The 57671-nt window shown below is 38.2% G+C and carries 52 protein-coding genes, 5 tRNA genes and 3 pseudogenes (2 of these 60 only partly in view); 12 read left to right on the plus strand and 48 right to left on the minus strand.

Going from position 1 to position 57671, the window contains the following annotated elements; genetic code table 11:
- From hprK to BkAM31D_RS23065, 4 genes are all read right to left on the minus strand, one after another.
- Nucleotides 1-180 carry the 5' portion of an HPr(Ser) kinase/phosphatase gene (gene hprK, locus BkAM31D_RS23050; protein ID WP_066155366.1) on the minus strand. The gene continues 744 nt to the left of window position 1, outside the view, so the window shows 180 of its 924 coding nt (coding positions 1-180); the start codon lies at nt 178-180; its stop codon lies beyond the left edge, outside the window.
- Between the two features lie 416 nt (nt 181-596).
- Nucleotides 597-2129: a malate:quinone oxidoreductase gene (locus BkAM31D_RS23055; protein WP_066155203.1), complete on the minus strand. Its 1533-nt coding sequence runs from the start codon at nt 2127-2129 to the stop codon at nt 597-599.
- Between the two features lie 255 nt (nt 2130-2384).
- A complete protein-coding gene (locus tag BkAM31D_RS23060; protein WP_066155206.1) occupies nt 2385-3314 on the minus strand; it encodes a ketopantoate reductase family protein in 930 nt (309 codons plus the stop codon).
- A 118-nt stretch (nt 3315-3432) separates the two neighbouring features.
- Nucleotides 3433-4320: a LysR family transcriptional regulator gene (locus BkAM31D_RS23065; protein WP_066155208.1), complete on the minus strand. Its 888-nt coding sequence runs from the start codon at nt 4318-4320 to the stop codon at nt 3433-3435.
- A gap of 128 nt (nt 4321-4448) precedes the next feature.
- Between BkAM31D_RS23065 and BkAM31D_RS23070 the strand changes: the two genes are divergently transcribed.
- Nucleotides 4449-5639 carry a coenzyme F420-0:L-glutamate ligase gene (locus BkAM31D_RS23070; RefSeq protein ID WP_066155211.1) on the plus strand — a complete coding sequence of 397 codons (1191 nt, stop codon included), beginning with the start codon at nt 4449-4451 and terminating at the stop codon, nt 5637-5639.
- A gap of 144 nt (nt 5640-5783) precedes the next feature.
- Here BkAM31D_RS23070 and BkAM31D_RS23075 read toward each other — a convergent pair.
- The 3 genes and pseudogenes from BkAM31D_RS23075 to BkAM31D_RS23085 form a co-directional block, all read right to left on the minus strand.
- Nucleotides 5784-6970 (minus strand): annotated as a pseudogene (locus tag BkAM31D_RS23075) (aminotransferase-like domain-containing protein).
- 219 nt (nt 6971-7189) lie between these two features.
- Nucleotides 7190-8578: a YjiH family protein gene (locus tag BkAM31D_RS23080; RefSeq protein WP_066155215.1), complete on the minus strand. Its 1389-nt coding sequence runs from the start codon at nt 8576-8578 to the stop codon at nt 7190-7192.
- A gap of 184 nt (nt 8579-8762) precedes the next feature.
- The gene (locus tag BkAM31D_RS23085; protein ID WP_066155218.1) at nt 8763-9242 is read right to left on the minus strand and encodes a methyltransferase domain-containing protein; all 480 of its coding nucleotides are present in this window, start codon (nt 9240-9242) and stop codon (nt 8763-8765) included.
- Between the two features lie 146 nt (nt 9243-9388).
- Here BkAM31D_RS23085 and BkAM31D_RS23090 point away from each other — a divergent pair, with 146 nt between their 5' ends.
- The 6 genes and pseudogenes from BkAM31D_RS23090 (at nt 9389) to BkAM31D_RS23115 (ending at nt 14097) form a co-directional block, all read left to right on the plus strand.
- Nucleotides 9389-9607, plus strand: a complete 219-nt coding sequence (locus tag BkAM31D_RS23090; protein ID WP_066155222.1) for a gamma-glutamyl-gamma-aminobutyrate hydrolase family protein — start codon at nt 9389-9391, stop codon at nt 9605-9607.
- Between the two features lie 64 nt (nt 9608-9671).
- Nucleotides 9672-10061: a hypothetical protein gene (locus BkAM31D_RS23095; RefSeq protein WP_066155226.1), complete on the plus strand. Its 390-nt coding sequence runs from the start codon at nt 9672-9674 to the stop codon at nt 10059-10061.
- 112 nt (nt 10062-10173) lie between these two features.
- A complete protein-coding gene (locus tag BkAM31D_RS23100) occupies nt 10174-11220 on the plus strand; it encodes an iron-siderophore ABC transporter substrate-binding protein (protein WP_066155229.1) in 1047 nt (348 codons plus the stop codon).
- Nucleotides 11221-12254 (plus strand): annotated as a pseudogene (locus tag BkAM31D_RS23105) (FecCD family ABC transporter permease). It abuts the gene before it with no gap.
- Nucleotides 12251-13282 (plus strand): FecCD family ABC transporter permease, encoded by a 1032-nt coding sequence (locus BkAM31D_RS23110; protein WP_066155231.1) that lies wholly within the window; start codon nt 12251-12253, stop codon nt 13280-13282. The pseudogene BkAM31D_RS23105 and the gene BkAM31D_RS23110 overlap by 4 nt, the downstream one beginning before the upstream one ends.
- On the plus strand, nt 13282-14097 hold the full coding sequence (locus BkAM31D_RS23115; protein WP_066155235.1) for an ABC transporter ATP-binding protein: 816 nt from the start codon (nt 13282-13284) through the stop codon (nt 14095-14097). The genes BkAM31D_RS23110 and BkAM31D_RS23115 overlap by 1 nt, the downstream gene beginning before the upstream one ends.
- A gap of 97 nt (nt 14098-14194) precedes the next feature.
- Here the strand turns inward: BkAM31D_RS23115 and BkAM31D_RS23120 are convergent, their stop codons facing one another.
- The gene (locus BkAM31D_RS23120) at nt 14195-15424 is read right to left on the minus strand and encodes a DUF5068 domain-containing protein (protein WP_066155238.1); all 1230 of its coding nucleotides are present in this window, start codon (nt 15422-15424) and stop codon (nt 14195-14197) included.
- A 353-nt stretch (nt 15425-15777) separates the two neighbouring features.
- Between BkAM31D_RS23120 and rluF the strand changes: the two genes are divergently transcribed.
- Entirely contained in the window at nt 15778-16485 is a 708-nt protein-coding gene (gene rluF, locus BkAM31D_RS23125; protein ID WP_066155371.1) for a 23S rRNA pseudouridine(2604) synthase RluF, read from the plus strand.
- Nucleotides 16486-16758: 273 nt separating this feature from the next.
- Entirely contained in the window at nt 16759-17229 is a 471-nt protein-coding gene (locus BkAM31D_RS23130; RefSeq protein ID WP_066155241.1) for a hypothetical protein, read from the plus strand.
- Between the two features lie 360 nt (nt 17230-17589).
- Here BkAM31D_RS23130 and BkAM31D_RS23135 read toward each other — a convergent pair whose 3' ends face one another.
- The 4 genes and pseudogenes from BkAM31D_RS23135 to BkAM31D_RS23150 all read right to left on the minus strand — a co-directional run bounded on the left by BkAM31D_RS23135 (nt 17590) and on the right by BkAM31D_RS23150 (nt 20863).
- Complete coding sequence (locus BkAM31D_RS23135; protein WP_066155243.1) at nt 17590-17898, minus strand: antibiotic biosynthesis monooxygenase family protein; 309 nt, start codon at nt 17896-17898, stop codon at nt 17590-17592.
- Nucleotides 17899-17984: 86 nt separating this feature from the next.
- The gene (locus tag BkAM31D_RS23140) at nt 17985-18788 is read right to left on the minus strand and encodes an ABC transporter ATP-binding protein (RefSeq protein ID WP_066155246.1); all 804 of its coding nucleotides are present in this window, start codon (nt 18786-18788) and stop codon (nt 17985-17987) included.
- A 19-nt stretch (nt 18789-18807) separates the two neighbouring features.
- Entirely contained in the window at nt 18808-19863 is a 1056-nt protein-coding gene (locus BkAM31D_RS23145) for a FecCD family ABC transporter permease (protein WP_066155249.1), read from the minus strand.
- A pseudogene (locus tag BkAM31D_RS23150) lies at nt 19860-20863 on the minus strand (FecCD family ABC transporter permease). The gene BkAM31D_RS23145 and the pseudogene BkAM31D_RS23150 overlap by 4 nt, the downstream one beginning before the upstream one ends.
- 181 nt (nt 20864-21044) lie before the next feature.
- Here BkAM31D_RS23150 and BkAM31D_RS23155 point away from each other — a divergent pair.
- Nucleotides 21045-22028: an ABC transporter substrate-binding protein gene (locus tag BkAM31D_RS23155; protein ID WP_066155252.1), complete on the plus strand. Its 984-nt coding sequence runs from the start codon at nt 21045-21047 to the stop codon at nt 22026-22028.
- Nucleotides 22029-22254: 226 nt separating this feature from the next.
- On the opposite strand, the gene rlmH is transcribed toward BkAM31D_RS23155, so the two are convergent.
- The 21 genes from rlmH to gnd all read right to left on the minus strand — a co-directional run bounded on the left by rlmH (nt 22255) and on the right by gnd (nt 41588).
- A complete protein-coding gene (gene rlmH / locus BkAM31D_RS23160; RefSeq protein ID WP_066155254.1) occupies nt 22255-22734 on the minus strand; it encodes a 23S rRNA (pseudouridine(1915)-N(3))-methyltransferase RlmH in 480 nt (159 codons plus the stop codon).
- Between the two features lie 66 nt (nt 22735-22800).
- A complete protein-coding gene (locus BkAM31D_RS23165; RefSeq protein WP_235820449.1) occupies nt 22801-22983 on the minus strand; it encodes a CxxH/CxxC protein in 183 nt (60 codons plus the stop codon).
- 119 nt (nt 22984-23102) lie between these two features.
- On the minus strand, nt 23103-24323 hold the full coding sequence (locus tag BkAM31D_RS23170) for a S1C family serine protease (RefSeq protein ID WP_066155256.1): 1221 nt from the start codon (nt 24321-24323) through the stop codon (nt 23103-23105).
- Between the two features lie 212 nt (nt 24324-24535).
- Nucleotides 24536-25333, minus strand: coding sequence for an MBL fold metallo-hydrolase (locus BkAM31D_RS23175; protein ID WP_066155258.1), 798 nt, complete (start codon nt 25331-25333; stop codon nt 24536-24538).
- Nucleotides 25334-25366: 33 nt separating this feature from the next.
- On the minus strand, nt 25367-26140 hold the full coding sequence (locus BkAM31D_RS23180) for a two-component system regulatory protein YycI (RefSeq protein ID WP_066155262.1): 774 nt from the start codon (nt 26138-26140) through the stop codon (nt 25367-25369).
- Nucleotides 26127-27470 (minus strand): YycH family regulatory protein, encoded by a 1344-nt coding sequence (locus BkAM31D_RS23185; protein ID WP_066155264.1) that lies wholly within the window; start codon nt 27468-27470, stop codon nt 26127-26129. The genes BkAM31D_RS23180 and BkAM31D_RS23185 overlap by 14 nt, the downstream gene beginning before the upstream one ends.
- On the minus strand, nt 27460-29286 hold the full coding sequence (walK, locus tag BkAM31D_RS23190; protein WP_066155266.1) for a cell wall metabolism sensor histidine kinase WalK: 1827 nt from the start codon (nt 29284-29286) through the stop codon (nt 27460-27462). The genes BkAM31D_RS23185 and walK overlap by 11 nt, the downstream gene beginning before the upstream one ends.
- Nucleotides 29286-29999, minus strand: a complete 714-nt coding sequence (gene yycF, locus BkAM31D_RS23195) for a response regulator YycF (protein ID WP_066155268.1) — start codon at nt 29997-29999, stop codon at nt 29286-29288. Before yycF ends, walK begins: the two co-directional genes overlap by 1 nt.
- A gap of 159 nt (nt 30000-30158) precedes the next feature.
- Nucleotides 30159-31592 carry a M23 family metallopeptidase gene (locus BkAM31D_RS23200; RefSeq protein ID WP_066155272.1) on the minus strand — a complete coding sequence of 478 codons (1434 nt, stop codon included), beginning with the start codon at nt 31590-31592 and terminating at the stop codon, nt 30159-30161.
- Nucleotides 31593-31834: 242 nt separating this feature from the next.
- A tRNA-Thr gene (locus tag BkAM31D_RS23205) sits at nt 31835-31907 on the minus strand.
- A gap of 3 nt (nt 31908-31910) precedes the next feature.
- A tRNA-Phe gene (locus tag BkAM31D_RS23210) sits at nt 31911-31986 on the minus strand.
- 11 nt (nt 31987-31997) lie between these two features.
- Nucleotides 31998-32074: transfer RNA gene (locus BkAM31D_RS23215), tRNA-Asp, on the minus strand.
- Nucleotides 32075-32087: 13 nt separating this feature from the next.
- Nucleotides 32088-32162: transfer RNA gene (locus BkAM31D_RS23220), tRNA-Glu, on the minus strand.
- A 12-nt stretch (nt 32163-32174) separates the two neighbouring features.
- Nucleotides 32175-32250 (minus strand) — tRNA-Lys (locus BkAM31D_RS23225).
- Nucleotides 32251-32580: 330 nt separating this feature from the next.
- Nucleotides 32581-33867 carry an adenylosuccinate synthase gene (locus tag BkAM31D_RS23230; RefSeq protein WP_066155275.1) on the minus strand — a complete coding sequence of 429 codons (1287 nt, stop codon included), beginning with the start codon at nt 33865-33867 and terminating at the stop codon, nt 32581-32583.
- Between the two features lie 196 nt (nt 33868-34063).
- Nucleotides 34064-35428 carry a replicative DNA helicase gene (dnaB, locus tag BkAM31D_RS23235; protein WP_066155278.1) on the minus strand — a complete coding sequence of 455 codons (1365 nt, stop codon included), beginning with the start codon at nt 35426-35428 and terminating at the stop codon, nt 34064-34066.
- A gap of 212 nt (nt 35429-35640) precedes the next feature.
- A complete protein-coding gene (gene rplI / locus BkAM31D_RS23240; protein ID WP_066155283.1) occupies nt 35641-36087 on the minus strand; it encodes a 50S ribosomal protein L9 in 447 nt (148 codons plus the stop codon).
- Complete coding sequence (locus BkAM31D_RS23245) at nt 36084-38054, minus strand: DHH family phosphoesterase (protein WP_066155287.1); 1971 nt, start codon at nt 38052-38054, stop codon at nt 36084-36086. Before BkAM31D_RS23245 ends, rplI begins: the two co-directional genes overlap by 4 nt.
- Before the next feature lie 11 nt (nt 38055-38065).
- Entirely contained in the window at nt 38066-39001 is a 936-nt protein-coding gene (locus tag BkAM31D_RS23250; protein ID WP_066155290.1) for a YybS family protein, read from the minus strand.
- Between the two features lie 307 nt (nt 39002-39308).
- Nucleotides 39309-40652, minus strand: coding sequence for a GntP family permease (locus BkAM31D_RS23255; protein ID WP_066155293.1), 1344 nt, complete (start codon nt 40650-40652; stop codon nt 39309-39311).
- A gap of 30 nt (nt 40653-40682) precedes the next feature.
- Nucleotides 40683-41588 carry a phosphogluconate dehydrogenase (NAD(+)-dependent, decarboxylating) gene (gene gnd / locus BkAM31D_RS23260; protein WP_066155295.1) on the minus strand — a complete coding sequence of 302 codons (906 nt, stop codon included), beginning with the start codon at nt 41586-41588 and terminating at the stop codon, nt 40683-40685.
- Nucleotides 41589-41738: 150 nt separating this feature from the next.
- Between gnd and BkAM31D_RS23265 the strand changes: the two genes are divergently transcribed.
- A complete protein-coding gene (locus tag BkAM31D_RS23265) occupies nt 41739-42593 on the plus strand; it encodes a MurR/RpiR family transcriptional regulator (RefSeq protein ID WP_066155298.1) in 855 nt (284 codons plus the stop codon).
- A 35-nt stretch (nt 42594-42628) separates the two neighbouring features.
- Here the strand turns inward: BkAM31D_RS23265 and rpsR are convergent, their stop codons facing one another.
- From rpsR to BkAM31D_RS23295, 6 genes are all read right to left on the minus strand, one after another.
- Entirely contained in the window at nt 42629-42862 is a 234-nt protein-coding gene (rpsR, locus tag BkAM31D_RS23270; protein WP_035663316.1) for a 30S ribosomal protein S18, read from the minus strand.
- 67 nt (nt 42863-42929) lie between these two features.
- Nucleotides 42930-43430: a single-stranded DNA-binding protein gene (ssb, locus tag BkAM31D_RS23275; protein WP_066155302.1), complete on the minus strand. Its 501-nt coding sequence runs from the start codon at nt 43428-43430 to the stop codon at nt 42930-42932.
- Between the two features lie 24 nt (nt 43431-43454).
- Nucleotides 43455-43742 (minus strand): 30S ribosomal protein S6, encoded by a 288-nt coding sequence (gene rpsF, locus BkAM31D_RS23280; RefSeq protein WP_066155304.1) that lies wholly within the window; start codon nt 43740-43742, stop codon nt 43455-43457.
- Nucleotides 43743-44093: 351 nt separating this feature from the next.
- On the minus strand, nt 44094-45194 hold the full coding sequence (gene ychF, locus BkAM31D_RS23285; protein ID WP_066155307.1) for a redox-regulated ATPase YchF: 1101 nt from the start codon (nt 45192-45194) through the stop codon (nt 44094-44096).
- 127 nt (nt 45195-45321) lie between these two features.
- The gene (locus BkAM31D_RS23290) at nt 45322-45519 is read right to left on the minus strand and encodes a DUF951 domain-containing protein (protein ID WP_066155310.1); all 198 of its coding nucleotides are present in this window, start codon (nt 45517-45519) and stop codon (nt 45322-45324) included.
- A 159-nt stretch (nt 45520-45678) separates the two neighbouring features.
- Nucleotides 45679-46695 carry a YkvI family membrane protein gene (locus tag BkAM31D_RS23295; RefSeq protein WP_066155313.1) on the minus strand — a complete coding sequence of 339 codons (1017 nt, stop codon included), beginning with the start codon at nt 46693-46695 and terminating at the stop codon, nt 45679-45681.
- Nucleotides 46696-47582: 887 nt separating this feature from the next.
- On the opposite strand from BkAM31D_RS23295, the gene yyaC reads away from it, so the two are divergent.
- The gene (gene yyaC / locus BkAM31D_RS23300) at nt 47583-48236 is read left to right on the plus strand and encodes a spore protease YyaC (RefSeq protein ID WP_066160881.1); all 654 of its coding nucleotides are present in this window, start codon (nt 47583-47585) and stop codon (nt 48234-48236) included.
- Between the two features lie 79 nt (nt 48237-48315).
- Here yyaC and BkAM31D_RS23305 read toward each other — a convergent pair whose 3' ends face one another.
- The 9 genes from BkAM31D_RS23305 to jag form a co-directional block, all read right to left on the minus strand.
- The gene (locus BkAM31D_RS23305) at nt 48316-49017 is read right to left on the minus strand and encodes a DUF554 domain-containing protein (RefSeq protein ID WP_066160884.1); all 702 of its coding nucleotides are present in this window, start codon (nt 49015-49017) and stop codon (nt 48316-48318) included.
- Between the two features lie 6 nt (nt 49018-49023).
- Complete coding sequence (locus BkAM31D_RS23310) at nt 49024-50187, minus strand: aminotransferase class V-fold PLP-dependent enzyme (protein WP_066160887.1); 1164 nt, start codon at nt 50185-50187, stop codon at nt 49024-49026.
- Nucleotides 50188-50296: 109 nt separating this feature from the next.
- Complete coding sequence (locus BkAM31D_RS23315) at nt 50297-51142, minus strand: ParB/RepB/Spo0J family partition protein (RefSeq protein WP_066160890.1); 846 nt, start codon at nt 51140-51142, stop codon at nt 50297-50299.
- Nucleotides 51123-51896 (minus strand): ParA family protein, encoded by a 774-nt coding sequence (locus BkAM31D_RS23320; RefSeq protein WP_066160893.1) that lies wholly within the window; start codon nt 51894-51896, stop codon nt 51123-51125. Before BkAM31D_RS23320 ends, BkAM31D_RS23315 begins: the two co-directional genes overlap by 20 nt.
- 173 nt (nt 51897-52069) lie before the next feature.
- Nucleotides 52070-52939, minus strand: a complete 870-nt coding sequence (gene noc / locus BkAM31D_RS23325) for a nucleoid occlusion protein (RefSeq protein ID WP_066160895.1) — start codon at nt 52937-52939, stop codon at nt 52070-52072.
- Between the two features lie 257 nt (nt 52940-53196).
- Entirely contained in the window at nt 53197-53910 is a 714-nt protein-coding gene (gene rsmG / locus BkAM31D_RS23330; protein WP_066160897.1) for a 16S rRNA (guanine(527)-N(7))-methyltransferase RsmG, read from the minus strand.
- Nucleotides 53911-54006: 96 nt separating this feature from the next.
- A complete protein-coding gene (mnmG, locus tag BkAM31D_RS23335) occupies nt 54007-55893 on the minus strand; it encodes a tRNA uridine-5-carboxymethylaminomethyl(34) synthesis enzyme MnmG (RefSeq protein ID WP_066160900.1) in 1887 nt (628 codons plus the stop codon).
- A gap of 28 nt (nt 55894-55921) precedes the next feature.
- The gene (mnmE, locus tag BkAM31D_RS23340; RefSeq protein ID WP_066160903.1) at nt 55922-57298 is read right to left on the minus strand and encodes a tRNA uridine-5-carboxymethylaminomethyl(34) synthesis GTPase MnmE; all 1377 of its coding nucleotides are present in this window, start codon (nt 57296-57298) and stop codon (nt 55922-55924) included.
- 331 nt (nt 57299-57629) lie between these two features.
- On the minus strand, nt 57630-57671 hold the 3' end of the coding sequence (jag, locus tag BkAM31D_RS23345) for an RNA-binding cell elongation regulator Jag/EloR (protein ID WP_157076934.1). It continues 576 nt past the right edge of the window; only the last 42 of its 618 coding nucleotides appear in the window; the start codon falls outside the window, past its right edge — the gene reads right to left on this strand; it ends in the stop codon at nt 57630-57632.

A 57671-nucleotide genomic window follows, 5' to 3' on the forward strand; every position in this document is an offset into this window, starting at 1 on the left:
AATTTCTTTTCTTCCTAATATTTGAACTCTTTCTGTTGGAAAGAAGTCAAAATGACCAACAAACTCTAAACCAGGACGATGCACCCTTGGTTGTGTAATCATTTGTCCCAACTGATCTTGACCAGCTAACACCTTTAATGAGAACTTTTCTACTAAAGTTCCAACTGTTACTTTCTTCATCTCTAGATTCACCGTCCCAATGCCTTCTCATCTGCCATTATACTTAAAATTGGTAAAATGTCTATCTCTTTCACATCGATTATTATGCACGACTCTTATCACCGCTACCCCTTCTTCTTCCTTTGCCACGCTCGTACATGTAGCTTGCTAGGTTGGACAAGCTACATAAAGAGAAGAATTTAAAAAAGAGAGGCGGGGTTTAAATGAAAAAGAACCAAACAGATCACATTGTCTCGAACGAGGCCGTACGCGGGAAGCCATTTCTTGATATCGATCGTGTTCTTACTGAAAACCGTAACGAAAAGAAGCAATTGAAAAAGTAGGCCTATTTGAATTTACTTCAATAAATAAGCTTGTCGTTTTACTACATACAATTGCTAATCCCCAAAAAAAAGCATAAATTGCCTAATCGCAATTTATGCTTGGACTAACATTTTTTTTTCCTCTGTTAAACTGACTTGTTGATTAGTCTCTAACTCTAACGACTCTGCCGTTGAAGCCAATACTTCTTGCAATAATGCTGGATTTTCCATTAAAGATAAGCCATAAGAAGGAATTATCTCTTTAATTTTCGGCTCCCATTCTTTGATTTGTTCAGGGAAACATCTCGTTAATACATCAAGCATTACATGGACCGCCGTAGAGGCACCTGGTGAAGCTCCTAGTAAGGCAGCAATTGAGCCATCAGAAGCACTAATCACTTCCGTACCAAACTGAAGCGTTCCTTTTCCACCAGCTTCTGTATCTTTAATTACTTGGACACGTTGTCCAGCTATAATCAAATCCCAATCTTCGCTCTTAGCGTTTGGGATAAATTCACGTAATTCTTCCATGCGCTTTTCTTTTGATAACATCACTTGCTCAATTAAATATTTTGTTAGCGACATGTTTTTAGCTCCAGCTGCCAACATCGTTAATAAGTTATTTGGTTTGACCGAGGTTAACAAGTCAAACGCCGAACCGTATTTTAAGAACTTTGGCGAAAAGCCAGCAAACGGTCCAAATAGTAACGATTTTTGCTTATCAATAAAACGTGTGTCAAGATGTGGGACCGACATTGGTGGAGCTCCCACCTTCGCCTTTCCGTATACTTTAGCATGATGCTGTTCTACGATTTCAGGATTATTACAAACCATGAAGATCCCACTTACCGGGAATCCACCAATTTGTTTTCCTTCTGGAATACCTGATTTTTGTAGAAGATGTAGGCTTCCACCTCCACCTCCGATAAAGACGAATTTGGCCGCATGGCGTTCAACTTCACCACTGCGTGCGTTACGTACTTTTAATTCCCACATACCATCACTAGCACGCTTAATATCTTCCACAGTATGCTGGTAGTTAACTTTTACATTTTGTTGCTCTAAATGTTCAAATAACATGCGCGTTAAAGCCCCAAAGTTGACATCCGTTCCACCGTCAATTTTGGTTGCTGCTATAGGTTCATCTGTTCCCCGCTCTTGCATAATGAGCGGAATCCATTCCTTTAACGTTTCAGGGTCATCAGAAAACTCCATACTCTCGAAGAGTGGGTTATTTGATAACGCTTCAAAACGTCTTTTTAAGAAAGAAACATTCTGTTCGCCCAATACTAAACTCATATGAGGCAATGCCTTAATAAAGTCCTGTGGGTTGTTTATTAATTTCTTTTTAACAAGGTAAGACCAGAACTGCATCGATACTTGGAACTGTTCATTTATTTGGATTGCTTTTGTAATGTCTACAGATCCATCTGCTCTTTCATTTGTGTAATTAAGTTCACAAAGTGCCGCATGCCCTGTTCCTGCATTATTCCATTCATTAGAGCTTTCCTCTCCAGCATCTGTTAGTTTCTCAAATGCTGAAATCTTCCAATCTGGTACTAACTCTTTCAGAAGTACCCCCAAAGTCGCACTCATGATTCCGGCACCAATTAAGATAACGTCTGTTTGATTATGTCTGTTACTCATTTTTACCGTCCTTATATCCTAAGATTTTACAGAAAGGATGTAAGCGCTCCCTATAAGGTATTAAAAGCAAGGCAAGGGTGCGACCTAGTCACACATCTTTTCTGGATCAACATATAACATACTTATAGTGTATCATTATTTTTTTAAAATTAAAATATTTATCTACTTTTATATATGAAGAAAGTTACGAATACTTTTACTTATATGTACATAATATACATATTTTACCTAATTTATAAGGGTGCTTTGCCCATTTTACCAATTAGGATTTCCATGTTCATATGGCTTTAAGACCCCATATAATGTTTCTGTAACAGGTATTGAAGAGTCGTGTTTATCAGCTATACGTAACGCTGCTCCATGTAAATGTTCAACTTCTATAAATAATCCCTTTCTCATATCTTGATGCATAGAAGATGTCGCTTCTTCCTGAAACCCTTTCAAACGATTAGCCATTACGTCTACTTCTTGATCTGATAATGTTATCCCCTCTAGTCTTGCTAGTTTACTCATTTCATAGATTACATTTTTTGCGGCCTTAAATGATGCTTGTGACTTGTTTATAAACCCTGCAGGTAGTTGCATTGCTGAAGTAATTCCTGAGAAAGCTGTGATAAATATATACTTTTTCCACATATGTTTTAAAATAATTTCTTCCCTAATTAAGTTCATTTTCGCATGGCTATGTATCTCTTCTAACTGTTTACATATCTCTTTTTGTTCTTCATGAAGAATTCCAAACTTAATCGTGCCGCTAGCACTCGTATGCTCTACATAACCATCTTCCGTTAATGTTGCAATAATAGAGGCAAAACCTCCAATTACCTTTACTTTCCCAACAGCTTGCTGTAGTGTCTCTACATGCTCAATACCATTTAACAATGGGAGCACAAAAGCTCCTGTTTGTCGAACAATTGTTTGAATTTGTGATATAGCTTGCTCAAGATGATATCCCTTAACAGCTAAAATAATTAAATCTATAGACTCTACCTCTTCAGGTTTTGTATAAATCGTTAAATCTTTTTCCTCAAATCTTCCTTCAGGGCTGTTTATTTTAAGACCCCTCTCTTTTAATTGACCCGCCCGCTTTTCTCTCACAAAAAATGAAACGTTTTGACCTGATTCTAACAATCTTCCACCAAAGTACGCACCGAGCGCTCCTGCTCCGTGTACCAAAATATTCATATGATCACCCTCCCATATTATTGTATTAAAGTAAAAATAATCTGTTATTTTATTAACCCTACTATAAAGTATTGATGATTAACACAAAAATGCAATAGCAACTTTCACTACTGTACGGCTACTTTACCTGTTTCACTCGTTCAACAAATTTCTCTGCAGCACGTGATAACGGAACACTCTTTAAGTAGCATATACCAATGCTCCTTTTAGGAATTTTCTCTGCTAATGGTATCTCGTATAAATCTCCTCTTTCTAAGTAATCCTTCGAGAACTCTTTTGTGACACATGAAATCCCTAAATTTATTTTTGTAAATTCTACTACAAGGTCATAAGAACCCAGCTCAAAAACAGGTGAGACTTGAAATCCCTTCTCCTTAAAGAAGTTTTCAACAAACATTCGTGAATTCGATTTTTTTTCTAAAAAAATGAGCGGCATTCTCATTAAATACTCTAAACTAATTGGTTTTGTAGTTAGCTTCTTATATTTTTCTCCACAAACAAAAATATCTTGGACTTCCTTACACGGTATAACTTCAAGGTGTTCCTCTTGAATGGGCAAATTACATATCCCAATGTCTGCTTTTCCCGTTTTAATGAAATCACAAATTTCTGTCGTAGTGCCATTTAAAATAGTTAGTTTAATTCCTGGGTAAGCTAAATGAAATTCCTCCAAATAAGGTAATAGAAAATAGCGAGAGATCGTATCTCCTACACCAATGCGTAATTGTCCAGTTAATAAACTTTTGAATTCTAATAACTTATCTTCTGCTGCATGAATCATGCCGAGTGCTGAACTAACATGTTCGTTTAAAATATTGCCTTCAGTTGTTAATATGACTCCCTTTGAAGTGCGGTAAAAAAGTTTTATTTCTAATTCTTTCTCTAGCTTTGAGATGGCCTGACTAACAGCAGATTGGGTCATATATAGTTCTTGCGCAGCTTTTGAAAAACTTTTATTGCGACTAACTACGTTAAAAATACGATAAACATCTAATTTCCCAACCATATAAGTACTCCTTATATCTGATATTATTATTGTTAATTTTAATTATATCCATTTAAAGGTTATAGTAACATAAGGTTCATCATTAGTACTTAAACAAAAAACAAACTCTTATTAGAGGAGAGATCAAATTGGAAAGAGTCGTTGGAACAGTCGTTCGCGGACTTCGCGGACCAATCATTAATAATGGCGATAACATCGAACAAATTGTAGTTGATACTGTATTACATACAGCAGAAGTTGAAGGTTTTTCAATTGAAGACCGTGATATTGTCACGATTACAGAGTCTGTCGTTGCTCGTGCACAAGGGAACTATGTAACAATTGAAGATATCGCGACTGACATTTCAGCAAAATTTGGTGAAGAAACAATTGGTGTTATTTTCCCAATCCTTAGCCGTAACCGTTTTTCTAACTGCTTACGTGGGATTGCAAAAGGGGCAAAGAAGATTGTCTTAATGTTAAGCTACCCATCTGATGAAGTGGGGAACCACCTTGTAGACATTGACGAATTAGATGTAAAAGGGGTTAATCCTTGGACAGATGTCTTATCAGAGAAAGAGTTCCGTACTCATTTCGGATACAAAAAGCACCCATTCACAGGTGTTGACTATATCGATTATTACAAAAGCTTAGTTGAAACAGAAGGCGCAACGTGTGAAGTGATCTTCTCAAACGACCCTAAAACGATTTTAGACTACACAAAAAATGTATTAGCTTGTGATATCCACTCACGTTTCAGAACAAAACGCATTCTAACTAACAATGGTGCTGATAAAGTATATGGCCTTGATGATATCCTTAAACAACCAATCAATGACAGTGGCTTTAATGAACAATATGGTCTGCTTGGATCTAATAAAGCAACCGAAGACAGCGTGAAGCTTTTCCCGAATAACTGTCAACCGATTGTTGATGGCATTCAAGCAAAAATCAAAGAAATCACAGGCAAAACAATTGAAGTGATGGTTTATGGAGATGGTGCATTCAAAGATCCAGTAGGTCAGATTTGGGAACTTGCTGATCCAGTTGTATCACCAGGATACACAGCAGGACTTGATGGCACACCTAATGAAGTTAAATTAAAATATTTAGCGGATAACAACTTCTCGCACCTTCGTGGCGAAGAGTTGAAACAAGCTATTTCTGGTTACATTGAGAATAAAAATGCAGACTTAGTAGGTGCAATGGAAGCTCAAGGAACTACACCTCGTAGATTAACAGACCTAATTGGATCATTATCTGACTTAACTTCAGGTAGTGGGGACAAAGGAACACCAATGATCTATATCCAAGGATATTTTGATAATTATACAAAGTAACATTCGTACAGAAAGGATGCCTTCAATTAAAAAGGCATCCTTTCTGTATATAGGAGGAAAAGGAATCAAATAATTTGCAAGTAAGACACAACCAAAAGCTGTTGACCCTAAGACGGCCAACAGCTTTTAATAGTAAAATTGTAATTATTTTGCCTCTTTTAGAACTTTCGCAAGGATTTTTATTCCTTCGACAATCTTCTTTTCATCTGCATAACTAAATGAAAGGCGGAGAAATTGCGTTCCTTCTTTTTGATGTAAGAAAAAGTATTTACCAGGGACATAGGATACCCCTTCTTTCAGGGCCTGAGCTAATAGTTCGGACGTATCAACCGAAACTTTTAGCCACACAAAGTATCCACCCTCTGGAACATACCACGTGGCGGATTGTGGCATATATTGTTCCAATGCAGAAAGCAAAACAGAGCATTTAGCTTGATAGGTGGCTCTAATTGTTTCTAATCGCTTTTTCATATTAGTGCTCTCTAAATAAGCTGCCATCGTTGCTTGAGCAAATGGATGGTCCAAATCTTTTTTAAACCAAGCCATAGCTGTAATAAATTCAGGCACTGCCGCTACCCACCCAATTCGCATTCCAGGGGCTACTACTTTCGATAAAGATCCCACATGTAAAACACGGCCGTAGTTATCCATAGCCTTTAATGGAGTTTGTTGCTCACCAAAGCTTAATTCCCCGTATGCATCGTCCTCTAAAATGAGGAAGTTGTATTTGGCTGCTAATTCTAATACATGCTTCCGACGTTCTTCTGTCATCGTCGTACCTGTTGGGTTTTGAAACGTTGGAATCGAATATAAAAAACGCGGAAGGCTGAATCCTTTTTGTTTTCTCTCTGCAAGGATCTCTTCTAAGAAATCGGTTCGTAATCCATGCTCATCGACTGGAATACTAATAAATTGATTCGTGTAATTACAAAAAATCTCTAGCGCCTCCATATACGTCGGCGCTTCAATCGCAACAAGTGTTTGATCATCAATAAGAATACGAGCAATGAGATCAATCGCCTGACAGGCACCAGATGTAAGTAACAGTTCGTTTTCGGCAACATCAATACCACGTATAGCTAATCTTTCTTGTATCTGGCCTTTTAATTGCTCCATTTTAGGACTACCTAAATAATGCAATGGTAGATCCTTCTCTTCCTCAAGTAAATGAGTAACTGCTCCCTTTATCTCTTCAGCAGGTACAAGATAAGGAGCTGGGTAGCCAGAACTTAAACGAATACACTCATCTGGTAACGAAGGCATCCACTCACCCGGGGATCATTTTGTAGTGCTTCTTTGCTATATTTTGAAAAAAAAGATTCAACGTTCACGTTATCATTCACCTTTCCAACCATTCTAATAAACATACAGAAAGAGGCTGGAACATAAGTAAAGGGTTTTATTTAGAAGGCGAACCATGCAAAACCTATGCATCAACAATCATTTTGTTCGCATTTCTCATTAATAATAACTCTTTTGTCCTAGCCTCTTTTTCCATATGAAGTGAAATAAAATTGATTTAACTTTAGTATTATTACCTTACCTTATTTTTAGAAGAATAAAAAGTGTGCCATTGCAGCAGCGACTGGAAGGGTAATAATCGTTCTTTGTAAAAAGATAATTAATAACTGAAAAAATGATAGAGGAATTTTTGATTTTAATAACAGAATTCCAATTTCAGACATGTAAATTAATTGTGTTAACGACATTACACCAATTACAAAACGTGTAAGCTCTGACTCAATCCCACTCCCGATAACGGCAGGTAAAAACATGTCAGCAAACCCGACAATCATAGCTGGAGCGGCAGCCTGTGCTTCAGGAATTTGTAATAACTGTAATAATGGGACAAAAGGATAAGATAAGTAAGTAAAAATTGGTGTAAATTCAGCAATGACAAGAGCAACCGTTCCCAATGCCATTACCAAAGGAATTAAGGCAAACCAAATATCAACGACATTTTGAACTCCACTTTTTACAACGCTACGGTAACTCTTGACCTGGTTCGCTTTTTCTACTGCTTTTTCAACTCCCCAACGGAAGCTTGATACTCCTTCTGGAACAACTTCATCAATTTGTTTTCCAACCGGTTCATAGTACCCATCCTTTTTTAATGAAAGCGGAGGGATTCTCGGGCAAATAATCGCAGCAATAATTCCCGTTACAATTACTGTAAAATAAAATTGAATAAACATATGGTCAATGTCTAAAAACTTTGCAATGACTAGACTAAAAGCAATCGATGCGATCGAAAAGTTTGTAGCGACAACAGATGCTTCTCGCTTTGTATAGTAACCAGACTCATATTGTTGCGTCGTTAATAAAACACCTACTGTTCCACTTCCCATCCAAGATGCTAAAGCATCGACAGAAGAACGACCCGGAAGCTTAAATAATGGATACATCACTTTACGTACCAATGTCCCGATAAAATCCATTAAACCAAACTGCAGCAAAAGCGGCATAAATAAGCAAGCAAATAAGAACCAAACCATTAATACCGGAATTAAATCGTAAAGAACTACGCCACCAGTATATGGTGACCAGATGAATTCAGGTCCTATTTGACCCAATGTAACAATAGCAAATACTGCACCAATTATTCTAAGTACTAACCAAAATGGAGTAATATTAAATAAACTATTTAGAAATGGTTTGTCCTTGATCAATTGAGGGTTCGTAATTGTAACAACTAAACTACCAATAGCTGATATGCAAAGAACAATCGTCATAATTAATGGAATATGACTAGCAATGGCAGCCTGTAGTGCATCCGCTAACACCCCTAACCCTATCGTAACCTTATCGTTTATTGAAATAGGGACTAAAAAAAGCAACACCCCAATTAATGATGGTAACCAAAACTTCATATATTCCTTTGTGGTATACTCTTTTTCTTTTTTCAAATCTTCTGTTGTTTGTAGTTTCTCAGCTTCCATGTTGTCCCTCTCCTACTTCTTCTATTTCACATTCCATTTATAATCTCGGTCGAATATTTAATAATATATCATTATACTGTATAATTATTCAATAGTATTTTTAATATTTCACTCATGAGCAAACAAAAAAACTGACCTTAAAATTGCTAGATTCAAAGAGTCAGTTTTCTATACGTTAGAGCAATCATCCTCTAACCTTTTCACAAACATATATCATGTCATAACTATCATTTGTGACCGGTGCTCCGTTCCAATCTCGATAAACATCAATGATTTTAAAACCATGCAAAAGCAATAGTCTTTCCATTTCTTTCGGAAAAACATATCTTAACTTTATCGTTGTTCTCTTTTCATTAACCAATTCACCACGGCTACTTTTATATTTTCTAATTGTTGTATAATGTTGCACTTGATTTAATGTGTCAAAATGACTAATTGTATAAATATTAACTATGTTCCCATTATGTATGTCTACTCCTATGAGACTATACCCATTTTCCGCCATAGGGATCGTGAGTCTCCCAGTACCACAAGCTAGGTCGATAATCGTTCCTTTCACTCTTGCTGCCCATTTCAATAGAAATGGTAATTCAGGTATATATTGTTGATTTTCTTTATCATATAATTGAGGATCATGATACTCCTCGAAATTATCTTTCATCATCTCTTTTCACCCCAACACCCCAAACTAGTTCCAGTATTTTTACATATTTTTAAAGTTAATACCAATTTTATACTATAATTAATTACTAATAGATCACAACATATTAGAAATAAAAATGAAAATGCTACTTTAGGAGTGAATATGATATGGAGAAGGTAAATAGTTATCATCATCAAGGGATTAAGACTCTATCAGAGCAGCTAGTACCCGCAGCAACTGCTGAAGATGGATTAATAGAAGCAGTTGTCATGCCCAACAATACATTCATCTTAGCCGTTCAGTGGCATCCTGAGTTCAACTATGAGGTAAATGAAAATAACTTTACTTTGTTTATAGAGTTTGTAAGAGCATGTAAGCAACATTGATACTCTTAAAGGCATACAGTGCTTCTTTCAGTCGTATAATTAGTTTGGCAAAGGAGGAAGATTCATGACCTTAATTAATTCTTTTATAATAGACGTTTGGAAGCAGAATATACAGGACTTTAAAGAGTTTGGCGAACTTGCAAAACAAGCAAACTGTACAACAGGAAAGATGTATTTCAGAGGATTACAGTATCAATGTTTACTGTTCATACCGGTCTATTATATCCCCATACTCTATATTCTTTCCGTACTACCGCTAGCTGTTATCTTTTCCGCCATAAACAATACAATAACGGACACAATCATCTTAACAGCAGCAGTAGCAATGATTACTTTATTTATGATCATATTTGTTGTTTTCGCAAGACTGATAAAAACAAAAGGTCATCCACAAATGAAAAAGAATTTAATAGAAAAATTTATAGATGAAAAGCCAGTGAAAAAGGTGAAATAAAGCCACCTATTTCACTGGCTTAATTTTTTTATTGACAGACAGTAAATGAAACTATATATTATCGATAATGATAATTATTATCAAACGAACTTATGATAAGGAATGATAGTAAATGAATGGAAAAGGAAACGATTCATTATTGACAACATTATTTATTGCTATACTAACGATTGCATTAGCTGGCTGCAGTCAGCAATCAGGTTTAACCGCCGAACCTAAGGAATCTGATAGCAAAGATATAGAATCTGAAAATGAAATAGTAATCAACCATGCTTTTGGGGAAACGATTATTGATGAGAAACCTGAACGCGTTGTTACCATTTCGTGGGCAAACCATGACGTTGCCCTTGCTCTTGGTGTTGTCCCTGTAGGATTCTCTGCAGCTAACTACGGTGTTCAAGATGAGAGCGGAATGTTACCTTGGACTGCAGAGAAATTAAAAGAACTTGGTGAAGAAAACCCAACTATCTTCCAAGATACTGACGGTTTAGATTTTGAAGCCATCTCAGACGCTGAACCAGATGTCATATTAGCAGCCTACTCAGGTATTACTCAAGAGGAATATGACACTTTAAGTGAAATAGCTCCAGTTGTAGCTTATGAAACTGGTCCTTGGGTAACGACATGGCGTGATCAAATTAAATTCAATTCCATAGGCATGGGACTGGAAGAAGAAGGAAAACAACTGATTGCTGATACAGAGAAATTAATTCAAGATAAAGCAAATGAACACGCTGAAATAAAAGGGAAGAAAGCTGCATTTGCTATGATTAATGCTACAGATTTGTCAAAATTCTACGTCTACACACCAGCTGATCCAAGAGGAGAGTTCCTTGCTGAGCTAGGAATGGAATACCCGGAGAGTATCATGAGTCAAATTGCCGATTCAAATAGTTTTTATATTGAATTAAGTGCTGAGAACGCAGACGCACTGAATGATGTAGAAGTTTTAATATCTTATGGAGATGAAAATACATTAAAAGCACTGCAAGCTGACCCAATCCTTGGGAAAGTTCCAGCTATTGAAAGAGGATCTGTTGTCATTATTGGAGATAATACTCCACTCGCAGCATCTGGGAATCCAAACCCACTTTCGATTCAATATTCAATTGATGAATACTTACAATTACTTTCAGAAGCTGTTAGCAAATTAGATTAAATGATTCAGACATCGATTTCAGAAAATAAGCAATTACTTATACCGAAGAATTTCATAAAAGTTCTAATACTCTTTATTTTTCTACTCGGTATATGTGTATGGGCCTCTCTTGCTTTTGGCTCTCGTACAATTGGAGCAACTGAACTAATAGACGGTTTATTCCGTCCTGATATACAATCCCATGAAGCAAGTGTTGTTCGCCAAAGGATTACTAGAACTGTATTTAGTTTAATGTGTGGTGCTGCGTTAGGCGTTTCTGGGGCTTTAATGCAGTCGGTCACTCGCAACCCTATCGCAGATCCTAGCATATTAGGAGTAAACACAGGGGCGTCTCTCTTTGTCGTTTGTGGTATTTCCTTTTTAAATATTAGTACAGCTGGTCAATACATTTGGCTTGCACTGGCGGGAGCCATTATAACAGCCATCTTTGTATTCGGAATCGGTTCTATGGGGAGTGGCGGTGCCACCCCCTTAAACTGGTTTTAGCGGGCGCTGCTACAAGTGCAGCACTATCATCTCTAGTAATCGCCATTATGATTCCCCGCACAAACGTTATGGATCAATTCAGGTTTTGGCAAGTAGGTAGTGTTGGTTCCGGAAGTTGGAACTCTATCTCTACTTTTATTCCTTTTCTTGTTGTAGGAATACTTATAGCATTTTTCACAGCGCCAGCGCTCAATGCATTGGCATTAGGCGATGAAGTCGCTACAAGTTTAGGAGTGCGTACTGGTACACTTAGACTTATTGCTGCTTTTGGAGGTGTCCTATTGTGTGCCACTACAACAGCATTAGCAGGTCCCATTGGCTTTATTGGCCTATTAGCGACCCATGTAATAAGACTTGTTATCGGACCTGATTTACGCCTTGTTATCCCAATGTCTGCTCTTTCAGGTGCCATTATTTTAACGATATCAGATATATGCGGTAGGCTTATCGGTAGTCCTGGGGAATTAGAAGTTGGTATCGTTACAGCATTTATTGGAGCGCCTATTTTAATCTTACTAACTATGAAAGCGAAAATGCGTACGCTATGATGAATGAAACTATTAATCTTATAATGTTAGGTAGAAAAAAGAGACGTCGTCGTTTTATTCTCGTTACTTCTCTCCTCACCCTCATAGCTCTGCTCCTTTCTTGCGCTATGCTAATGCTAGGGAACACGATTTACCCAGCTCAGGATGTCATACGTGTTTTACTAGGAGAGGAAGTACAAGGGGCAACCTTTGCAGTAGGTACGATTCGTTTCCCAAGAATGGTTGCAGGAGTCTTTGCTGGCTTCGCTTTCGGAGTTGGTGGATATATATTTCAAACCATGTTGCGGAACCCTTTAGCAAATCCCAATGTTATCGGAATAACAGCTGGCTCAAGTGCTGCTGCTGTATTTTGTATTATTGTCCTTCATGCAAGTAATGCGGTTGTTTCTATTGCCTCTGTTGTTGGGGGACTTACTACCGTGTTGGTTATTTTCCTTTTATCAAAAGGAACTTCTTTTTCTATTGGTAGGTTAATATTAATCGGAATTGGTATTCAAGCAATGCTCAATGCTATCATCTCCTATTTATTATTAATTGGACAGCAACACGATCTTCCTACTGCAATGAGATGGTTAAGTGGTAGTCTAAATGGAGTTAAAATGGAGAATCTTTATCCTCTTATTATGGTTGTTCTTATTTTTGCACCTGTTCTAATCGTACTCGGGAAACGATTAGATTTGTTAGAACTTGGAGAGCAAGCAGCAACTTCACTTGGGATAAATACTGACAAGACAAGATTTCTACTTATTATTAGTTCCGTACTTATCATTGCATTAGCTACCGCTACTACAGGACCGATCGCATTCGTTGCATTTCTTTCTGGACCAATCGCAAAAAGACTAGTTGGTGTTGGATTTTCAAATATAATTCCAGCAGGTCTTGTTGGAATTATATTGGTTTTGGCATCAGATCTTATTGGACAATTCGCATTCACTTCTAGATATCCTGTTGGTGTCATTACAGGTATTCTTGGTGCACCTTACTTGATCTACTTGCTCATTCGGATGAATCGAAAAGGAGATTTATAATGAAACCAACACATACTTTTCAATCTGAGGGAATCACTGCTGGATACGATCATAAAACGATTTTACATGACGTTAGTTTATCGATCCCAAGCAATAAAATAAGCATTATTATTGGAGCCAATGGCTGTGGTAAATCTACATTACTTAAAACAATGGCCAGGCTTATCAAACCAACTTCTGGGCAAGTTACCTTGGACGGAAAACCAATTAATAGAATTCCACCAAAACAATTGGCTCGTGTATTAGGCCTTTTGCCTCAATCACCTATTGTTCCTGAGGGTATAACGGTTGCTGATTTAGTTGGACGTGGGAGATTTCCACACCAAACATTTCTAAAAGGTTGGACAAAAAAGGACTATGAAGCTGTTGCTGAAGCAATGGAAATAATGAAAATCACCGAATTTTCAGATCGACATATTGATGAACTTTCAGGTGGTCAAAGACAGCGTGTATGGATTGCGATGGCTCTTGCACAACAAACTGACATTTTATTTCTCGATGAACCAACAACCTATTTAGACATTACCTATCAGATAGAAATTCTTGACCTTCTGACAGACCTTAACCGCAAACATGGAACAACGATTGTCATGGTTCTTCATGATATTAACTTGTCCGCTCGTTATGCAGACCATATTTTCGCTCTTCAAAAAGGAAAGCTTGTCGCAGAAGGGAAACCATCAAAAGTAATTACAAATGCGTTGATTGAAGATATATTTGGTCTTCATTGTACGGTCATAAAAGACCCCGTCTCTGGATCTCCCTCCGTGGTCCCAATAGGGCGATATCATAATAAATTGAGAATGTACTCTTAAATCTCTTCATTATGATCGCTCAACAAATTTATAAAATAAAGCCTTTACGAAAAATCCGGTTCAAAATGAACAAGCCATTCCGAACCGGATTTCCTTATTATTTCTCCACTGGCAAATCAAATGTAACAGTCTTCTCTTTAAATAACAGGTTCGCTTCGCTATCTTTAAGCGGACCAAGATGGAATTCAAACTCGTTAAAAATAGCAAATTCATCCTTTCTAAATAAGAAAACAGTTAGAAACTCATCTTTGTCACCTGGGTTTACCGTGCCACTGAAACTCGGCTCAAGCATACCCTGATTAAACATCGTTCCGCGATTCCCATCAATAATTAGTTTTCGATCAATGAAAAATTTATCAAATGGAGTATCACTTCCATTTTCAATTGTTACCTTCGCTGTCAACGCAACAACTCCGTTCTCACCAAAATCAGAAAAACTATCTTTATAAGCCTCAGTTGGCGTCAAGTCGGCATACTGGACACCGTTTAAAGTGATCTTCACCCCATCAATTTCTTTCGTTTCATTCATGTCGGTCTCTTCAAAAAACACTTCTTTATCGGCGATATTATCGGTCGTCATTTTATCTTGATAGAGCTGTGATGATACTGCAGCTTTTTCAACACCTTCATCATTAAAAGGAATTTGGAATATAGCATCCTCACCTATTCTTTTTGAGACATCATCTTCTAAGAAGAATGCATCAATTTTTAGCGTTGGTGAACTTAGCTTATCAAACTGCGCTTTTGTCATCGAATGAGCGTTCATTCCCGTGTATGTTGCCCCTTTGGAGTATTGAGAGAAATTATCATTACTATCATCCTTAAGCCACTGCTCACGGTCGACAAGGTGCTGTCTCGGAATAATATATTCTGTTCCATCATCTGACAATAAAGAAACTCCTCCAGCATAATACACATCTTCATCTGAATCATTAACCAATGTCATCTTGTATGTAAGAACATATCCTTCATCTTCCTCATCAAAATTCGACTTACTGGACTCATTCATATTGGATACATGCACGATTTGGTATTCATCAATGTTAATAACAACATCTTCACTAAACTCATGTTTCAATCCAGGATTTGTATTTGTATAAATAACTTTCACATCAGCGTTTAAATCTTCTGCGAGATATGGATTCAGAAACGTTCCAACGTTATTGTCTTTTTGTTCCGTATCAGATTTAACCGGCTCTTCTTGAATTTGGTTTTCTTCCGCTACAGCAGGCTCTACTTCTTCATTAACGTCTGTTTCACTTGCGCATGCCCCTAAAAGTGGCGCCATAAAAATCGCTCCAAATAACGCTAAGCTTTTCTTATTCATGTTTTTTCCCCTTTTACTATGTAATAATAATAGTAATATCATAGCACTTATCATTCTGATTTAGGTTCATTTGGTAAAAAATGGATCCATAGGCCTAACTCAGTTGGTTATTGATTTTAGTTCATTTGGCTTATTTTATTTAATCATGCTGCATAGTTTAGGGAGAACTTATAAGAAACTCTAATAACCTGCTCGCACCTTATATGGGGGCAGATTATTAGAGCTCGTTGTAAACGCGGATTTATGGTCGTGCGCCGTGATTTATTTAGAATGAGGCTTTTTGATTCGCTCTTTAAAATAAGGTATATTTGATACGCGGATAAACAATTATCAAACGTAAGGTCGTGATTAACATTCGTATTAATAAATTTATTAGTGAAGCTGGAAAAGCATCAAGACGTGGTGCCGACAAATTAATTACTGAAGGAAGGGTTACAATAAATGGAAAACGCGCAAAAATAGGTGACCAAGTCGAGCCTGGGGATGATGTTCTAGTAAATGGAGCACCGATTCGAGTAGCTAGAAATAATGTCTATATTGCCTTAAATAAACCTGTAGGCATTACTAGTACAACAGAAAAGAAGGTAAAGGGAAATATTGTTGATTTAGTGAATCACCCGTTAAGAATATTTAATATAGGGCGACTAGACAAAGACTCGGAAGGCTTAATACTCTTAACAAACGATGGCGATATCGTTAATGAGATTTTACGTGCTGAGAATGAGCACGAAAAAGAATATATCGTTTCAGTAGACAAGCCTATCACTCCTGAATTTGTAAAAAACATGTCTGAAGGCGTAAAAATATTAGGCACAAGAACACTTCCTTGTGAAGTAAGACCGTTATCAAAATTTGATTTTCAAATTATTTTAAAACAGGGGTTAAATCGTCAAATTCGTCGGATGTGCGAAGAGTTAGGCTACGAAGTCTACAGACTGCAAAGAATTCGGATTATGAATATCCATTTAGGAAATCTCCCTCCTGGACAATGGAGAGATCTATCAAAAAAAGAACGCACACAATTATTTAGAGAGCTCAACTATGAGCCAAAGGAATGGTAAAAAGCGGGTTTGCTTTTGATTGATGTTATCAAGAAGGATTAATATTTTTATAAATAAACATAGCCCTTCATTTCCTTTCTCTATTGATCCTTTTAATAAATTCTATTTGACTATAAAGGTTATCAGTTTTAAAAGAAAACACCAAACTTAATAGCCAGTAATGTTAGTCTACTTACCCAATTCAATGTTTCAGTTACTTTTAGGGATAAATCGAATAAATATATGAACCGAGAGTAACACTACACATAAAAATAATGTGAGGGTATTAATGACATGAAACAGATTTTTCTCTGGTTACTCTTAATATTGCCTTGGGCGTCCTTGTTTCTTTTGAAAATGAATACTATACGCAGGTACATGCCGGTCGCTCTATTTATGACCGTTATTCATACCTTGGCGTATCAAGCAGCGTACCATTATGGATGGTGGAAAGAGACAGGTTCCAGTCTATTCGGGTGGGATAAGGTCATCCCAGTTCCTTGGGTATATGGAGCATATTTAGTTATTGTTATCTGGGTATTCCATTTTACCTATGGTAAATTTTGGGTTTATCTGACTGTCAATATACTTTTGGATGGATTATTTATGTACATCGTTTACCCCGTATGGCAACGAATGGGAATGGTTTCGAGTGAATCGACTTTACCTACAATTGCTATTGTTGCTATGATGGTCGGTTTTGCGTTGATCATCTATCTTTATCAACTGTGGCAGGACGACGTGTTCAAACAGCCCAAAGCGTAACTTATAATGTTGCTTTCATTGGAGAAGGAGAGCGAAACAAGGAGACTTCAGAGTAAAGGATTTGTCTACGTTGACTTCACAATAGCGATATCTTCCCCTACAGACTGCATGAATTTAATAATTCCACACACTCTTCTTGGTTCGGCCTGCACCTTCTTGCTGGGCCTTTTTTTGCGAAGATGGCCGTAACTGTGATAATCAATACCTTGTACCACAAGATTCCTCCTTGAATTTGATGGTACACCTTGCTTATGCCTCTACTATGATACGGCTCACCGTGATGTATTTAAATGTAGATTTCCGCTTTCAAACTCCTTTAATCTACGCATTTTCTCATTATAAATTTGACTGCCTTCAATATTATTTTTGTCCAATTACATGATAAACTTCTTGTTTGCTTTCAATAATAAATGAGGGGGATGGTTGCCCGCGATTTGCACGATGTCCTGCAAGATGAACATCACTTGTTTCCCATGTCTTCCAAGCACTTTCAGACTCCCAACGTATCATAATGATTACTTCTTCATTCCCTTTTCTTTGCTTTTTCTTTAATATGCTTAAATCTATAAAACCTGGTTGTTGTTCAATTATTCCTTCAGAAGAAAACCGTTCAACCATCTTTTCGGCGTGTCCTTCTGCTACAATAATTGTTTTGTTTTGAATAAACATATGCTAGTACTCCTCCGACTATTTTTTTGTTAAATTAAATTATTTTAGAAATTAAACCAAATCGTAAAAATAAGATCAAAATAGCCTTAAATAGTAACGACAGATCGCCCTTTCCCGTATGGAATACAAAGTGGTGTACCTACGATAGGATCAACCGTGACAACACACCGCATATCAAAAATTTGTTGGACAAGTTCAGTATTAACAATATCCTCGGGCTTTCCTTGTGCGACAATCTGTTGATTTCGTATCGCTACCAAGTTATGAGCATAACGACAAGCAAGGTTTAAATCGTGAAGAACCATTACAATCGTTCTCTTTTCCTTCTCGTTTAAATCATACAATAAATCAAGAATCTCAATTTGATGTGTCATATCTAAATAAGTCGTTGGTTCATCAAGCAAAATGATATCTGTGTTTTGTGCAAGTGTCATGGCTATCCATGCTCGTTGTCTTTGCCCTCCTGATAATTCATCAATTGCCCTGTCCTTTAATTCTAATAAAGAGGTAGAATTCAAGGCATTGATTACTTGTTTTTCATCCTCTTTTGTCCACTGCTTGAACCAGTTCTGATAAGGATACCTCCCTTGTTTAACTAGTTGTAAAACAGATAACCCTTCTGGGGAATCTGGTGCCTGAGGAAGAATGGCCATTTTCCTTGCAACTTCTTTTGTAGGTAGGTTTGCAATACTTTCTCCAGCAAGTAATACACTTCCTCCTTCAGGCTTTAAAAGTCTAGCTATAGAGCGAAGGAGAGTAGACTTTCCACAGCCATTCCCGCCAATAAATACCGTGATTTCACCTTTAGGAATCAACAAGTCTAGCTCTTTAATAATAATTGTTTCACCATAAGCAAGAGTGAGTTTTTCAGTTTGTAAAATGCTTTGCATGAACTACAGTCTCCTTCTACTAACCATTTTTTGTTTTCATTAAAAGATAAATGAAATAGGGAGCACCTAAAGTGGCAGTAAATACACCAGCTGGAACAATGGATGGCAAGAATAACGTACGCCCAATTAAATCCGCCACCATAACAAGAATCGCTCCTATTAAAGCAGAAACAGGCAACAATGAACCGAACGAGGAGCCAACAAGCTTACGGGCTATATGTGGTGCCATCAATCCTACAAATCCAATACCACCTGCAAAGGCAACAGCTGTCCCTACTAAACCTGTACTAATCATTAAAAGAATAAGGCGATGGCGCTGAACGGGGCTACCAACCCCTGTTGCAACATCTTCTCCTAGAGCTTGGACATTCACATTACGTGACGAGATAAAAGCCAGAATTAACAATACAAGGGTTACTGGAAAGAGGACATTTATATCTTCCCATGTCACGCTATTTACGCTTCCTGTAATCCAAATATTCGCTTGACTTGCCATATAGATTGGACCTAATACCATAAACATAGTTGTCCCTGCCTGCATCAAGGCCGAAATCCCTATTCCTATCAGAATAAGTCGAATAGGTGTTACACCGTCCTTCCAAGATAAAAAATATACAGCAGCTGCAACAAGCGAAGCTCCAACAAATGCCACAACAGGTAGCCAATTTACACTAACAATTAACGAATAATTTTCATCACTAAAAAGCCATAAAAAGGCCACAACTGCCATACCCGCCCCTGCTGTTACTCCTATTGTATCTGGGGACGCTAGGTGATTTCGGATCATGCCTTGGAGAATTCCCCCTGCTACAGCTAACGCCATTCCGACTAACATGGCAGCAAATATTCTTGGCAATCGAAACTGATTAACGACGAGCTGTTCTAGCTCCGTCCCCCCTCCAAACAATAGACTGACTACTTTGAATGGGTCGATTTTAACTTGGCCTAAACCAATACTTACAATAAAAATGACTAAAGTCATAATAATAAGGACTACTAATTTTATAAGGGCATTTTTATCTAAAAGCAGGGATACCTCATCCTTACCTATGCGAATGCTACGATATCCTCTCATCCTTTATTAAACCCCTTCCTTGCAATATAAATAAAATATGGTGTTCCTATTAAGGCCGTCATTACTCCTACTGGTACTTCTTGAGGCATCACAATATATCTTGCTCCTATATCTGCAGCCAATAAAAGTACGCCCCCTAGAATACCAGCAAAAGGAACTAACCATCGATGATCGGTCCCTATTAAACTTCGTGCAATGTGAGGAATGACAATACCAATAAAACCAATCGGCCCTGCAACTGCAACAGATCCCCCGCAAGTAAAATGACAATAACACCTACCGTTAGCTTTAATAATCCAACCTTTAACCCTAATCCTTTTGCTACATCATCCCCCATGGCCATTACATTCATCATCGGAGTCATAATGAGAGCTAGCAACCATCCAAGGAATAAGTAAGGGAAAACGAAAACTAAAATCTCCAGCTTTCTCCCTTGAATTGATCCCGATAACCAAAACAAGACTTCATCAAGAGCTGCTTCATTGGACACCAAAATCCCCTGTGTAAAAGAGGAAAATAATGCTGTTATCGCTGCTCCAGCAAGTGTTATTTTCATTGGTGTTAACCCTTGCCTACCTACACCTCCAATAAAGTAAACGGCTAGCGCAGCAATCGCAGCACCTAAAAATGATACCCATGTAAAGATGCTAAGACTTGAAACGCTAAAGACAGAAAGTACAAAAACTACCGCAAAGCTTGCTCCAGCATTGATCCCTAAAATGCCAGGTGATGCTAGCGGGTTTTTAGTCAAGGTTTGCATGTACACACCTGCTATTGCAAGAGAAGCACCTACGCTTGCTGCAATCAAAGCTCTTGGTAAACGTACCGTTTGAATGATTAAATGCTCATTGCTTCCATCAAAGGAGGTAAAAGCTTCATAAGATAACCTAATCGATGTATTGGTGTACCCCAAAATAATACTCATTCCCATTAATAAGATGAGAACAATTGTAACGATTACAAATTTTAATATTCTTTTTCCACTCAACATTTTATCCATTTCAATGATCCATCCTAATCAATATATATTAATAGTTTAGGAGATATTGGTAATACAGTCAATGATAATGAAAATTATTATCATTTAATCATTGACATTTTTTTCATCCCACTTTAAGATAATGACATAGTTGAAAATGATTATCAATAGCAATTATTAAAAATGCCAGGAGGTATCAGAAATGAAAAGTAAATCACATTTATTATTTTCAACTCTCGCAATCTTATTATTCTTTGTATTAGCAGCTTGCGGAAACACAAATAATAAGACTTCAACAGGAGAAACAGAAACAACAAAAGAAACTGAAGTTACAAGTTATTCAGTAGAACATGCGATGGGTACGACTGAAATACCAGAAATTCCAGAACGTGTCGTTATTTTAACAAATGAAGGAACAGAAGCATTATTAGCACTAGGAGTTACACCTGTAGGAGCTGTAATGTCTTGGGACCAAGATCCTTGGTACGAACACATTAGTGCTGAAATGGAAGGCGTTGAAGTTGTTGGGGATGAAATTGAAGTAAATATTGAAAAAATTGCTGAGTTACAACCTGACTTAATTATCGGAAATAAAGTTCGTCAAGAAGCAATATATAGTCAATTAACTGCAATTGCTCCAACCGTTTTTGCTGACGATCTTGCTGGTGATTGGAAAATCAACTTTGAACTATATGCAAAAGCACTAAATTTAACTGAAAAGGGTCAAGAAGTAATAGCTAAATATGATCAAAAAGTAGAAGAATTGCAAGCGACGCTTGGAGATAAGGTTAACCAAGAAATTTCAGTTGTTCGCTTTAGCTCTCGTCCTACTCGTATTTACTACACAGATTCTTTCTCAGGTGTTGTATTTGACCAAATTGGCTTTAAGCGTGCAGCTCACCAAGAGAAACTATTTACTCCAGATAATAAAATGGGAAATTTCGCAGTTGAAGTAGATAGGGAATTAATCCCTGAAATGGATGCAGATGTATTATTTTACTTTACATATGCCGATTCAATCGCAGTTGAAGAAGAATGGACAAACGACCCACTCTGGAATAATCTAAATGCTGTTCATGAAGGCAATGCTCACAAAGTTAGTGATATTATCTGGAACACAGCTGGTGGTGTACTAGCTGCTAATATCATGTTAGATGAAATTGAAGAGATTTTTACTGAGGAATAAATTAATATAATGAACAAAAGGTATGGAATAAGTTCCATACCTTTTGTTCATTTGTATACTGATTATACTTGGCATTCCATATTTTCTGTATAGAGCCTAAGACCTAATAAGGTTTTCAATTAAAAAAGTGTAAAGTTTGGAACTAACCATACATAGCCAAGATTATTCTCACCATAAAACAATCAATTGACCTTTTTTGTGTTAATAGATTTTAAATGGTTTACCGTTATTTATGATACGGTTCACCCCGATTAATCCGAAAAGCACGATAAACTTGCTCTAGCAGCACTAGTTTCATTAATTGATGAGGAAAAGTCATTTTAGAAAAGGAAAGCTTCTCATTCGCTCTCTTCATTACATCATCACTTAGTCCAAGTGAGCCCCCAATGACAAATGCTATTTTGCTTTTTCCGTAGGTTGCTAATTTATCTAGATTGTCAGCAAGTTGCTCTGATGAAAGCATTTTACCTTCAATAGCAAGAGCAATCACATGTGTATCGGGGTGTATTTTCATGAGAATCCGCTCTCCCTCTTTTTCCTTGATCTGTAACATTTCCGCTTCACTTGCTTGCTCTGGAGCTTTTTCATCTGCGACTTCAATCATGTCTATTTTCGCATAACCACTTAATCTCTTGGCATATTCCTCTATTCCCTGTTTTAGATATTTCTCTTTTAATTTTCCAACTGTTACAACTTGGATATTCACAATGTGTATAACCTCCCCAAACTTTATCCACAGCAGTTATCCACATATCAACAGCGTGAATTTCTTTTATGGATTTATACTGTAGATGGCTTCGTTTTCACAAAAACTACAAGTTGTGGATAAACTCTCTTGTTCTTCTTTTACTTTATCCACGATTGGAGCTGCTTCTTGCTCATCTACAGTCATATCTATTGCTAAACCAATATGTTCGTCACATGCATAATACATTGATTGAAACATCCTTTCCATTTTAACTTATCCATTATAGCATACCCACTTATATAGCTATGGATAAAACTTTTCTTCAAACGAAACACACAAAAAAAGAAGCAACAACACATATCGTTGCTGCTTCCACACACTCTCACTTAAAAACTTTGTTGCTCTGCTAATGATACCATTAAGGTCTCTTTTGAACCATTACGGTAAATTTCTAGCTTAACTTCATCTCCAATTTTCCGTTCTGTATATAAAAATTTACGTAGGTCATGACTATCATTAATTTCCTCATCGTCAATTGAAACAATAACATCATACTCTTGGAGTCCAGCACGTTCAGCTGGTGATGTTGGCGAAATACTTGTGATGACGACTCCACCTTTGATGTCATTTGGGAGTTTTAATGTTTCTTGCCAGTATACACTTGGAATTTCACCAAGTGAGCGAATTCCCACTCCCAACTGCGGTCTCCGTACTTCTCCGACCATTTCTAGATCCTCAATAACCGGAACTGCAATTTGGGTAGGGATCGCAAATCCAATTCCTTCAACAGAACTCTGAGCTATTTTCATTGAATTAATACCAATTACTTGTCCTTCAATATTAATAAGAGCTCCTCCACTGTTACCAGGGTTAATAGCAGCATCTGTTTGAATGACTTCAGCATGCCAGTCAACCTGTCCATTTCCTGTTAAATCAACAGGTATGCTTCGCTCTTTTGCACTAATGATTCCTTGTGTCACAGTACTCGAAAAGCGTAATCCAAGTGGATTTCCAATTGCAACAGCTGGCTCTCCAACACGAAGCAGATCTGAATTTCCAAACTCAGCTACTACTTCAACATCACTGCCGTCTATTTCAAGAACTGCTAAGTCAGTAATGACATCACTCCCAAGCAAAGTAGCGGGAATCCTCGTTCCATCGGCTAAACTCACTTCAATTTCATTAGCTCTCTCAATCACATGATGGTTCGTAACTACGTATGCTTTGTCTCCACTCTTTTTATATATGACACCTGAACCTGTTCCTTCTGCTCCTTCTTGTGAAAAGAAGTTAGCTTGCTGCATATTAATGACACCTACAACAGCATCTGACACTTTATCAACTGCTTGTGTCACATCTGAATTCACATCATAACTAATCGTCTGTGAAATCCCTTCTTGCGGAGCTTCTTGTTCTGGCAATCCTGATAATTCACTCTCAGTTGTATGTTGATAAGGTAATAGGCCAATATTCACAAGCAACGGGGTTGAAAACAAGACGACTAACCCACCAATTACAGCTCCAATGAAAGCAGATTTTCCCGACCCACGGTTGGGACCTCGACGTCGATTGACACTTTCTGTTACGTGTTCATCATAGTAACCCATTCGTATTGACACCATCCTTTTTTATCTGTAAGAAATGTATTGTTATTGATTTTTATTATAATTATTTTGAACTCAAATTCCAGTAATAGGACGATTTTCCCTTTATTTTTGATACTTTTTCTATAATTGACAACAATGATGACGCTAAATCATGTGACGCAAAAGAAAGAAGGACTAAATCGTTAGAAATCGATTTAGTCCTTCTTATCTCTTTACGAAACCACAGTCAAGGCCGTTGGCTGATGAGGATCGGTATCATATAATTCAAATTGTTCCCCTACAGCCATCCCTTGTTCTTTTAACACTTGCTCTACTGATAGTCTAGCTAGATCTTTCATATTGTTATCTAAACTTAAATGAGCCAAATAAATACGACTTGTCTTGTCACCAATACATTCTGACAAAGCCATTGCTGCATCTTCGTTTGAAACGTGGCCAACATCACTTAATATACGGCGCTTAATGCTCCAAGGATATCTTCCCATACGAAGCATATTTATATCGTGGTTCGATTCAAAAATAAACATATCCGCACCGCGAATCGTCCCTTTTATGCGCTCACTGACATAGCCCATATCAGTTGCTAAGACGAGCTTCTTATCTTCATGATGAAAGGAAAAAAACATCGGTTCTACTGCATCGTGAGAGACACCAAATGACTCAACATCAAGATTCCCAAATGTTTTTACTTCATCCGTTTGAAAGATAAATTTTTGATCTGTAGATAAATTACCTAGCTGTCCGTCCATTGCCTGCCATGTTTTCTCATTCGCATAAATCGGCAGGTTATGCTTCCTTGCAAAAATTCCGACCCCTTTTATATGATCAGAGTGTTCATGACTAACAAGTATTCCTGTTAATTCCTTAGGGTTACGGTTAATAGCTTGAAAAAGCTCATCCATCTTTTTCCCACTTAACCCTGCATCTATAAGTAAACGCTGCTCATCTGTTTCTACATATACAGCATTGCCGGTACTGCCACTTGCCAGTACACTAAAGCGTAATGTCATCTTACATTCCCCTCTTCCAATGTTACACTAATACTAAGTAAGCTGCTGGACGGTGCCTCCTGTCGCATGAACAAGATAGACTTCTCCATCCACTGTCACACGCCACATAGGTGCAAACACTTGAACATCACCTGTTGGACTAAAAAAGCTATAATATCCAAACTGCACATTCGTAATAGTCTGATTCATACGAATAAGTTGATCATTAAGCAAAATTTCAATTGCCTTTAAGCTAGACAGAATTTCTCGGTCCTCTCCCTCTTGCTCCTCAAAATGAAACAACCGTTGTTGGTAACTGATAATTTCTTGGTCTTCATTTAAATGCAAAACAAGTGGTTGATCATCAAACGTATAGGCGATTTTTTCCCCATACGCTTGGTAAAAATGCATTTGTTTCTTCTCTTGATCATAACCAGCGTAGCGATACTGATCTCCTTGAAACACATATAACGTCAGAAACTGTTCAATTTCTGATCTTGTTTGTTCTTGTGAAAGACTAAATGGCTCTTCTATCGTTGAAAAAGCCGTGTACTCGTCTAGAAGTTCAATCTCTTGATCATCGATTACCGGAAATTGCTCAACATCAAATTCAACTAACTTCCCAATAACAAGCAAACCAGATGAATCTTCTTCTGGAAGCTCCTGTTCGATGGTCACATTATTTTCCCTTAGAACCTCTTGAATGGTTGCTTCTGTAATCATACTCAGTTGATTAACATTATGCGTTTCAATTAGTTGCCACGTTAGGAACGTATTGATAAATAAGAAGGTTATAATGAAGATCGACTTCGTTCTACTCCAATCCATTAGAACCCCCTTTGTCCTCTTCAAATGTCACCTTTTGCCAACGGTTTCCATAATGGATGAACCAGTGTGGTTCCAATGTAACAAATGATGTATTTCTTATAATCATTTCATAGCCAATCACAGCTTTTGATAACCTTGTATCGATAAAAAATTCTGGCTCCTCTAAGCGCTCTAAAAGTTCTTGCCCAGATGGTAATTGAATACGATCACTGACATCTATTGGCGCATGATCAAGTGCAAAGAGAGGCCTACTGTAGTGAACAATTTGATTCCCAGAACGACTTACATTAAGCGCCATTGAACCTGTCCCATCCATACTCAATATTGGATATCCATTTACATCAAGAAGAAACTCCGCCTCATCCCTCAGATCATTGGAACGCCAAGACGAAAGGAGATAATCGTCTGACCACCCACCATGGCTATTAATAAACTCATAGCTATTTTGGATAATATGCTTGCTATTACGTTCTTGCGTTTCAATAAAGATCGGATTGATATACTCCATGAACAAACCATTATCTTGCAGCGTAATGATACGGTTCCCATCAGTATAAGAATCCTCTCCATCTGACTGTTGATAATACTTAACAGAGCCCGGATCCGTAAAGAGTGTTTGCTTATAGAAATTAATCGATAATGGGACAGTTTGAAAGGATAATCGTGGTGCAGTAATTGGTTCTGTTGGAATATATACCATTTCATTTAGCATCGTAGTTGCATCTCGTGCAATAACTGGTCGAACAGCTTTGTATTCTTCAAATAAATCAAAGAAAGCATGTAATTCACCAACCGGAAAATCTGTTTCTAGTTCGATAACCCGTTCCTCTTCACCTGATAGCCATTGCATATGAACTTCTTTATTTGAACTTATATAGAGGAACATTCGATTTACGTTTGTAATTGGAACAACCAACTCATTCTCATTTGTTTCAAACAGACTGAACAATAAATCAGCCGGTATTGCTGCTGGGAAAATAATTTCAACACCTGGCCCTTCAACACTCTTAGGAAAAGGGCCTGTTGCTAACAAGTCAACCTCATCCAAATTCGAACGGAGGAGCTTGTTATAAAGTTTATCAAAACTTTCGTCACGTCTCGGAATCATAGCAAACTGATCGCTTTGATGGACAACAATTTGCTCTGGCTTTAGTACATCTTTCAACTTACGTTCCTCTCGTTCTTCATTGAGCGAATCACTCGGGACATATCTTTCTGTATCATCGAGAAGGGCAATCTCTGGTTGATACGTGTAAAGTTGCCATGTTAAAACAACACTGATCGTAATTAACACGATCAAAATGGTTGTCTTAATATGCTCATAGTTCATGCTCTCCCTCCTGATCATTAGAAAAAGGTAATGTGATATGAATCGTTGTTCCTTTTCCATACTCACTTTCAACCCAAATGTCTCCATTATGAGCTAAGATCAATTCCCTTGCGATAGCAAGTCCAAGTCCCGTTCCTCCGACACTTCTTGCCCTTGCCTTATCAACACGATAAAAACGATCAAATATCTTCGCTTGACTCTCCCTTGGAATCCCCATTCCTTGGTCGGATATACTAATTTGCAAATGCTCTCCTCTTTGCAGCATTTGAACTTTGATATCTCCGCCTTCAGGAGAATATTTCATTGCATTTGAGATCACATTATCTAGAACTTGTGTTAATTTATCAGGTGCTACCTTCACATAGACGGGTGAATTGGCAATTTTTCGATTGAAACGAATCTTTTTATCTAGAGCAATCATTTCAAAACGATCAATAATATCATTTAAAAACGATCCAATATTAATAATTTCAAAGGATAGTTGATAATCAAGGCTGTCAATTTTAGATAGCTGTAGCAAATCGTTTACTAGCCGGATCATTCTCTCCGTTTCGTTTTGAGTAACATTTAGAAACCTCGGACCAAGCTCTTTATCTTTCATTGCCCCATCCTCTAATGCCTCTAAATAGCTCTTCATTGTCGTTAATGGTGTTCTCAACTCATGGGAAACGTTAGCGACAAACTCTCGACGTTCTTGTTCAATTTTTTGCTTTTCAGTCACATCGTGCACAACAGTAATCAGTCCATTTATCGGCCCATTTTCCTCTTGGATAACGGAAAACTTCGCCTCAAGCAAGTACTCCGCTTCATCGTCACTAAAATCGAGCAGCAACGGGTCGGGGAAGTCATATAAGTCCTGTAAAATAACTGTTTCTGGCAAGCGTAAGATCGTTTGAATAGGCTCTCCAAGCCCAGAGTGGCTTGATAAATTCAACAATTCTTCTGCCCTGTTATTCATTAAGATAATGCGGCCATTTTTATCTGTTGCAATGACTCCGTCCGTCATATGGGTTAAGACGGATTTTAACCGTTTTTGTTCACGATCACGTGTCACGGTTGCTTCCTGGAGCTTCATTGTAAGATCATTAAACGATGTTGCCAATTGCCCTATTTCATCGCCGCTGTATACTTTTACTTGCTTGGAGAAGTCTCCTCGACCCATCCTTAGGGCTTGTCTGCGCATATCAACAATAGGACCTGTCATCGTTCGCGCGAGCAAAATAACAAGAACAACGGAAATAGCAAGCGCAATAAAGGTTCCACTTAATAAAATACTGTTAATTTGTCTAATCTGACCATAAATCTCTTCCATTGAAGCTTCAATATATAAAGCTCCGACTGGCCCATCATCTGACTTAATGGGAACAGCAAGAACTCTCATCCTATGACCTGTTACTGGATCACGTAACACAGCTTCATCTGGTGAACCTAACAATGCTCGTTTTACTCGAACCTCTGTTGATTGCTGTCCAATAATATGCCTATTCGATAAGTTAGACGTATAGACAACGACACGATTTTGATCAATAACCTGAACTTCAGAATGATCAATTGAAAAAATATCACGGAGCATCGCATTGAAATTTGCTGTAATTCCACTTCGATCATCTTGATTATTAGTCATTTCCTGGGCAAAGTTATAAGCTAATAAGTTAGCTCTTTCATCTAGCATTTCAAAATAATTACTAACAAGCTGACTTTCCAGTTGTCTAGCAAAATAAACACCGATAATTTGCATCGCAATAAAAATGAGTAGTACATAGATGATAATTAGTTTGAATTGGATCGACTTAAAAAAGCCAACTTTATTTTCCATTAAGATTGCTCCTGTTGCTCAGGCGAAGATAAGTAATACCCCACCCCTCTACGTGTAATAATCCAAACAGGATAACTAGGATTATCTTCAACCTTTTCACGAAGTCTACGAACGGTTACATCAACAGTCCGGACATCACCAAAGTAATCATATCCCCATACTGCTTGAAGCAAGTGCTCTCTCGTCATTACTTGATCAAGGTGCTTAGCTAAATAATGAATCAATTCAAACTCACGATGAGTCAACTCAATCGCTTCCCCCCGACGCTTCACCTGATAAGCATCAGGATAAATTGTTAAATCACCTACCACAATTTCCTTTTGTGTGTTCGCTTCTTCAGCAGCCGTTGCTTTATGACGCCTTAAGTTTGCTTTCACGCGTGCAAGCAACTCACGCGTACTAAATGGCTTAGTTACATAATCATCAGCACCTAGCTCTAAACCAAGCACCTTATCGATTTCTGAGTCCTTTGCCGTTAGCATAATAATGGGAATATCAAATTGTTTACGAACTTCTCGACAAACTTCCATTCCATCTTTATGAGGCAACATTATATCTAATAAAATAAGATCTGGTTCTTCCTTTGTTACAAGCTCTATTGCTTCTAAACCATCATAAGCACAAATAACATCATAACCTTCTTTTTCAAGGTTAAATTTTAATATATCTGCAATTGGTCTTTCATCATCTACAACTAAAATACGCTTATCCATTGGGCAGATCTCTCCCATTCTATTTAGTCTTACTTCACATTCTAACATATGAAGGCGTTCTTCTGTTACCTTAGCCAACGTTAAAAATCGAGGATAACTCTATGAAACATTTCCCACTATTACACAGGAAAGAACCTTTTAGAGTCAGCCTCGATTTACCTATCTTAAATAATCCATTGGATTTTTCAATTGTCCTTTTTCATAAACTTCAAAGTGCAAGTGGATACCTGTAGAGTTACCAGTTGACCCCATCACACCAATTTTCTGTCCTTTTGTTACTGTTTGTCCAACTTCTACATCAATGGAGGCTAAATGAGCATAGAGCGTCTCAACTCCATTATTATGATTAATACGAACTAGATTCCCATAACCACCTGAGTAGGTCGCTTGAGTAACAGTCCCGTTATCAGCTGCAAGGATATTATAGTTACTTGGCCTAGCGATATCAATTCCTTTATGGAATCTACCCCAACGATTTCCTTGATAACTAGAAATATATCCACCAACAGCCGGCCATCCTAGCTGACCGGAACCACGTGAAGGCATTTCCTTTGTTCCTTTAGTTACGATGCGTTTCACCGGTTCTTTGGTTACTTCTTCAGATAAGACTTCACGTTTTACAACGTGACCATTCTTTTCAGTGATTTCATACTCTATCAATTGTGTTCCAGGCTGTCCTTCTTGCGTGACTTTAGTATCACCTTTCCACATTGAATCATCTTCTCTTTCTTCTGTCTCATAAGCAATCTCTTCTTCTACTAGACTGACCTTTGTTGAATAAACTTCTACTAATGGTTGATAAGCAGTAACAAGAATCTCTTGTCCCACTCTTATTATACTATCAGCATCTAGGTCTTCATTTAAATCAATCAGTTCTGATGTAGTAAGGCCATGGTCATTAGCAATTGAACTTAACACATCACCTTGTTTTACTTGATAAGATTCTTCTTCTAGTACACCTTTGTTTAGCTTTTTGACAGCTTGTTTCACTGATACGATATCGTCTGGGGCTACTAATACTTCTTCTTCTGTAATATCCTCTGTTAGTACAATATCTGTAATAACTGTTTCACCAACATCTATATGATCTAGATCTTCCTCTTCTAAAAAATGTTCGTAATCATCTTCTTTTACATATTGCGTAATTAAAGCTTCAACCGCTTTTTCCGCTTCTGCTTGAGAAGGTAAATAGACAGCTGGTTTCTTATCAATGACAAGCGTAACCGCTTCTGCTTGAACGGTTAACTTTTCTTCTAACTGAGTTAGTACATCACCAGCTTCAGAGCCCTCATCAAAAATAAACTCAGGAATCACCTCAACGTTTTCGCCAACTTGTAAAGTAAGATCAGGGTAATCTTCTGCATGAGAGTCAATCAACTCTTCAATCAAAGTATAAACCGGCTCATCATCTAGTAAACTTCCAATATGTTCCCCTTCAATATACACATGATAAATAATATTTATGGACGAGTCCTCTTCTGCTGAGGCGCTCGGCATATATAATGCAAAAACAGATAAAGCTAGTAAAGTAATAATAAATGTTTGAAGTTTGAATTTTACGGGTACCTTAATACCAATAGAACACGTATTCATTTTTTCCTCCTAGAAACAACCAATGTCAAAATCCACAATCATTTGACATTAGCTAACATACACTTCTACATAATTCGTCAACCTTTCCCATTCTAACATAACCTTCTAGCAAATGTACTTATCTATTAAATTGAAAATAGATTGATACCTTTTTGTAATACTCCTGTCATAAACATGGTTAAATTAGGTAAATATTTATTAATAAATAAAAAACCTGTATGGAATATCCATACAGGTTTGAGTGCCGGCCAGAGGACTTGAACCCCCAACCTACTGATTACAAGTCAGTTGCTCTACCAATTGAGCTAGGCCGGCAAATGGTGGCTCAGGACGGAATCGAACCGCCGACACATGGATTTTCAGTCCATTGCTCTACCAACTGAGCTACTGAGCCGCTTATAAAAGTGGCGGTCCGGACGGGACTCGAACCCGCGACCTCCTGCGTGACAGGCAGGCATTCTAACCAACTGAACTACCGGACCAATATTAAATTAGTGGTGACCCGTACGGGATTCGAACCCGTGTTACCGCCGTGAAAGGGCGGTGTCTTAACCGCTTGACCAACGGGCCACTTTATAAAAGTGGTGAGCCATGAAGGACTCGAACCTTCGACCCTCTGATTAAAAGTCAGATGCTCTACCAACTGAGCTAATGGCTCTTATTGTAAAACTTCAATTAGCTCAAGTAGATTACCGATCTTTTATTAAGAGACGATGAATAATTATTAACTAATTTTTTGAAGTTTGTTTCTCTTCACTAACTTGTTCTCTTAGCGACAAGATTTATATTAACATAGCTTTTTTTGTTGTGCAAGTATTTCTGTAAGTTTTTTTAAAAAAACTTACAGACGTTTATAAGTGGCAGTGACTCCGCTCGCTACTCGTCCTATGAGAAGACCACTCATAGGACTTTTAAAACATGTAGCGGCTTCGTTCACTGCGTCGGTTTTAACTAAAAAAGGTAAAGTGCGACCTTTTTTAGTTAAAACCTATGCAAATACTCCACGAACTAGGTTTGTTTGGTTGCGGTCTGGGCCTACGGAGAAAATGGTTAATGGAATGCCTGTTAATTGGGATACTCGCTCAATGTAGTGACGAGCATTAGCAGGAAGTTCGTCTAACGTTTTTACTCCTGTGATGTCTTCTTCCCAACCTGGAAGTTCTTCATATACTGGTTCACACTCAGCTAGAACTTTAAGACTTGCTGGGAATTCTTCAACGACTTCACCACGGTATTTATAAGCTGTACAAATCTTTAATGTTTTAATACCTGTTAAAACATCAATTGAGTTTAATGATAAATCCGTTAATCCACTTACACGACGAGCATGACGAACAACCACGCTATCAAACCAGCCTACACGGCGTGGACGACCAGTTGTTGTACCGTATTCTCTTCCTACTTCACGGATTAAGTCACCAATTTCATCATGTAATTCAGTTGGGAATGGACCATCACCTACACGTGTCGTATAAGCTTTTGAGACACCAACAACATGATTAATTTTAGAAGGACCTACACCAGAGCCAATTGTAACTCCACCTGCAATTGGGTTAGATGACGTAACGAATGGATAAGTACCTTGATCAATATCAAGCATAACCCCTTGAGCGCCCTCAAAAAGCACACGACGTCCTTCATCTAACGCATCATTTAAAACGACAGACGTGTCAACTACGTATTTGGCAACCTGTTGGCCATACTCATAATACTCCTCTAGAATTTCTTCCTTTGTAAACCCGTCAACTTCATAATATTTCTCAAATAGACGGTTCTTTTCAGCAAGGTTACGTTCTAGCTTTTCTTCAAAAACTTCTTTATCAAGTAAATCGGCCATACGGATCCCAATACGAGCTGCTTTATCCATATAAGCTGGCCCGATTCCTTTTTTCGTTGTACCAATTTTGTTAGCACCTTTACGTTCTTCTTCAACGATATCTAATTTCAAGTGATAAGGAAGAATTACGTGTGCACGGTTACTAATACGAAGGTTGCTAGTATCCACATTACGCTCATGGAGGTATGCTAACTCTTCGACAAGTGCTTTCGGATCAATAACCATACCGTTTCCGATTACACAGCTTTTGTCTTTATAAAAGATCCCTGATGGAATTAAATGAAGCTTGTATTTCTCTCCATTAAATACAATCGTATGTCCTGCGTTATTTCCACCTTGGTAACGGGCAACAACTTCAGCCTTTTCAGAAAGATAATCAGTGATCTTTCCTTTCCCTTCATCACCCCACTGTGTACCAACAACAACAACTGATGACATGTAATGCACCTCCATTAACTACTATAGCTAGTTTATCTATTTCCAAAGCTAATGATAAGTATACCAACTACAAAAACGAACGTCAATCAAAAACACGAACATTAACGAGATCAACCGGCTCATTTGTTCGTTTAAAATTGCAGCATTGCAATAAAAAAAGGATAACCATTCTAACTTTGGTTATCCTCTTCCTATTTTAAGCACCTGGAGGCATATCTCGTTCATCATGTCGTCTATCTAAATTCACGAATTTATTATATTCCTTAACAAAGGCTAACTCAACCGTTCCTACTGGACCATTACGTTGCTTAGCAATAATAATTTCAATAATATTTTGGTTTTCCGTCTCTTTATCATAATAGTCATCACGATATAAGAAAGCAACGATATCAGCATCCTGCTCAATACTTCCCGATTCTCGAATATCAGACATCATTGGACGTTTATCTTGTCTTGATTCAACTCCACGTGATAACTGAGACAATGCAATAACTGGAACTTCCAGCTCACGTGCAATTTGTTTCAGTGTACGGGAAATCTCTGAAACTTCCTGCTGTCTATTCTCACCCGCTTTTCCGTTTCCTTGAATAAGCTGCAAGTAATCAATCATAATCATGCCTAAACCGTGCTCTTGTTTAAGACGTCGGCATTTCGCACGAATATCATTCACTTTAACACCAGGTGTATCATCTATATAAATACCAGCTTTCGCAAGGCTTCCCATTGCCATCGTTAGCTTCTGCCAATCTTCTGAGTTCAGGGCTCCTGTTCTCATGCGTTGTGCATCAATATTCCCTTCTGCACAAAGCATACGCTGCACAAGTTGACTTGCTCCCATCTCTAAACTAAAGATTGCTACATTTTCGCCTGCTCTTGTTGCAACGTTTTGTGAAATGTTTAGCGCAAAAGCTGTTTTCCCTACCGAAGGACGGGCTGCAACAATGATCAAATCATTCCGTTGGAACCCTGCAGTCATACGGTCAAGCTCGACGAATCCTGTTGGAATTCCCGTAATTTCTCCTGAGTGATTTTGTAACTCCTCAATCTTATCGTACGTTTCAAGAAGAACATCTTTAATAGAAATAAAAGCACTCGTGTTTTTCCGTTGAGAGACGTCCAAGATCGTTTTTTCTGCTTCTGTTAAGATCGTATCGACTTCTTCTTCACTCGCATAGCCATCTGCCGCTATATTTGTCGCTACTTTAATCAATCTCCGCAAAACAGACTTTTCTTCAACGATTCGACTATAGTAATCAACATTGGCTGCTGTCGGTACAGCGTTAGCTAAGTCACTTAAGTAGGCAACTCCGCCAATTTCCTCAAGCCATTTGCGATTTTGTAGTTCTGACGTAACAGTGACCAGATCAACCGGCTCACCTTTCTCAGCTAAATCCAACATCACTTGATAAATACGCTGATGGGCAGCACGATAAAAATCATCCGGCAAAAGACGTTCTGACGCTGTCACAAGCGCCTCATCTGCTAAGAAGATAGCTCCCAAGACCGCCTGCTCCGCTTCAATATTCTGTGGTGGCGTTCGATCTGCAAACAAGTCACTCATGCTATTTCTCCTCTCTAAGAAACCTATCTTACATCCTATCAGTTTCCTTCTTTAATCGAAAGCATAAATTTTTACCTTTTTTAACAACCGCTACTATAAGCATCTATCGTTTTTTTGGCTATTTTCTCTTTGTAATCGTCTTGCCAATTTACACTTACTCGAGTCATAGAAAAAATGGTTGATCTATAATCAACCATCTTTTCACTAATGTTTTATTTTTCTTCTACAACGTGTACTTTTACTGTCGCGATAACTTCTGGGTGGATTTTAATTGGTACATTCGTATAACCCAATGCGCGGATCGGTTCATTTAATTGGATTTTACGCTTATCTACCTTCTTTTTCATTTTTTTAAGTGTTTCAGCGATTTGCTTTGTGGAAATAGCTCCGAACAAACGTCCACCTTCTCCAGCTTTAGCTTTGATTTCAATTGTAATTGCTTCTAATTCTTCTTTATATGCTTTTGCTTGCTCAAGTTCTTCTTCAGCCTTCTTTTGTTGACTCTTATTTTTTGCTTGTAAGTCTTTTAAATTACCTGCTGTTGCCTCAACAGCAAGATTATTCGGTAATAAATAGTTTCTTGCGTAACCATCAGGGACATTTTTCGTCTCTCCCTTTTTCCCTTTCCCTTTTACATCAGCTAAGAAAATTACTTTCATTTTTGTTTTCCCCCTTCTAAATAATCATCAATTGCAGCCTGAAGCTGTTCCTTTGCTTCATCTAACGTTACATCTTTGAGCTGAGTTGCTGCATTGGTTAAATGCCCTCCCCCATTTAAACGTTCCATAATCAATTGAACATTTACTTCTCCTAAGGACCGAGCACTAATGCTAATGATTCCATCTTTGCGCATTGAAATCACAAAAGAAGCAATCGTTCCTTTCATCGTTAAAAGCGTATCAGCAGCTTGGGCTATTACAACCTGACTATAGGACTCTCCCTCATCAGCCATTGCAATGGCTAGTCCATTCCGATAGTATTCTGCTGTCTCAATTAGTTTTGCTCGTGTTACATATTGTTCTAAATCCTCTTTCAACAAAGTTTGAACAAGTGTTGTATCGGCCCCATTCGACCTTAAGAAAGAAGCTGCATCAAACGTCCTCGCGCCAGTACGAACAGCAAAGCTTTTCGTATCAACAATTATACCAGCTAGCATCGCAGTCGCCTCAAGACGATCCATTTTCAACTTTTTCGGTTGATATTCCAGTAGCTCCGTTACCAGTTCTGCTGTAGATGATGCGTATGGTTCCATATAGACAAGGACCGGATCTTTAATAAATTCTTCTCCTCGACGGTGATGGTCCAAGACAATGATTCGTTCTACTTCTGTTAAAAGTTTAGGTTCAATAACGAGTGATGGCTTATGGGTATCCACTATAATCAAAAGTGTACCTGGAGTCACTTCCTCCAAAGCATCTGTAGGGGTAATAAATTTTGACCAAAGGTCATCGTGATTCTCGACTTCTTCCATTAATTTTTGGACATCGTGACCAATATCATGATAGTCGAAAATGATAGAAGCCTCTTTGCCATTTACCTCAGCAATCTTTTGAACACCAATTGCTGCACCAATTGCATCCATATCAGGTTGTTTATGGCCCATTATATATACTTTTTCACTTTCAAGTACAAAATCACGTAACGCATGTGAAATCACCCGAGCTCTTACCCTCGTACGCTTTTCTAATGCGTTCGACTTCCCACCATAGAACGTCACCTTTCCGTTTTTCTTCTTGATAGCTACTTGGTCTCCACCGCGTCCCAGTGCTAAGTCTAGACTAGACTGAGCTAATAAACCGAGCTCACGCAATGAGTCCTCCCCTGTCCCGACCCCAATACTTAATGTGATCGGTAATTTTTCTTTTCCTGTCAGGTCGCGAATTTCATCAAGGATATCAAAACGATTCGCTTCGACTTTATTTAAAGATTGATTGTTCATAACAGCAATAAACCGATCTGACGCAGTCCTTCTTAAAAAGACTTCATTTTTATTCGCCCAGCTGTTTAGCGCTAATGTTACTTGGCTAACTAACCGACTGCGAACTTGATCTTCTATTCCTTGAGTCACTTCATCATAATTATCAAGAAGAATAAAGGCAATGACCGTTTGTACTTCTTCATACCGTGCTTTCGTCTTTTCAATAAGTGTGACATCTTGAAAATACATCAACCTTTCATCTTTCTCTAATGAAACAAGAAAGGTAAGATCGCCCATTTCAATTAATTTACTGTTATCATCACTATTAGCTAAATCCAGCAGCTCTTCATTAATTTCTTCAAGACTTTTTCCGATGACATCACTAGCAATATACAATGAAATATATGGGTTTGCCCATTGAATTTCACGTTCTTCATTATACAAAAGGATCCCAATTGGCATATTGGTAATCGCATCTTCTCCAGCTTTTGAGACTCGATAAGAAAGCGTCGAAATATACTTTTCAAGATCACGTTCAAAGGAGATTCTCGCTTGCACGGCATAGATCGCTACTACTCCTATCAAAAATAAACCAATTACACCAATTTTCCATTGATACCATATTAAAATAGATGTAAATATAACCGCAACGATAAAAAGGGTAATGACGTGGTAGCCGTGCCACCGTCTCATTAAGAACTTTGGCATAATGTCAGCTCCTATTTTTTCTGGCCGTTCATACGTTTTCGCAGATCAAAGCCTAAATCGATAATCCCAATGATTCTTACAATGTATAAAAGAGGAGGGATTAATATAGCTGTAGCGACAATAAGAATCGGCACTACTTTCGCGACCTTTTTTTGATGGAAGTAATAAAAGATAACCGCAAAACCTTGGACAGCAACAACTATTTCAAGTAAAGGGAGTAAATTCCATATAACTAGAAACAGCATTGTTCCTTCTTCTGCTCCTACCATTGCGAGAATTAAAATAATTAGGTAATACCACAGAAAGGCTTTCGGGAAACTCCAATTCCGAAAGGCAGGTAAGGCAGATACTTCATGACCTAAACGTTTTAAAACGTAATAACTAATAAGCTTCGTTATGACCGCTAGCGTTATCCCTACACCAACAATCATCACAGGTGCTAAGTAGACAAGAGTATCAATCATCTCAAGCATCATAGCTAACTGGTCTTCTCCTTGCCCAAACGACCCTAATGTTGATTCTGCAAATTCCAGTTGTTCTCTTGTTAAATCAACTGCTAATTGCATCGGGTTCTCACCAACTACAAATACGAGGGCTAAGAAAATAAGAAGCATGTTAAAAGTATAAATCAAACCAGCACCTATTAGTACTGAAAAACCAGATAGTTTACGGCGGTAGAGCTCTCCTATAACCAATCCCGCACTACCAAAAATAAAAGCAGTTGGAACCGTAACAAGTCCTCCAATCAGAAAAGCTAATAACAAGGAAACAACCCACAGCATAAGTCCTGGCTTTAAACCTCGTCGAACTGTAAAAATAACAAACGGAACAGGCAACGCCCAAACCGTAATGATCCCCACAAAAGGAACATATGTTGTCAGTAATAAGATTACTGCAAAAACAGAGGCAAGAAGTGCACCTTCTGTTAGTGTTCTTGTATTCTTCACATAGACACCTCTTTTAAACACTCTTATCCTTGTCTATTTTAGCGCACTTACACATAAAATTAAAGTTTTACAAAATTGCCCTTCCTAATGCCCAGCGTTTTCCGTCAGTAAAAACCGAAGTAAACAGCAGGTTGTCCAAACAAAAAGAAAAGCTCAGGTAAAGTTTAGCGTTGCTTCCATTGTATGAATGATGCTTGTTGTAGCGGCATGAATACATAGCTATTCATACCATCTCTAAATAAAGAAAAGGGAACGCCTCAAAAGATCTGCTTTCGACCTATTGAAACGCTCCTTCTATTGTAAATGATTAAATGATGAACATCCCTAAAATCAGTGCTACTGTTAATCCTACCAAACCAATTAAAGTTTCCATAACAGTCCATGTTTTTAGTGTATCTTTTACCGTTAAGCCAAAATAGCGTCCGACTAACCAGAACCCAGAATCATTAACGTGTGACAGAACCGTGGCCCCTGATGCAATTGCAATAACCATTAGACCAAGAACCGGTCCTTCCAACTGTAAAATTGAAATTAACGGAGCCATTAATCCCGCAGCCGTTACCATTGAGACAGTAGCTGAACCTTGCGCCACACGAACTGCTGCAGCAATTAAAAAGGCAAGCAATAGTGGCGGAAGTGCAGACCCTGCCATCATATTTCCAAGCACATCACCTACACCAGAATCAATCAGAACTTGCTTAAACACTCCACCAGCACCTGTTACTAGGATAATTATCCCGGCAGGCTCTAATGCTTTATTGGCGATGTCATGAACTTCTTGGCGTGAGTAGCCACGTTTTGTTCCCAGAAAGACAAACGTTAACAACGTTGCAATTGTTAATGCAACGAATGGGTGTCCTAGGAACGTAAATATAGCGCGAACGATATGACCTTCCTCTAATAGGAACCCAGAAAACGTATTTAAAAGAATTAATACTAAAGGAGTTAAAATGATAGCTGAAATTAATTTAAAACTCGGAAGCTCTTTATCATACTCTACTTCTTCTAAGTTCATATAATCAGGAACGACTACATGTAATCGTTTAGATATGTACTTTGCAAATAATGGCCCCGAGATAATCATTGCTGGAACACCTGCGATCGCACCAAATAAAATAACCCAGCCAATCTCCGCACCAATTAAATCAGCAACCGCTATCGGCCCTGGTGTAGGAGGAATAAAACTATGAGTAACGGCTAACCCTGCTAACAGTGGTATTCCATAATATAATAGTGATCTGCCGGTTTTCTTTGCCAAGCCATAAACAATAGGAACTAATATAATAAAGCCAACATCAAAGAAGACAGGAATTGCAACAAGAAAACCTGTTATCCCTAACGCCCATTGCGCTCTTCCTTCTCCAAATTTTTGAATCATTGTTCGAGCTAATCGTTCTGCTCCACCTGATACTTCAAGCATTTGACCGAACATTGCCCCTAAACCAACAACAACCGCGACAAAACCCAGCGTTCCTCCCATACCACTTTGCATCGAATTTATGACTTCTTCTAAAGGCATTCCTGCTAGAATCCCAACTATTAAACTAACTAATAGTAATGCAACGAATGCATGCAGTTTCGTACGAATTACTAAAAATAAAAGAAGAAAGATCCCTGCTAATGCAATAAGAATTAATAATTGATCAGACATGTTGATTCACTACCTTTCTAGTTGAAACACTTACTTGTATTCTGACCTCTCGACTGCGTGTCCTCCAAACTCATTACGCAATGCAGCAACGACCTTGCCAGTAAAAGTGTCATCTGCTAAAGAGCGATACCTCATCATCAATGCAAGAGTAATAACAGGAGCAGGCGTCTGTAAATCTAGTGCTGTCTCGACCGTCCATTTTCCTTCTCCAGATGAATGCATAACTCCCTTAATGCCTTCTAATTTCTCATCCTTAGCGAAAGCATTTTCAGTCAGTTCCATTAACCATGACCGAATAACCGACCCATTATTCCACACTTTAGCAACTTTCTCGTAGTCATAATTGAACTGACTTTTCTCTAGAAGTTCAAACCCCTCTGCAATCGCTTGCATCATACCGTACTCGATTCCGTTATGTACCATTTTCAAAAAATGGCCACTTCCTACTTCACCTGCATATAAATACCCATTTTCTACTGTCAAATCACGAAAAATAGGCTCAATTTCAGTGAAAACTTGTTCATCCCCGCCGATCATCGTACAAGCTCCATTTCGTGCTCCTTCCACTCCGCCACTCGTCCCACAATCGAAAAAGAAAACACCTTTATCTTTACACACTTCACTACGTTTTAAAGAATCTTGATAATGCGCATTCCCGCCGTCAATGAGTCGATCTCCCTCTTCTAAGTAGGAAAGTACTTCTTGAAAAACAGATTCTGTTATCTCACCAGCCGGAACCATCATCCATACCGTCCTTGGCTTATTAAGATTTCTAATTAACCGTTCAATCGTTTTAACTACCGTTGCTCCGTCTTTTGCTGCCTTTTCAATTAGTTCAGTATTCACATCATAAGCAACCACATCATGTTTTTTATCTAAAAGGTTAAGTGTTAATTGATAACCCATCTTCCCTAATCCAATCATTCCAACCTGCATATACATCATCCTAACATTAGAGGAAATTTTTTTCTTAGTACTTTTATTATAAGAAAAAAAATTCTTTTTGCAAGCGATTCTAAAAAAATATTTTTTTATATATGGTTATTTAGTATAATAAAGAGAAAGCACTTTCAAAGGAGGTTATCAATGAAAGAGCGCCAACAACCTTGTTTAGTGAGCATTCGCTCTCAATATCCTCGATTTAGTGTGACTGAAAGAAAAATTGCCGACTATATTCTAATCAATCCGACAAAAATCATTCATTCGTCCATAAATCAAATAGCAGAAGATTTAAACGTTGCTGATTCAACTGTATTTCGTTTTTGCAAACGCGTCGGCTTTAAAGGCTACCAAGCAATGAAAATTGCTTTAGCATCTGAGATCGTTACACCTTTACAAGATGTCCATGAGGATATTGAAGAAGAAGATTCCGTTAAAGCCATAGCATCAAAGGTGTTTAAATCAAATATAAAAACAATAGAAGATTCATTGGTCGTATTAGATGAGGAGCAACTCGAGCAAGCAGTAAATACGATTTTAGCTGCGGAGACAACTTACTTCTTTGGAAGCGGCGGCTCCAGTATTATTGCACTAGATGCCTTTCACAAATTAGTGAGGACCGGTATTAAAGTACAAACTTTTAGCGACAGTCACTTTCAACAAATGGTCGCATCGCAAATGACTGAAAATGATTGTGCTGTTTTCATTTCACACTCTGGAGCATCAAAAGAAGTGCTCCATGCTCTAAATATAGTCAAATCGACAGGTGCAAAGATGATTGGTATAACAAATTATGCGAAATCGCCACTAAGTACTGGTGTCGACATTCCGCTCTATACTATGTCAGAAGAGACCGAATTTCGTTCAGAAGCACTTTCATCACGAATTGCCCAGCTTTCTGTTATCGATGCTCTTGACGTCAATATTTTATTAAGAAGAGGCAGCGAAGGACAAAAGGCACTAAACAAAATGCGTGAAGCAATATCAGTAAAAAGAATATAAAAAAAACATGACAGATGTCATGTTTTTTTCTTTAATTAGTTAACTTCATTAACATATGGCAATAAAGCGATTTGACGAGCACGCTTGATAGCGATAGTTAATTGACGTTGGTACTTCGCTGAAGTTCCAGTTACACGACGAGGTAAGATTTTACCACGCTCAGAAATGAAACGTTTTAGAAGATCCGTATCTTTGTAATCGATTTTCGTAATTTTGTTTACTGTGAAGAAACAAACTTTACGACGCTTTGGACGACCACGACGAGCCATTACACAGCACTCCTTTCAATTATTGTTTTATAAATACACAAGTAATTTCACATAAGAGAGGGGTCAATTAGAACGGCAAATCATCATCCGAAATATCAATCGGTTTGCCATCATTCGCAAATGGATCATCATTAAATCCACCAGAAGGACGGTTTTGATTTTGATTCTGATTCTGCTGTCCGAAGTCATTTCCGCTAAAACCAGGACTTCCACCACCAAACCCTTGGCCTTGATTTGAATTGCTGCTTCCGCGAGGTTCAAGGAATTGAACACTCTCAGCTACAACTTCTGTAATGAAGACACGTTTTCCTTCATTATTATCATAGCTTCGTGTTTGAATGCGGCCGTCTACACCCGCTAAACTACCCTTTTTTAAATAGTTTGCGACATTTTCCGCCTGCTTACGCCATATGACACAGTTTATAAAATCCGCATCACGTTCGCCTTGCTGATTAGAAAATGCACGGTTTACCGCTAATGTAAAATTGGCAACTGCTACACCATTTGGTGTGTAACGCAGTTCTGGGTCACGTGTTAAGCGCCCAACTAGCACGACTCGGTTTAGCATACGTACCCCTCCTACTTCAATAAATTATTCTTCGTCTTTTGTTACAAGAACACGGATAACATTATCGTTGATCTTGATAAGACGGTTAAATTCGTCAATCGCTTCAGAGTTAGCTTGTACATTTAAAAGCACGTAGAAACCTTCACGGTAATCGTTGATTTCATATGCTAAACGACGCTTACCCATCTCGTTAACCTTTTCGATTTCAGCACCATTTGTAGTTAAAACGTTATTAAAACGCTCAACAACTTCTTTAGTAGCTGCTTCTTCTAGGTTTGGAGCGATAATGTACATAATTTCGTACTTACGCATTCCGATACACCTCCTTTTGGTCTAGCGGCTCCATAAACTGGAGCAAGGAGCAAAACTCACATTATGAGTCATTGCACTCGCATTATTAGAGTATAACAGAGTCAATTTGCCACTGCAAGTGATATTTCAAGAACATTATTTGCCAGAGAAATTTGTACATAGAGAAAGGAGGGAAAATAATTAATAGAAAAGAACAGAAGGCTCTAGAGGAAATAGAAGATTGTTTGCATGTTTGCTTATAAAAGCATCATATCAAAAATAACTTTACTTACATAGCAAGTTGTTAGATTCATTAACACGAAGAATAAGGTTGTATCAAAAGGCCTAACCTTTGAAACAACCTGATCCTTCTTAAACGTTGAAACGGAAATGAACGACATCACCGTCTTGAACTATATATTCTTTTCCTTCTAAGCGCACTTTTCCTTTTTCCTTTGCAACTGTCATTGAACCAGCATCAATTAAATCATCATACGATACAACTTCCGCACGGATGAAACCACGCTCAAAATCAGTATGAATGATTCCCGCTGCTTGGGGAGCTTTTGTACCTTTACGGAAAGTCCAAGCACGGACTTCTTGAACACCTGCAGTAAAGTATGTTTGCAATCCTAATAAATCATATGCAGCCCGAATTAACTGATCAAGCCCAGATTCTTTAATACCTAATTCCTCAAGAAACATTTGTTTCTCATCACCTTCAAGCTCAGCGATTTCAGACTCAATCTTCGCACAAACTAAAATAACCTCACTGCCCTCAGCTGCTGCGAATTCTTTTACTTGTTTCACATATTCATTATCTTCTTCTGCAAGCAAGTCCTCTTCACTAACATTTGCAACATAAAGAACGGGTTTACTCGTTAAAAGATGTAACCCTTTAACAAGCTTTAATTGCTCCTCTGAAAAGTCAATGCTACGTGCTGGCTTTTCATTTTCAAATGCATCACGAAGAAGCTCTAATACTTCTAATTCAGCAACTGCTTCTTTATCCTTCGTCTTTGCTAGCTTAGCTACTCTTGTTATTCTTTTTTCAATGGACTCTAAGTCAGCTAAAATCAACTCTAAGTTGATTACTTCAATGTCTCGTAACGGGTTGACGCCGCCTGAGACGTGAGTAATGTTCTCATCAGCAAAGCAACGAACAACATGAGAGATTGCATCAACTTGACGAATATGAGAAAGAAATTTATTTCCTAACCCTTCCCCTTTACTTGCTCCTTCTACAATTCCTGCAATATCCGTAAATTCAAATGCTGTTGGGATCGTTTTTTTCGGTTCAACCAATTCTGTTAACTTTTGAAGACGATGATCAGGCACTTCAACAATACCTACGTTCGGATCAATAGTACAGAAAGGGTAGTTGGCTGATTCAGCTCCAGCTTGGGTAATTGCATTAAATAAGGTTGATTTCCCTACGTTAGGTAAACCAACAATTCCAGTCGTTAAAGCCACGCTTTCTCACTTCCTTCTCTATTTTCAAAAAATATGTTTATTTGCGATTATAACCCTTCCAATTATAGAGACTGGTAGAAAAAAAGACAAGGCAATGAAAAGGAAAATCCCCCCTCATTGCCTTGTACTAATCTGAACTATGTTCAAGAACCTTTTTCATCTTTTTGGAAAAATCCTTACGAGGGATCATTACACTGTGCTGACAGCCTAGGCATTTAATTCGAATATCCATTCCCATTCGAATAATTTTCCAACGGTTTTCTCCACAAGGATGTTGTTTCTTCATTTCTACGACATCATTGAGAGCAAATTCTTTATTAATCATGCACAATGCCTCCTTTCCCAACAATCAGTATAGGTTGATTGTATTATACACGAAAATAAATGTTTGAGTCGAGAGACGTCAGCATTCTAACTATACTCTCTATGAAAACAACGTCCTAATGTTATTTGAATTACCCATTTATTAAACTTTGTTGCCTTTTCATAACGATCGATGGTTCATAATCGGATAAAGTAGCAATGAGGCCAGTACAAATAAATTTAAAACCCCATACAGCGGATAAAGAACAGAAATAAGAGTTGAAAAGCCAAATGTTGTTAAAGGCGCCATAATAGCAATTAAAAACAAAGCAATTAACCAGGCTGGCCCTTTTAACCATGCCCTTGAACGCGATAAAAGTCCGAAAACTCCCGCTGCAGCTGTTGTGTAGATCGCAAGCCATAGTAAAGCTGACATAATTAACATCATGTAATATGGGTAGTGCTTCAAAATAGCAAACAACGGGATTTCATAAAGAATAATATCACTAGCTACTTGAAGCAGTGATTCATTATAAAGAAAGGAAATCCCGCCCAATATTAATCCGCTCCCAATACTTGCCACCCATATTTCCCCTTTACGTTTAATCTCATTTCCGATGGCTCCTAGTACCGCAATAAGTGGCAATATATTTAGAGCTGTAAAAGTTAGTGCAGATGGCCAATTATGTTGAGCATCTAACTTAAATTCGATTGGGAATCCTTTTAACGACTGAAACATCAACAGAATCGTAATTAAAAACACAATTAAAATTGGAATAATAAATGCATTCATCGATGTCATTCCTTTTGTATCCCAAAGGAAAAGAACAACAACTAGTCCTCCTATAATAACGGTTCCTAGCCAATAAGGAACATGTACTACTTCAAGAGTAGCTCCACCACCTGCAAGCATAATAACGGTTGTTGAGAACAAATAAACAATGATCATGACATCATAAACTTTGGATAGACGTCTTCCCATTAGCTTATTTAAGACTGGCAAATAGTGTTTAGATTCGTTTTTGTAGCTAATAGACATAATGACACTACAGCAAATAATAAATAAGATTGCAAAAAGGACAATTGCTAGTCCACTTTCAGCACCAAAAAACTCCCATAATTCTCGACCAGATGCATAGCCCGCTCCAATCATTGTTCCAATAATAAGAAACATCCACTTAAAACCATTTATCAACATATGACCCTCTCCTCTTTGGAAGATACTAAAATGGCAATCTCGACATTAAGTTCGAATAAATAGGCAAGACCGGCCTATTTTCGATCTTCTTTTTAGCTTATTCAATGATGGCAATGGCTTCGTTCCTTACGCGGGCTCTAGGAGAAAACCGCTCCTAGATCCCTTTAAAACTGGTAAGGACTCCGTTCATTGCTAAGTTCGAATAAATAGGCAAGACCGGCCTATTTTCGATCTTCTTTTTAGCTTATTCAATGATGGCAATGGCTTTTTTCCTTACGCGGGCTCTAGAAGAAAACCGCTCCTAGATCCCTTTAAAACTGGTAAGGACTCCGCTCATTGCTAAGTTCGAATAAATAGGCAAGACCGGCCTATTTTCGATCTTCTTTTTAGCTTATTCAATGATGGCAATGGCTTCGTTCCTTACGCGGGCTCTAGGAGAAAACCGCTCCTAGATCCCTTTAAAACTGGTAAGGACTCCGTTCATTGCTAAGTTCGAATAAATAGGCAAGACCGGCCTATTTTCGATCTTCTTTTTAGCTTATTCAATGATGGCAATGGCTTCGTTCCTTACGCGGGCTCTAGAAGAAAACCGCTCCTAGATCCCTTTAAAACTGGTAAGGACTCCGCTCATTGCTAAGTTCGAATAAATAGGCAAGACCGGCCTATTTTCGATCTTCTTTTTAGCTTATTCAATGATGGCAATGGCTTCGTTCCTTACGCGGGCTCTAGAAGAAAACCGCTCCTAGATCCCTTTAAAACTGGTAAGGACTCCGCTCATTGCTAAGTTCGAATAAATAGGCAAGACCGGCCTATTTATTCGAACTCCTATGTATAGAAAGGAAAAAAGTTCCGTATACTGTTACTACTATGGCAAAGGAGGCGATGTTATGAATACAAACCATCGTCTGTTCGGAAAAAATCCTCCGCCTGTTAGGGTTCATATGGAGGAAGCGAGTGCGGTCGAACAGTTGAGTGCGCAGCTATATGAGATGACAGAAAATCATATTCGAAGAGATTTAGTTGTTGTATGTATTGGTACGGATCGATCGACTGGTGATTCGCTTGGTCCATTAATAGGATCGAAGTTAGAAAACGAGAGTCTTCGTCGTTTTCATATTTATGGCACACTAGCTAGTCCGGTACATGCTGTGAACCTTGAGGAACGTTATGCCGAAATATTAAAGAATCATTATCGACCTTTTATACTAGCAATTGATGCGTGTCTAGGGAGAACGACAAGTGTGGGAAAGATCTCACTTGCTGAAGGTCCAGTTCAACCAGGGGCGGCTGTACAAAAAAGCTTACCAGCCATTGGCGATATTCACATAACTGGCATTGTTAATGTTGGGGGAATGATGGAATATTTCGTCCTTCAAAATACTCGCTTGCATACAGTAATGCAAATGGCTGATACAATAGCCACTACAATTAAAGCAACTGATGATCGTTTACCTGATTTATCACCTACGGCTTCACTATTGCGGTCTTTACGCTTAAAGCCATCACTAGAGTTAAAAAGACAAAATGAAACGCCTATGTAAAACAGTTGTACTGTTCCATAGGCGTTTTTTTAATTACATTACATTTCAATAATCGGCTGCGTAGCCGACCACCTCAATATTAAATAAAATATATAAGTGCAACAAGCAAAGCAACTACCCCAATACCCGGTAGCAGGTTTGCAACTCGAATTTGTATAACTCCTAAAATATTTAAACCAATTGCGATAATCATGACTCCCCCAGTAGCAGTCATTTCCACAATAAACATATTCATCATTGCTTCAGGTACAAGCTGATTAATATGAGTAGCCATAAGTGCAATTCCTCCTTGATACAGAACAACGGGAATTGCAGAAAAAACAACGCCAAGCCCTAAGGTAGAGGCGAAAATAAGAGCTGAAAAGCCATCTAACATAGACTTGGTAAATAAAACGGAATGATCGCCACGCAACCCACTATCAAGTGCTCCCAATATGGCCATTGCCCCAACCACGTAAACTAATGTCGCTGTAACAAATCCTTTAGCGACTGATCCATTTTCCTTTGCTCCACTCTTTTTCTCAATCCACGCGCCTAACCGATTTAAAGCACCCTCCAAGTCTAACTTTTCGCCAATAATCGCTCCTGCTACCAAACTACCTATAACTATCAAAAATTGCTCACTTTTTAATGTCATTCCAAATCCTAATACGATTACAGCAAGACCAAGCGCTTGCATAATCGTCGTTTTCATTTGTTCGGGAATGTTTCGTACTAGTAACCCTATTAATGCTGCCACTACAATGGCCAGCCCATTCACAATTGTACCAGTTAATACCATCCTACTCTACTCCTCACCATTTAAGAAGGCTTCACTTATTTCGGTTAACGCCTTAATTAACACTTCAACTTCCTCAATCGTATTATAAGGTCCAAAGCTAACACGGACGAGCCCATCCTCACTTGTTTGCATCGATTGATGTGCCTTAGGAGCACAATGCATGCCTGCTCGAACCGCAATCTCATAATGTTCATCTAAAATCATTGCTAATTCATGACTGCTAACTCCATTTATTGAAAAAGAACAAACCGCAACCTTCTGTCCGACATCTTTAGGGCCATATAGTTTAATTGAACTAAGCTTCTTTGCTTCTGCAATGAAATGTTCTAATAGTTCTTTTTCATGGAGATAGATTTGTTCGATCCCTAATCTTTCAACTTCTACCACCCCAGCATGTAACCCCACAATGCCAGGAGTATTTAACGTACCTGCTTCATATCGATCAGGCCAAGCATCTGGTTGTTCAAGTAACTCAGAGTTGCTCCCTGTCCCGCCTACAATTAATGGCGAAAGTCGATAATCTCTTTTTGAAATTAAAACACCAGTTCCTTGTGGCCCAAGTAATGACTTGTGTCCCGCAAATGCTAACAGATCAATGCCATCCTTTTCTATATCTATTACAATCGTACCAGCAGTTTGAGAAGCATCTAATAGTAAAACAATGCCCTTTTTTGTAGTTAATTCACTTATCTCTCGTACCGGAATGATTGCTCCGGTAACATTTGATGCGTGTGACAACGCGAACATTACTGTCTTTTCAGTAACAGCCTCCTCGATTGCAGAAACAGGAATGATACCTTCTTCATTCGGTTCAACGTACGTAACAGAAATTTGTTTTTCTTTAACTAACTTTTCAAGTGGGCGAATAACGGAATTATGTTCAAACTGCGTTGCAACGACATGATCTCCTTCTTGAAATGGAAAACCAAGCAATGCTTGATTTAAAGCCATTGACGCATTTTGATAAAACCACACATGTTTACTTGAAGGAGCACCAAAAAAAGAAGCTACTTTTTTCCTAGCCTGCTCAATTTCACCCTTTGCACGTTCAGCTAAACGGTGTCCTCCCCTTCCCGGATTAGCACTATACTCCGTAACAGCCTTGTACATCGCTTCGGCTACTTTCTTCGGCTTTGGATAGGATGATGCTGCATGATCAAAATAAATCATTTAAAAGCTCCTTTCATTGTAAAAAAGAAGGAGCTCAAGTAATCGTCCCTATCTAAAAGTTCATTTCCTTTAGATAGGTTTGAAAACCGAGCTACCCTCTCTACACTTATTAATGATCAGAATTGAGCAATTGAACAATTCTCTCTAAATCGTCCTCAGAGAAATAATCAATCTCAATTTTTCCTTTTTTCTTCCCTGGTTTGATAGAAACCGATGTACCTAATCTCGTTCTTAATACATCTTGTCTTTCTTTTAAAAAAGGAGAAAGTGCATTCTTTTTTCGTTTTGTTTCACGTGAAACACGATCATTTAATTGATTAACTAACTCTTCCACTTCTCTTACACTTAGCTTCTCTTTAATTATCTTTTCGATGAGGACGGCTAGCTTTTCTTTATTTTTGAGCCCTAATAAGGCTCTTCCATGTCCCATTGAAAGGTTACCATCTGAGATAAACTGTTGGACCACCTCTGGTAAATTTAATAATCGTAGGTGATTAGCAATATGCGGTCTGCTTTTGCCAACACGTTCAGCTAATTGTTCTTGTGTCACTGAAAGATGATCCATTAACTTTTGATAAGCGATCGCTTCCTCAATTGGGTTTAGATCTTCACGTTGTATATTTTCAATAAGAGCAAGCTCCATCATCTTCTGTTCATCTAACTCTTTTATAACAACAGGAACTTCCTTTAGGCCCGCAAGCTGTGCAGCACGGAAACGTCGCTCTCCAACGACAATCTCATAACCTTTAATACTTCTTCTTGCTATAATTGGTTGCAGGATCCCATGTTCCTCAATCGACTCTGCTAGTTCCGAAATTGCCTCTTCTGTAAAAGTTTTACGAGGTTGATAAGGATTTGGGCGTAGCTCGTTTATTGCAACTTGCTCAACTTTTACACTTTCATCTTTATGTTCAGGAAAAAGCGCTTGTAACCCTTTACCTAACCCTTTCGCCACTCGCCACCACTTCCTTTGCTAGATCTAAATATACTTCTGCTCCTCGGGATTTAGCATCGTATGTAATAATAGGTTGACCATGACTTGGCGCTTCACCCAAACGGACATTTCGAGGAATAATTGTATCAAATACTTTTTCACGAAAGTATTTTTTCACTTCATCAATCACTTGGATTCCTAAGTTTGTTCTTGCATCCAACATCGTTAATAGCACGCCTTCAATTCCAAGATCGGTATTTAGATGCTTTTGAACAAGTCGGACAGTATTTAATAACTGACTTAACCCCTCCAGTGCATAATACTCACATTGAACTGGAATAAGGACAGAGTCTGAAGCGGTTAATGCATTTATCGTCAATAACCCTAATGATGGTGGACAATCAATAAAAATATAGTCATATTGATTAGAAATACTTGCTAACGCCCTTTTCAATCGTACTTCTCGAGAAATGGTTGGCACAAGCTCAATTTCTGCTCCGGATAATTGAATGGTTGATGGAAGAATATCTAAACGTTCCAAAGACGTTGACTTAATAACTTGTGATGCTTCTACATCTTCTACTAAAATGTCGTAGACACATTCATCAATATCGCCCTTGTCAATTCCTACTCCACTTGTAGCATTGCCTTGTGGATCAATATCTACAAGTAATACTTTTTTACCTATATGAGCTAAACAAGCACTTAAATTAACAGATGTCGTTGTTTTCCCAACGCCGCCTTTTTGATTTGCTACAGCAATGATTTTGGCCACGCTGTCACCTCTTTTCCAATCAAACTCCAACTCTCTATTATTCTATCACGAAAATCTTGACCCCGGCTATAATTTACTGAAAACACTTACTATATCGAAAGCCTTAATTCTACACATAAAATAATAGATAAATAGTTTCAAGAAAAAAAATAATCTATCAATCATTTGATAGATTATTTCTTCGGAATTCTTATCGTAAACTGATAAAAATCATCATGTTCTTCTTCATTTGTATCAACAGACAAACCACTTTTAACAACCATATCAACAGATTGCCTAATCGTGTTCATTGCAATGCGCATATCCTTTGAATACGATTTACGCGTAGGCTTCTTTTTAGCTGGAGCTTGTCCCTCTAAAATAGCCTTTACTCGCTCTTCCGTCTGCTTTACATTCAGTTGCTTTTCTATTACTTCTGCTAACAACTTAATTTGTAATTCATTGTCTTTTAAAGAGAGCAATGCACGTGCATGCCGTTCTGAGATTTGTCTTTCTAAAATGGCATTTTGAACGGCCTCTGGTAAATTAAGCAGTCTAAGCTTATTGGCAACCGTTGACTGCCCCTTCCCTAAACGCTGTGCTAAGCTTTCTTGCGTTAATCCATGTAACTCTATTAACTTAGCATATGCTACTGCTTCTTCAATAGCGGTTAACCCTTCTCTTTGCAAGTTCTCAATTAAAGCAATGGAAGCTGTTTGTGAATCATTAAATTCTTTCACTAGTGCAGGAATCGTTTCCCAACCTAATTTCGTAACTGCACGCCATCTTCTTTCACCAGCAATAATCTCAAACTTCCCGTCCCTCTCCCTTACAACTATTGGCTGAATGACACCATGTGTTCGAATTGTTTGGGCCAGTTCATCAATTCTCTCTTGATCAAAAACTGTACGTGGCTGGAAACGGTTTGGAACTATATCTGATATTGTTATTTCCCTTACTTCTTCATTGCTCGAAAGTTCACTTACCTCTTCGTTTCCACTAACATCAACCTCTGCCTGTTGCTTGTCACCAAAGCCAAATAGGCGTGAAAACGGTTGCTTCATCGCCTGACACCACCTTCTGATAGTAACCGTCTTTCTAGTTTCGACATCCGCTTGTAAAGTCCTTCTTTTCTACCTACTTCTTTTATATCTCTGCACACCCTCAAGCGTCAAGCAAAAAATATTATCCCCAACTGCAAGTACGACCCATTCAAAAGGCACGAGAATGACCTCGTGCCTTCTGTCAGTTGCACTCTCTACATTCATGCTTTTTCTAATGAAGGATAAAAACATAATTAATTTTGTTTTTTGGACAAATTTTACAAAGGTGCTTTATTTGGAGTACCAGGTTTCCTAGGGTACTTTCTCGGAGTTTGCTTTATCTTTTCAATTTGAATAATATGACGCTCACTTTCTTCTATTGGCAAGTTAAAAGAATCATCTGATCGAATACGGCCACCAAGTAATTGAATGGCTTTTTTTGCATCTGTTATTTCATCAGCTGTACCTGCTGCTTTCATCGCTATGAAGTCGCCTTTCACTTTTACCAACGGCAAGCACAATTCTGAAAGCACAGAAAGCCGGGCAACTGCACGTGCAGTCACTATATCATACTGTTCTCGATGATCGGGATTCTGACCGAAAGTCTCTGCACGATCATGATAAAAGGAAACACCTTCTAAATTCAACTCGCGTGCCAAGTGTTCTAAAAAACCAATCCTCTTATTTAAAGAATCGACGATGCTCACATGGATATCTGGATAAATAATTTTTAAAGGAATGCTTGGAAATCCAGCCCCTGCACCAACATCGAGTAACTTTTGACCTGGTTTGAACTGATAATAAAAACCTGCTGTAACCGAGTCGTAAAAATGCTTTAAGTAGACACCATCTTCATCCGTAATCGCTGTGAGGTTCATCTTTTCATTCCACTCAACTAAGAGCTGAAAATACTTTTGAAACTGTTGCTGTTGAGTATCAGACAGGTTAATTCCTTGTTTCTCCAACAGGGTAATGAATTGCTTTTTGCTCATAACAACTCTCCATCTATTTATAGTATGTAAAGGCTGCCTCAGAATGCTTTTCTTCTTAAGACAACCTCGAACCAAAACCAACTTACAGTATGATTACTACTTTGTTTTTGCTAATTTTCCTTGCTCTAGGTAAACAAGCAAAATTGATATATCGGCAGGGTTAACACCAGATACACGAGATGCTTGCCCTACTGATAACGGTCGAACTTGTGCAAGTTTTTGCCGTGCTTCTGTTGCCAAACCATTTATCGCAAAATAATCAAGGTCTTGTGGTATTTTCTTGTTTTCCATTTTCTTAGAACGTTCTACTTGCTGCAATTGTTTTTCAATATAACCTTCATATTTCACCTGAATCTCCACTTGTTCAGCAACATCATCTGATATTGCCTCTTCTGGAGCATCAATGACTCTTGCCACATGAGCATATGTTAGTTCAGGGCGTTTTAATAACATTGTTGCTCGAACAGCATCTTGCAGTGGGGAAGAATTAACTTCTTCTAATATCTGCTTCACCGCCTCTGACGGCTTCACAATAATGTTTTCTAAACGTGACTTTTCCTGGGCAATTTGTTGTTTCTTTTGCTGGAAACGGTCGTAACGATCTTGTTTAATTAAGCCAATCTCATGGCCTAATTCGGTCAAACGAAGGTCGGCATTATCATGACGTAACAATAATCGGTATTCAGCCCGAGAAGTTAAAAGACGATAAGGTTCATTTGTCCCTTTCGTAACAAGATCATCAATCAATACACCAATGTATGCCTCGGAACGATCAAGAATAATCCCCTCTTCTCCCTTTGCTTTCCTTGCTGCATTAATGCCAGCCATAAGCCCTTGTCCTGCAGCCTCTTCATACCCCGATGTTCCATTAATTTGACCAGCAGTGAACAAACCAGGTACTTTCTTCGTCTCAAGTGTTGGCCATAGCTGTGTTGGAACAATTGAATCATATTCTATTGCATAACCTGGACGCATCATACGGACATTTTGTAAACCAGGAACCGTTTTTAAAATATCGAGCTGTACATCTTCCGGCAAGCTTGTTGATAAGCCTTGAACGTATACTTCAGATGTATTTCTACCTTCAGGCTCAAGAAAAATTTGATGCCTTGGTTTATCATTAAAACGGACAATTTTATCTTCAATTGATGGACAATAACGCGGTCCTGTCCCTTCGATCATTCCTGAATACATCGGAGATCGACTTAAGTTGTTATTAATGATTTGGTGCGTTTCTTCACTTGTATATGTTAACCAACAAGGGAGTTGGTCAGTAATATACTTTGTTGTTTCATAGGAGAATGCACGTGGTGTTTCATCTCCTGGTTGAATCTCCGTTTGAGAATAATCTATCGTACCACCATTGACACGTGGCGGCGTTCCAGTTTTAAATCGAACTAAGTCAAATCCTAGTTCTTTTAAATGATAAGAGAGCTGAACAGATGGCTGCATATTATTAGGACCACTCTCATACGCTAAATCTCCAATAATTATTTTCCCTCTTAAGTACGTCCCAGTTGTAATAACAACTGCTTTTGCATAATATTCTGCACCTGTATTTGTAATAACCCCTTTACAAACATCATCTTCAATAATTAGACGTTCAACCATGCCTTGTCGAAGCAGAAGGTTATCCGTTTCTTCTATCGTCTTTTTCATTTCATGTTGATATAAATACTTATCAGCTTGGGCTCGCAATGCACGCACCGCAGGACCCTTTCCTGTATTAAGCATCCTCATTTGAATATGAGTTTTATCAATATTACGTGCCATTTCTCCACCAAGAGCATCAATCTCTCTTACAACAATCCCTTTTGCTGGTCCACCAACAGAAGGGTTACAAGGCATATAAGCAACTGCATCTAAGTTCAACGTTAGCATTAAGGTTTTTGCACCCATTCTAGCAGCTGCAAGACCTGCTTCCACACCTGCATGACCCGCTCCGACTACAATGACATCAAATTGCCCACCATCATAATTCATCGTTCTACCTCCTGCGAAAGTCTCTTTATTATTTCCCTAAACAAAATTGCGAGAATAGCTGATCAATTAAACTTTCTTGAACACTATCTCCAATAATTTCACCTAACAGTTCCCACGTTCTCGTTATATCAATTTGGACTAAATCAACTGGCACTCCAGCCTCAATAGCACCCATTGCATCTTCAATCGTTGTTTTCGCTTGTTCTAAAAGAGCTATATGTCTTGTATTCGATACATACGTAACATCAGCTCCCTCAATTTCACCTTCAAAGAATAAATCAGAAATTGCCTGCTCAAGCTGATCCACCCCTTCATCACGAAGTAATGATGTCGTGATTAACGGGCGCCCTGCAGCAAGTTTTTTCACAGCTTCTAGATCAATCTTTTGTTTGACATCTGTTTTATTAACAATGACAATGACATTCATTTTTTCTACTGCTTGAAATAGCGCTTCATCTTCTGAGGATAATTCCTCTCCATAATTTAACACTAAAAGAATTAAGTCGGCTTTTTTCAACACTTCTCGCGACCGCTCGACACCAATTCGTTCGACGATATCTTCTGTTTCTCTGATCCCGGCCGTATCAACAAGACGAAGAGGAACACCGCGAACATTGACATATTCTTCAATAACATCTCGGGTTGTTCCCGGAATATCAGTCACAATCGCTTTATTTTCATGAACTAAGCTATTTAATAAAGAAGATTTCCCTACATTTGGTCTTCCTACTATAACCGTTGACAAACCTTCTCGTAATATTTTCCCTTGGGCAGCCGTTGCTAGTAATTTATCGATTTCTTGAATGACAAACTGAGCCTTTTCCTGTAGCAAGCCATGAGTCATTTGTTCTGCATCATATTCAGGATAATCAATATTAACTTCTACATGAGCAACTGTCTCTAACAAAGCTTGTCTAAGAATTTGAATTTGCTTCGACAACCGTCCGTCCATTTGGTTTAACGCAACATTCATCGCGCGATCCGTTTTTGCCCTGATTAAATCCATTACTCCTTCAGCTTGTGATAAGTCAATCCGGCCATTTAGGAAAGCTCGTTTCGTAAACTCACCTGGTTCTGCTAACCTAGCGCCATGCTTCAAACAAAGATGTAACACTCTGTTAACTGACATTAACCCACCGTGACAGTTAATTTCAACGACATCTTCCCTTGTAAATGTTCGTGGTGCACGCATCACTGAAACCATGACTTCTTCTACTCGTTCTCCCGACGGGGCATCAACGATATAACCATACACTATCGAATGGGATGGAACTTCTTCTAACCGTTTTTTGCCATCATATAACTTATCAGCTATTGCAATTGCATCATCACCACTTAAACGAATGATTCCAATAGCTCCTTCACCTAACGCTGTTGAAATTGCCGCAATTGTATCAAACTCCATCTTGTTCACCTCTCAATTCTAAAAAAACAGTATCCGTTCTAACACAAACACCTTTATCTATTAGTATCGACTTTATTTCATCAACATATAGCTTCATATTCGTTTTTCTCTAGGCTGCTGCACCTTTCTACTAAAACCATAGGATAGCACAGCCGCCCTCTAATTGCATTAACGAGCAATCTGTAAGTTACGTAAAGAAAGAGGTTGTCCCAAAAAGGACAACCTCGAAGCAATGAACAAAACCACTGCTTTCTTTGAAACCTCATATAAGTTGATTTCTCATATAGAGCTTTTGAGCGGCTCTTTAATTCCTACGAAAACTCCTTATACATTAGACAGGAATAACAACAATATGACGACGCATGCCACTTCC

The organism is Halalkalibacter krulwichiae, assembly GCF_002109385.1.
In the GTDB taxonomy this organism is placed as follows: Bacteria; Bacillota; Bacilli; order Bacillales; family Bacillaceae_D; genus Halalkalibacter; species Halalkalibacter krulwichiae.

Excerpts from the sequence above, each read along its gene's own strand:
- BkAM31D_RS23140 (WP_066155246.1), bottom strand. The coding sequence starts at position 18,788 with ATGCAAAGCATTTTACAAACTGAAAAACTCACTCTTGCTTATGGTGAA.
- gnd (WP_066155295.1), bottom strand. The coding sequence starts at position 41,588 with ATGCAGGTTGGAATGATTGGATTAGGGAAGATGGGTTATCAATTAACA.
- BkAM31D_RS23085 (WP_066155218.1), bottom strand. The coding sequence starts at position 9,242 with ATGATGAAAGATAATTTCGAGGAGTATCATGATCCTCAATTATATGAT.
- yyaC (WP_066160881.1), top strand. The coding sequence starts at position 47,583 with ATGAATACAAACCATCGTCTGTTCGGAAAAAATCCTCCGCCTGTTAGG.
- BkAM31D_RS23170 (WP_066155256.1), bottom strand. The coding sequence starts at position 24,323 with ATGGGTTACTATGATGAACACGTAACAGAAAGTGTCAATCGACGTCGA.
- BkAM31D_RS23310 (WP_066160887.1), bottom strand. The coding sequence starts at position 50,187 with ATGATTTATTTTGATCATGCAGCATCATCCTATCCAAAGCCGAAGAAA.
- BkAM31D_RS23120 (WP_066155238.1), bottom strand. The coding sequence starts at position 15,424 with ATGAATAAGAAAAGCTTAGCGTTATTTGGAGCGATTTTTATGGCGCCA.
- BkAM31D_RS23255 (WP_066155293.1), bottom strand. The coding sequence starts at position 40,652 with ATGTCTGATCAATTATTAATTCTTATTGCATTAGCAGGGATCTTTCTT.
- mnmG (WP_066160900.1), bottom strand. The coding sequence starts at position 55,893 with ATGAATTATGATGGTGGGCAATTTGATGTCATTGTAGTCGGAGCGGGT.
- BkAM31D_RS23305 (WP_066160884.1), bottom strand. The coding sequence starts at position 49,017 with ATGGTATTAACTGGTACAATTGTGAATGGGCTGGCCATTGTAGTGGCA.
- BkAM31D_RS23110 (WP_066155231.1), top strand. The coding sequence starts at position 12,251 with ATGATGAATGAAACTATTAATCTTATAATGTTAGGTAGAAAAAAGAGA.
- BkAM31D_RS23080 (WP_066155215.1), bottom strand. The coding sequence starts at position 8,578 with ATGGAAGCTGAGAAACTACAAACAACAGAAGATTTGAAAAAAGAAAAA.
- noc (WP_066160895.1), bottom strand. The coding sequence starts at position 52,939 with ATGAAGCAACCGTTTTCACGCCTATTTGGCTTTGGTGACAAGCAACAG.
- rplI (WP_066155283.1), bottom strand. The coding sequence starts at position 36,087 with ATGAAAGTAATTTTCTTAGCTGATGTAAAAGGGAAAGGGAAAAAGGGA.
- BkAM31D_RS23265 (WP_066155298.1), top strand. The coding sequence starts at position 41,739 with ATGAAAGAGCGCCAACAACCTTGTTTAGTGAGCATTCGCTCTCAATAT.
- BkAM31D_RS23245 (WP_066155287.1), bottom strand. The coding sequence starts at position 38,054 with ATGCCAAAGTTCTTAATGAGACGGTGGCACGGCTACCACGTCATTACC.
- BkAM31D_RS23165 (WP_235820449.1), bottom strand. The coding sequence starts at position 22,983 with ATGGAAAGGATGTTTCAATCAATGTATTATGCATGTGACGAACATATT.
- BkAM31D_RS23175 (WP_066155258.1), bottom strand. The coding sequence starts at position 25,333 with ATGACATTACGCTTTAGTGTACTGGCAAGTGGCAGTACCGGCAATGCT.
- walK (WP_066155266.1), bottom strand. The coding sequence starts at position 29,286 with ATGGAAAATAAAGTTGGCTTTTTTAAGTCGATCCAATTCAAACTAATT.
- BkAM31D_RS23180 (WP_066155262.1), bottom strand. The coding sequence starts at position 26,140 with ATGGATTGGAGTAGAACGAAGTCGATCTTCATTATAACCTTCTTATTT.
- rsmG (WP_066160897.1), bottom strand. The coding sequence starts at position 53,910 with ATGAGCAAAAAGCAATTCATTACCCTGTTGGAGAAACAAGGAATTAAC.
- mnmE (WP_066160903.1), bottom strand. The coding sequence starts at position 57,298 with ATGGAGTTTGATACAATTGCGGCAATTTCAACAGCGTTAGGTGAAGGA.
- BkAM31D_RS23295 (WP_066155313.1), bottom strand. The coding sequence starts at position 46,695 with ATGTTGATAAATGGTTTTAAGTGGATGTTTCTTATTATTGGAACAATG.
- BkAM31D_RS23095 (WP_066155226.1), top strand. The coding sequence starts at position 9,672 with ATGACCTTAATTAATTCTTTTATAATAGACGTTTGGAAGCAGAATATA.
- rpsF (WP_066155304.1), bottom strand. The coding sequence starts at position 43,742 with ATGCGTAAGTACGAAATTATGTACATTATCGCTCCAAACCTAGAAGAA.
- BkAM31D_RS23100 (WP_066155229.1), top strand. The coding sequence starts at position 10,174 with ATGAATGGAAAAGGAAACGATTCATTATTGACAACATTATTTATTGCT.
- rpsR (WP_035663316.1), bottom strand. The coding sequence starts at position 42,862 with ATGGCTCGTCGTGGTCGTCCAAAGCGTCGTAAAGTTTGTTTCTTCACA.
- BkAM31D_RS23145 (WP_066155249.1), bottom strand. The coding sequence starts at position 19,863 with ATGAGAGGATATCGTAGCATTCGCATAGGTAAGGATGAGGTATCCCTG.
- BkAM31D_RS23090 (WP_066155222.1), top strand. The coding sequence starts at position 9,389 with ATGGAGAAGGTAAATAGTTATCATCATCAAGGGATTAAGACTCTATCA.
- BkAM31D_RS23290 (WP_066155310.1), bottom strand. The coding sequence starts at position 45,519 with ATGATTAATAAAGAATTTGCTCTCAATGATGTCGTAGAAATGAAGAAA.
- BkAM31D_RS23115 (WP_066155235.1), top strand. The coding sequence starts at position 13,282 with ATGAAACCAACACATACTTTTCAATCTGAGGGAATCACTGCTGGATAC.
- BkAM31D_RS23065 (WP_066155208.1), bottom strand. The coding sequence starts at position 4,320 with ATGGTTGGGAAATTAGATGTTTATCGTATTTTTAACGTAGTTAGTCGC.
- BkAM31D_RS23055 (WP_066155203.1), bottom strand. The coding sequence starts at position 2,129 with ATGAGTAACAGACATAATCAAACAGACGTTATCTTAATTGGTGCCGGA.
- ssb (WP_066155302.1), bottom strand. The coding sequence starts at position 43,430 with ATGCTAAACCGAGTCGTGCTAGTTGGGCGCTTAACACGTGACCCAGAA.
- BkAM31D_RS23155 (WP_066155252.1), top strand. The coding sequence starts at position 21,045 with ATGAAAAGTAAATCACATTTATTATTTTCAACTCTCGCAATCTTATTA.
- BkAM31D_RS23060 (WP_066155206.1), bottom strand. The coding sequence starts at position 3,314 with ATGAATATTTTGGTACACGGAGCAGGAGCGCTCGGTGCGTACTTTGGT.
- BkAM31D_RS23130 (WP_066155241.1), top strand. The coding sequence starts at position 16,759 with ATGAAACAGATTTTTCTCTGGTTACTCTTAATATTGCCTTGGGCGTCC.
- BkAM31D_RS23135 (WP_066155243.1), bottom strand. The coding sequence starts at position 17,898 with ATGTTTATTCAAAACAAAACAATTATTGTAGCAGAAGGACACGCCGAA.
- dnaB (WP_066155278.1), bottom strand. The coding sequence starts at position 35,428 with ATGAGTGACTTGTTTGCAGATCGAACGCCACCACAGAATATTGAAGCG.
- BkAM31D_RS23185 (WP_066155264.1), bottom strand. The coding sequence starts at position 27,470 with ATGAACTATGAGCATATTAAGACAACCATTTTGATCGTGTTAATTACG.
- yycF (WP_066155268.1), bottom strand. The coding sequence starts at position 29,999 with ATGGATAAGCGTATTTTAGTTGTAGATGATGAAAGACCAATTGCAGAT.
- BkAM31D_RS23230 (WP_066155275.1), bottom strand. The coding sequence starts at position 33,867 with ATGTCATCAGTTGTTGTTGTTGGTACACAGTGGGGTGATGAAGGGAAA.
- BkAM31D_RS23200 (WP_066155272.1), bottom strand. The coding sequence starts at position 31,592 with ATGAATACGTGTTCTATTGGTATTAAGGTACCCGTAAAATTCAAACTT.